At 71.4% G+C, this 54,903-nt stretch carries 58 protein-coding genes (2 of these 58 only partly in view); 21 read left to right on the forward strand and 37 right to left on the reverse strand.

What is annotated here, in order from left to right:
• On the reverse strand, positions 1–68 hold the beginning of the coding sequence (locus tag AB0E98_RS16895) for an alpha/beta hydrolase (protein ID WP_361702878.1). 1,420 nt of this gene lie to the left of the window's left edge; only the first 68 of its 1,488 coding nucleotides appear in the window; it begins with the start codon at positions 66–68; its stop codon lies beyond the left edge, outside the window.
• Positions 69–157: 89 nt separating this feature from the next.
• Here AB0E98_RS16895 and AB0E98_RS16900 point away from each other — a divergent pair, with 89 nt between their 5' ends.
• Positions 158–532, forward strand: coding sequence for a hypothetical protein (locus AB0E98_RS16900; RefSeq protein ID WP_361702880.1), 375 nt, complete (start codon positions 158–160; stop codon positions 530–532).
• Between the two features lie 6 nt (positions 533–538).
• Here the strand turns inward: AB0E98_RS16900 and AB0E98_RS16905 are convergent, their stop codons facing one another.
• From AB0E98_RS16905 to AB0E98_RS16925, 5 genes are all read right to left on the reverse strand, one after another.
• Positions 539–997, reverse strand: a complete 459-nt coding sequence (locus AB0E98_RS16905; RefSeq protein WP_361703618.1) for a carboxymuconolactone decarboxylase family protein — start codon at positions 995–997, stop codon at positions 539–541.
• Between the two features lie 145 nt (positions 998–1,142).
• The gene (locus AB0E98_RS16910; RefSeq protein ID WP_361702881.1) at positions 1,143–1,334 is read right to left on the reverse strand and encodes a DUF397 domain-containing protein; all 192 of its coding nucleotides are present in this window, start codon (positions 1,332–1,334) and stop codon (positions 1,143–1,145) included.
• Complete coding sequence (locus AB0E98_RS16915) at positions 1,334–1,531, reverse strand: DUF397 domain-containing protein (protein ID WP_361702882.1); 198 nt, start codon at positions 1,529–1,531, stop codon at positions 1,334–1,336. The genes AB0E98_RS16910 and AB0E98_RS16915 overlap by 1 nt, the downstream gene beginning before the upstream one ends.
• Before the next feature lie 6 nt (positions 1,532–1,537).
• Positions 1,538–1,822 (reverse strand): DUF397 domain-containing protein, encoded by a 285-nt coding sequence (locus tag AB0E98_RS16920; protein ID WP_361702884.1) that lies wholly within the window; start codon positions 1,820–1,822, stop codon positions 1,538–1,540.
• Complete coding sequence (locus AB0E98_RS16925; RefSeq protein WP_361702886.1) at positions 1,728–2,555, reverse strand: helix-turn-helix transcriptional regulator; 828 nt, start codon at positions 2,553–2,555, stop codon at positions 1,728–1,730. The genes AB0E98_RS16920 and AB0E98_RS16925 overlap by 95 nt, the downstream gene beginning before the upstream one ends.
• 116 nt (positions 2,556–2,671) lie before the next feature.
• On the opposite strand from AB0E98_RS16925, the gene AB0E98_RS16930 reads away from it, so the two are divergent.
• Positions 2,672–3,028, forward strand: coding sequence for a hypothetical protein (locus AB0E98_RS16930; protein WP_361702888.1), 357 nt, complete (start codon positions 2,672–2,674; stop codon positions 3,026–3,028).
• Positions 3,025–3,234, forward strand: coding sequence for a DUF6255 family natural product biosynthesis protein (locus AB0E98_RS16935; protein WP_361703620.1), 210 nt, complete (start codon positions 3,025–3,027; stop codon positions 3,232–3,234). The genes AB0E98_RS16930 and AB0E98_RS16935 overlap by 4 nt, the downstream gene beginning before the upstream one ends.
• A gap of 6 nt (positions 3,235–3,240) precedes the next feature.
• On the opposite strand, the gene AB0E98_RS16940 is transcribed toward AB0E98_RS16935, so the two are convergent.
• Complete coding sequence (locus tag AB0E98_RS16940; protein ID WP_361702890.1) at positions 3,241–4,641, reverse strand: gluconate:H+ symporter; 1,401 nt, start codon at positions 4,639–4,641, stop codon at positions 3,241–3,243.
• A gap of 55 nt (positions 4,642–4,696) precedes the next feature.
• Complete coding sequence (locus AB0E98_RS16945) at positions 4,697–5,194, reverse strand: gluconokinase (RefSeq protein WP_361702891.1); 498 nt, start codon at positions 5,192–5,194, stop codon at positions 4,697–4,699.
• Positions 5,195–5,328: 134 nt separating this feature from the next.
• Between AB0E98_RS16945 and AB0E98_RS16950 the strand changes: the two genes are divergently transcribed.
• The gene (locus AB0E98_RS16950; RefSeq protein ID WP_361702893.1) at positions 5,329–6,048 is read left to right on the forward strand and encodes an FCD domain-containing protein; all 720 of its coding nucleotides are present in this window, start codon (positions 5,329–5,331) and stop codon (positions 6,046–6,048) included.
• A 28-nt stretch (positions 6,049–6,076) separates the two neighbouring features.
• Here AB0E98_RS16950 and AB0E98_RS16955 read toward each other — a convergent pair whose 3' ends face one another.
• Entirely contained in the window at positions 6,077–7,507 is a 1,431-nt protein-coding gene (locus tag AB0E98_RS16955; RefSeq protein WP_361702895.1) for an amidase, read from the reverse strand.
• A gap of 85 nt (positions 7,508–7,592) precedes the next feature.
• Here AB0E98_RS16955 and AB0E98_RS16960 point away from each other — a divergent pair, with 85 nt between their 5' ends.
• Both AB0E98_RS16960 and AB0E98_RS16965 read left to right on the forward strand, forming a co-directional pair.
• Complete coding sequence (locus tag AB0E98_RS16960; RefSeq protein ID WP_361702897.1) at positions 7,593–8,153, forward strand: GNAT family protein; 561 nt, start codon at positions 7,593–7,595, stop codon at positions 8,151–8,153.
• A gap of 139 nt (positions 8,154–8,292) precedes the next feature.
• Positions 8,293–10,563 carry a DNA/RNA helicase domain-containing protein gene (locus AB0E98_RS16965; RefSeq protein WP_361702899.1) on the forward strand — a complete coding sequence of 757 codons (2,271 nt, stop codon included), beginning with the start codon at positions 8,293–8,295 and terminating at the stop codon, positions 10,561–10,563.
• A gap of 56 nt (positions 10,564–10,619) precedes the next feature.
• On the opposite strand, the gene AB0E98_RS16970 is transcribed toward AB0E98_RS16965, so the two are convergent.
• The gene (locus AB0E98_RS16970; RefSeq protein WP_361702901.1) at positions 10,620–12,263 is read right to left on the reverse strand and encodes a fibronectin type III domain-containing protein; all 1,644 of its coding nucleotides are present in this window, start codon (positions 12,261–12,263) and stop codon (positions 10,620–10,622) included.
• A 383-nt stretch (positions 12,264–12,646) separates the two neighbouring features.
• On the opposite strand from AB0E98_RS16970, the gene AB0E98_RS16975 reads away from it, so the two are divergent.
• On the forward strand, positions 12,647–14,131 hold the full coding sequence (locus tag AB0E98_RS16975) for an alpha/beta hydrolase (protein WP_361702902.1): 1,485 nt from the start codon (positions 12,647–12,649) through the stop codon (positions 14,129–14,131).
• Here AB0E98_RS16975 and AB0E98_RS16980 read toward each other — a convergent pair.
• From AB0E98_RS16980 to AB0E98_RS17010, 7 genes are all read right to left on the reverse strand, one after another.
• Positions 14,128–14,592, reverse strand: coding sequence for a hypothetical protein (locus tag AB0E98_RS16980; RefSeq protein ID WP_361702904.1), 465 nt, complete (start codon positions 14,590–14,592; stop codon positions 14,128–14,130). The genes AB0E98_RS16975 and AB0E98_RS16980 overlap by 4 nt on opposite strands.
• A 42-nt stretch (positions 14,593–14,634) precedes the next feature.
• Positions 14,635–14,853, reverse strand: coding sequence for a hypothetical protein (locus AB0E98_RS16985; RefSeq protein WP_229351826.1), 219 nt, complete (start codon positions 14,851–14,853; stop codon positions 14,635–14,637).
• A gap of 84 nt (positions 14,854–14,937) precedes the next feature.
• The gene (locus AB0E98_RS16990; RefSeq protein WP_361702906.1) at positions 14,938–16,530 is read right to left on the reverse strand and encodes a methylmalonyl-CoA mutase family protein; all 1,593 of its coding nucleotides are present in this window, start codon (positions 16,528–16,530) and stop codon (positions 14,938–14,940) included.
• 211 nt (positions 16,531–16,741) lie between these two features.
• Positions 16,742–17,905, reverse strand: coding sequence for a hypothetical protein (locus tag AB0E98_RS16995; RefSeq protein ID WP_361702907.1), 1,164 nt, complete (start codon positions 17,903–17,905; stop codon positions 16,742–16,744).
• Entirely contained in the window at positions 17,905–18,561 is a 657-nt protein-coding gene (locus AB0E98_RS17000; protein ID WP_361703622.1) for an RNA polymerase sigma factor, read from the reverse strand. The genes AB0E98_RS16995 and AB0E98_RS17000 overlap by 1 nt, the downstream gene beginning before the upstream one ends.
• A 34-nt stretch (positions 18,562–18,595) precedes the next feature.
• Positions 18,596–19,600 carry a DUF4328 domain-containing protein gene (locus tag AB0E98_RS17005; protein WP_361702909.1) on the reverse strand — a complete coding sequence of 335 codons (1,005 nt, stop codon included), beginning with the start codon at positions 19,598–19,600 and terminating at the stop codon, positions 18,596–18,598.
• 277 nt (positions 19,601–19,877) lie between these two features.
• The gene (locus AB0E98_RS17010; RefSeq protein ID WP_361702910.1) at positions 19,878–21,530 is read right to left on the reverse strand and encodes a glycoside hydrolase family 20 protein; all 1,653 of its coding nucleotides are present in this window, start codon (positions 21,528–21,530) and stop codon (positions 19,878–19,880) included.
• Positions 21,531–21,885: 355 nt separating this feature from the next.
• Between AB0E98_RS17010 and sdhC the strand changes: the two genes are divergently transcribed.
• Genes sdhC through AB0E98_RS17030 form a run of 4 tightly spaced genes read left to right on the forward strand, consistent with a single transcriptional unit; the run spans position 21,886 to position 25,284 of the window.
• Complete coding sequence (gene sdhC / locus AB0E98_RS17015) at positions 21,886–22,266, forward strand: succinate dehydrogenase, cytochrome b556 subunit (RefSeq protein WP_311611552.1); 381 nt, start codon at positions 21,886–21,888, stop codon at positions 22,264–22,266.
• 8 nt (positions 22,267–22,274) lie between these two features.
• Positions 22,275–22,748, forward strand: a complete 474-nt coding sequence (locus AB0E98_RS17020; protein ID WP_361702913.1) for a succinate dehydrogenase hydrophobic membrane anchor subunit — start codon at positions 22,275–22,277, stop codon at positions 22,746–22,748.
• A gap of 23 nt (positions 22,749–22,771) precedes the next feature.
• On the forward strand, positions 22,772–24,526 hold the full coding sequence (gene sdhA, locus AB0E98_RS17025) for a succinate dehydrogenase flavoprotein subunit (protein ID WP_361702914.1): 1,755 nt from the start codon (positions 22,772–22,774) through the stop codon (positions 24,524–24,526).
• Positions 24,526–25,284: a succinate dehydrogenase iron-sulfur subunit gene (locus tag AB0E98_RS17030; RefSeq protein ID WP_361702916.1), complete on the forward strand. Its 759-nt coding sequence runs from the start codon at positions 24,526–24,528 to the stop codon at positions 25,282–25,284. The genes sdhA and AB0E98_RS17030 overlap by 1 nt, the downstream gene beginning before the upstream one ends.
• 97 nt (positions 25,285–25,381) lie before the next feature.
• Here AB0E98_RS17030 and AB0E98_RS17035 read toward each other — a convergent pair whose 3' ends face one another.
• Positions 25,382–25,777 carry a MerR family transcriptional regulator gene (locus AB0E98_RS17035; RefSeq protein ID WP_361702917.1) on the reverse strand — a complete coding sequence of 132 codons (396 nt, stop codon included), beginning with the start codon at positions 25,775–25,777 and terminating at the stop codon, positions 25,382–25,384.
• A gap of 60 nt (positions 25,778–25,837) precedes the next feature.
• Between AB0E98_RS17035 and AB0E98_RS17040 the strand changes: the two genes are divergently transcribed.
• The gene (locus AB0E98_RS17040) at positions 25,838–26,620 is read left to right on the forward strand and encodes an alpha/beta hydrolase (protein WP_361702919.1); all 783 of its coding nucleotides are present in this window, start codon (positions 25,838–25,840) and stop codon (positions 26,618–26,620) included.
• 28 nt (positions 26,621–26,648) lie between these two features.
• On the opposite strand, the gene AB0E98_RS17045 is transcribed toward AB0E98_RS17040, so the two are convergent.
• The 4 genes from AB0E98_RS17045 to AB0E98_RS17060 form a co-directional block, all read right to left on the reverse strand.
• Complete coding sequence (locus AB0E98_RS17045) at positions 26,649–26,885, reverse strand: hypothetical protein (protein WP_311611561.1); 237 nt, start codon at positions 26,883–26,885, stop codon at positions 26,649–26,651.
• A gap of 40 nt (positions 26,886–26,925) precedes the next feature.
• Positions 26,926–27,792 (reverse strand): methyltransferase domain-containing protein, encoded by an 867-nt coding sequence (locus AB0E98_RS17050; RefSeq protein ID WP_361702921.1) that lies wholly within the window; start codon positions 27,790–27,792, stop codon positions 26,926–26,928.
• 177 nt (positions 27,793–27,969) lie between these two features.
• The gene (locus AB0E98_RS17055; RefSeq protein ID WP_361702922.1) at positions 27,970–29,505 is read right to left on the reverse strand and encodes an ABC transporter substrate-binding protein; all 1,536 of its coding nucleotides are present in this window, start codon (positions 29,503–29,505) and stop codon (positions 27,970–27,972) included.
• A 207-nt stretch (positions 29,506–29,712) separates the two neighbouring features.
• Positions 29,713–29,937: a hypothetical protein gene (locus AB0E98_RS17060; RefSeq protein WP_361703624.1), complete on the reverse strand. Its 225-nt coding sequence runs from the start codon at positions 29,935–29,937 to the stop codon at positions 29,713–29,715.
• A gap of 217 nt (positions 29,938–30,154) precedes the next feature.
• Between AB0E98_RS17060 and AB0E98_RS17065 the strand changes: the two genes are divergently transcribed.
• On the forward strand, positions 30,155–31,540 hold the full coding sequence (locus tag AB0E98_RS17065) for a D-alanyl-D-alanine carboxypeptidase (RefSeq protein ID WP_361702924.1): 1,386 nt from the start codon (positions 30,155–30,157) through the stop codon (positions 31,538–31,540).
• On the opposite strand, the gene AB0E98_RS17070 is transcribed toward AB0E98_RS17065, so the two are convergent.
• The 3 genes from AB0E98_RS17070 to trpS all read right to left on the reverse strand — a co-directional run bounded on the left by AB0E98_RS17070 (position 31,485) and on the right by trpS (position 34,205).
• The gene (locus AB0E98_RS17070; protein WP_361702926.1) at positions 31,485–32,399 is read right to left on the reverse strand and encodes a YihY/virulence factor BrkB family protein; all 915 of its coding nucleotides are present in this window, start codon (positions 32,397–32,399) and stop codon (positions 31,485–31,487) included. The genes AB0E98_RS17065 and AB0E98_RS17070 overlap by 56 nt on opposite strands.
• Positions 32,372–33,010: a 2'-5' RNA ligase family protein gene (locus AB0E98_RS17075; RefSeq protein WP_361702928.1), complete on the reverse strand. Its 639-nt coding sequence runs from the start codon at positions 33,008–33,010 to the stop codon at positions 32,372–32,374. Before AB0E98_RS17075 ends, AB0E98_RS17070 begins: the two co-directional genes overlap by 28 nt.
• Before the next feature lie 175 nt (positions 33,011–33,185).
• The gene (gene trpS / locus AB0E98_RS17080; protein ID WP_361703626.1) at positions 33,186–34,205 is read right to left on the reverse strand and encodes a tryptophan--tRNA ligase; all 1,020 of its coding nucleotides are present in this window, start codon (positions 34,203–34,205) and stop codon (positions 33,186–33,188) included.
• A 117-nt stretch (positions 34,206–34,322) separates the two neighbouring features.
• On the opposite strand from trpS, the gene rocD reads away from it, so the two are divergent.
• Positions 34,323–35,531, forward strand: coding sequence for an ornithine--oxo-acid transaminase (gene rocD / locus AB0E98_RS17085; RefSeq protein WP_361702930.1), 1,209 nt, complete (start codon positions 34,323–34,325; stop codon positions 35,529–35,531).
• Here the strand turns inward: rocD and AB0E98_RS17090 are convergent.
• Positions 35,470–36,519 carry an AsnC family transcriptional regulator gene (locus AB0E98_RS17090; protein WP_361702932.1) on the reverse strand — a complete coding sequence of 350 codons (1,050 nt, stop codon included), beginning with the start codon at positions 36,517–36,519 and terminating at the stop codon, positions 35,470–35,472. The two genes, rocD and AB0E98_RS17090, sit on opposite strands and share 62 nt — an antisense overlap.
• Before the next feature lie 84 nt (positions 36,520–36,603).
• Between AB0E98_RS17090 and AB0E98_RS17095 the strand changes: the two genes are divergently transcribed.
• A complete protein-coding gene (locus AB0E98_RS17095) occupies positions 36,604–37,410 on the forward strand; it encodes an SAM-dependent methyltransferase (protein ID WP_361702934.1) in 807 nt (268 codons plus the stop codon).
• Positions 37,411–37,455: 45 nt separating this feature from the next.
• Here the strand turns inward: AB0E98_RS17095 and AB0E98_RS17100 are convergent, their stop codons facing one another.
• From AB0E98_RS17100 to AB0E98_RS17110, 3 genes are all read right to left on the reverse strand, one after another.
• On the reverse strand, positions 37,456–38,673 hold the full coding sequence (locus AB0E98_RS17100; protein ID WP_361702936.1) for a glutathionylspermidine synthase family protein: 1,218 nt from the start codon (positions 38,671–38,673) through the stop codon (positions 37,456–37,458).
• Between the two features lie 9 nt (positions 38,674–38,682).
• Positions 38,683–39,024, reverse strand: coding sequence for a hypothetical protein (locus tag AB0E98_RS17105; RefSeq protein ID WP_361702938.1), 342 nt, complete (start codon positions 39,022–39,024; stop codon positions 38,683–38,685).
• A gap of 65 nt (positions 39,025–39,089) precedes the next feature.
• Positions 39,090–39,839 (reverse strand): serine hydrolase, encoded by a 750-nt coding sequence (locus tag AB0E98_RS17110; protein WP_361702940.1) that lies wholly within the window; start codon positions 39,837–39,839, stop codon positions 39,090–39,092.
• 73 nt (positions 39,840–39,912) lie between these two features.
• Here AB0E98_RS17110 and AB0E98_RS17115 point away from each other — a divergent pair, with 73 nt between their 5' ends.
• The gene (locus AB0E98_RS17115; RefSeq protein ID WP_361703628.1) at positions 39,913–40,737 is read left to right on the forward strand and encodes a hypothetical protein; all 825 of its coding nucleotides are present in this window, start codon (positions 39,913–39,915) and stop codon (positions 40,735–40,737) included.
• 148 nt (positions 40,738–40,885) lie between these two features.
• Here AB0E98_RS17115 and AB0E98_RS17120 read toward each other — a convergent pair whose 3' ends face one another.
• Positions 40,886–41,332 (reverse strand): hypothetical protein, encoded by a 447-nt coding sequence (locus AB0E98_RS17120; protein ID WP_361702942.1) that lies wholly within the window; start codon positions 41,330–41,332, stop codon positions 40,886–40,888.
• 1,199 nt (positions 41,333–42,531) lie between these two features.
• On the opposite strand from AB0E98_RS17120, the gene AB0E98_RS17125 reads away from it, so the two are divergent.
• Together AB0E98_RS17125 and AB0E98_RS17130 are read left to right on the forward strand one after the other, a co-directional pair.
• Entirely contained in the window at positions 42,532–43,395 is an 864-nt protein-coding gene (locus AB0E98_RS17125) for a hypothetical protein (protein ID WP_361702944.1), read from the forward strand.
• A 30-nt stretch (positions 43,396–43,425) separates the two neighbouring features.
• Entirely contained in the window at positions 43,426–44,325 is a 900-nt protein-coding gene (locus tag AB0E98_RS17130) for a YwqG family protein (RefSeq protein WP_361702947.1), read from the forward strand.
• Between the two features lie 18 nt (positions 44,326–44,343).
• On the opposite strand, the gene AB0E98_RS17135 is transcribed toward AB0E98_RS17130, so the two are convergent.
• Positions 44,344–45,864 carry a PLP-dependent aminotransferase family protein gene (locus AB0E98_RS17135; RefSeq protein WP_361702950.1) on the reverse strand — a complete coding sequence of 507 codons (1,521 nt, stop codon included), beginning with the start codon at positions 45,862–45,864 and terminating at the stop codon, positions 44,344–44,346.
• Between the two features lie 47 nt (positions 45,865–45,911).
• On the opposite strand from AB0E98_RS17135, the gene AB0E98_RS17140 reads away from it, so the two are divergent.
• The 3 genes from AB0E98_RS17140 to AB0E98_RS17150 all read left to right on the forward strand — a co-directional run bounded on the left by AB0E98_RS17140 (position 45,912) and on the right by AB0E98_RS17150 (position 47,745).
• The gene (locus AB0E98_RS17140) at positions 45,912–46,403 is read left to right on the forward strand and encodes a carboxymuconolactone decarboxylase family protein (protein WP_361702953.1); all 492 of its coding nucleotides are present in this window, start codon (positions 45,912–45,914) and stop codon (positions 46,401–46,403) included.
• A 97-nt stretch (positions 46,404–46,500) separates the two neighbouring features.
• Positions 46,501–46,884, forward strand: coding sequence for a VOC family protein (locus tag AB0E98_RS17145; RefSeq protein ID WP_361702955.1), 384 nt, complete (start codon positions 46,501–46,503; stop codon positions 46,882–46,884).
• A 99-nt stretch (positions 46,885–46,983) separates the two neighbouring features.
• On the forward strand, positions 46,984–47,745 hold the full coding sequence (locus AB0E98_RS17150) for an isocitrate lyase/phosphoenolpyruvate mutase family protein (RefSeq protein ID WP_361702958.1): 762 nt from the start codon (positions 46,984–46,986) through the stop codon (positions 47,743–47,745).
• Here the strand turns inward: AB0E98_RS17150 and AB0E98_RS17155 are convergent.
• The 6 genes from AB0E98_RS17155 to AB0E98_RS17180 form a co-directional block, all read right to left on the reverse strand.
• Positions 47,742–48,845, reverse strand: a complete 1,104-nt coding sequence (locus AB0E98_RS17155; RefSeq protein WP_361702960.1) for a hypothetical protein — start codon at positions 48,843–48,845, stop codon at positions 47,742–47,744. The two genes, AB0E98_RS17150 and AB0E98_RS17155, sit on opposite strands and share 4 nt — an antisense overlap.
• Positions 48,846–49,005: 160 nt before the next feature.
• Positions 49,006–49,974 (reverse strand): ABC transporter substrate-binding protein, encoded by a 969-nt coding sequence (locus AB0E98_RS17160; RefSeq protein WP_361702962.1) that lies wholly within the window; start codon positions 49,972–49,974, stop codon positions 49,006–49,008.
• Between the two features lies 1 nt (position 49,975).
• Positions 49,976–51,967, reverse strand: coding sequence for an ABC transporter permease subunit (locus tag AB0E98_RS17165; protein ID WP_361702965.1), 1,992 nt, complete (start codon positions 51,965–51,967; stop codon positions 49,976–49,978).
• A complete protein-coding gene (locus AB0E98_RS17170) occupies positions 51,964–53,115 on the reverse strand; it encodes a glycine betaine/L-proline ABC transporter ATP-binding protein (protein WP_361702968.1) in 1,152 nt (383 codons plus the stop codon). Before AB0E98_RS17170 ends, AB0E98_RS17165 begins: the two co-directional genes overlap by 4 nt.
• Before the next feature lie 50 nt (positions 53,116–53,165).
• Complete coding sequence (locus AB0E98_RS17175; RefSeq protein WP_361702971.1) at positions 53,166–54,698, reverse strand: GMC oxidoreductase; 1,533 nt, start codon at positions 54,696–54,698, stop codon at positions 53,166–53,168.
• 67 nt (positions 54,699–54,765) lie between these two features.
• Positions 54,766–54,903: the end of an aldehyde dehydrogenase family protein gene (locus AB0E98_RS17180; RefSeq protein ID WP_361702973.1), read on the reverse strand. Its footprint extends 1,371 nt past the window's final position; the window shows 138 of its 1,509 coding nt (coding positions 1,372–1,509); the start codon falls outside the window, past its right edge — the gene reads right to left on this strand; it ends in the stop codon at positions 54,766–54,768.

Consider the following 54,903-nt stretch of genomic DNA (forward strand, 5'->3'; position numbering starts at 1 on the left):
GCGGCCAGGGTGGTGGCGGCCGCGACGCAGGCGGCGAGGGCGAGGGCCTTGCGATGGGTAATTGCCATACGGCCCATGATTGTCAGGACCCCGGTCCCGCCGCCTCCGGTGAACCACCCACTTCTGGGACGGGGGTACCCCTAGGGAGGAGAGCCGCGTGGGTTTGTTCATGCTGCGACGAGTCGATGCCCTGTGGGCGGCCGCTCGTACCGTCGAGGTGTCCCCTCGCCACCCGGCGGCCGGGGAACGATCCGTCATGGTGGGCGACTCCGGCGAGATCGCCGAGCTCGCGGGCCTGCTGGAGGTCGACCTGTCGGCCGACGCCTTCCTCTGTATGTGCTTGGGAGATGTCGACTTCACGGTCCGAGGGGAAATGGGCAGAGAGCTCGGCGTGCTGACCTATCACATGTCCAGCAGCCTGGATTGGCGCCAATGGGACGGGCAGTTCCCCCTGCTGCGCCCTGCCGACCTGGCCGGATGGCTGGTCGGACGCGGGGTGATCACCCCGCGTCCGACCGCCTGGCCTGTGTAGATCCGCTCAGGTCCACTGCTCGGCGGGCGCCTTGCCGGGCAGGGGGCGCCCGATGAGGGCGAACGGGATGAAGAAGTTGACCTGGCCGATCGCGACCATGAGCGTCGCGAGGGCCTTCGCGTCGTAGTGCCGGGCCGCCTCGGCGTACACCTCGTCGGTCACCCGCTCGCCGTGGCGGTTCGGCAGCAGCACCCCCTCCACGAGCGCGAGCGCGGCCCGCTCGGCGTCCGTGAAGTACGGCGCGTCCTTCCAGGACGCGACGGCAGTGATCCGCTCCTCGGACTCACCTGCGGTTCGGAGGGTGTTGGAGTGGAAGATGGTGAGGTACGTGTTGCCCACGATCTGCCCGGCACGCAGGTGCATGAGGGCGAACGTGGTGCGGGGCACGGAACCGTTGCCGGTCGCCTTGAACAGGGCCGCCGACACCTCGGCGATCTCGGGGATCAGGTCGAGGGGGTTCGACATGCGGGAGGTCTGGGTCTGGGTCTTGTCGGTCACGGTGACTTCCTTCCGGGCTTGCTTCGTCACTGCACTGACGGATGCCGCGGTAGGAATGTGACGGGTGGGGGCGGGGAGGTCGGGTGGCCTGGGTCACATACGGGATTCGTCGTCACCGGAGGGCGGCGATGAAAGTTTCCCATGCCGGAAGAGGGAGCAGTAGGGCCGGGCTGTGGGGGCATTTGCTGTCCCGGACGGGGACAGCGCCGGGTATGTTGTCGGCGACCTCGACGCAGTTCGCATCGCCACCATTGCTGTAGCTGCTCTTGCGCCACGGGTGGCTCACGCCAGCGGAATCCCGCATCACTTCAGCGTGGCGATGAAGGCCGCCCATGCCGGAACAGGCAAGGACAGGATGGGCCCGTGAGGATCCTTGGAGTCGCGGACGTGAGCGATGCCGGGGTGGCTGTCGGCGACTTCGAGGCAGTTACTCCCTCCGTTTTCGTCTCCCGCCCCGCTGTAGCTGGACTTGCGCCATAGGGCGTCTTGAGACATCGGCATTCTGCATCACCTCAGCGTTGCGATGAAGGTTCCCCATGCCGTAGCGGGAATCATCAGGGCAGGCCCATAGGCCGACTTGCTGTCCCGTACGGGAACTAAGCCGGGTATATGGTCGGCGACTTCGAGGCAGCTGTTACCGCCTTTCTCGTCTCCCGAACCGCTGTGGCTGCTCTTGCGCCACACCACAGCGTGCAGGTCATGCGCTGTACTCATGGGCATACTCCTCAGCGACTGATTCGAGCAGGGACAGAGAGTCGTCCGGAGACAGGGCCACCGACCGAGCACGGTCATAGGCGCTGACGCACCGACTCACCGTCGCCGGATCGTCGAGCAGGACTCCGCTGCGGTGACTCTCGCTGTACGCGACGGGCGGCGCGTCGTCGAAGGTCATGATGGAGAGCGTTCCCTCCACCACCGGATGTCCCGCAGCGAACGGCAGTACCTGCACGCCGATACGGCGCCGCCGGACGAGCGTAGCGATGTGCATCAGCTGTTCGCGCATGACAGCCGGGCCCCCGGTGTTGCGTCGGATGACGGCCTCGTCCATAACGGCCCACCACAAGGGGTCTGTTGGATGGTCCAAGATGCGCGCCCGCTCCAGGCGAGCGGCGATCCGGGCCTGGATGTCGTCTTCCGGCATGAACGGAAAGCCTCCCAGGAAGACCGCACGGGCGTAAGCGGGCGCCTGCAACACACCGGGCACGAAGGTGGGTGCGTACTCCCTGATCGTGACCGCCAGCCCCTCAAGGTACGCGGCCTCCGTGAAGCACGCGGCATAGGGTGAGCTTCCGATGATCTTCCTGCACATGCGCTCGAACAAGCCATCCGTCTCCAACTCGGCGTCGAACCGCGTGGCGATCTCGGGCTGCGGTCTGCGAATGCCCGCCTCGAACTGCCCGATGTAGGAGCCCGAGCAGAACACACGTCTGCCCAGCTCCTGCTGCGTAAGCCCAGCCGCTTCGCGGCGGCACTTCAGCTCGGACCCAAAGAACTCCCAACCGAATCCGACCTGACCCTTGGCCATGACTTAACTCCCCTTCTTACACCACTGGTTGTAGTACCTCTCCCCCTCCCGAAGCTAGCCCCCTCGCCGCAAAGCTGGGAGCCGCATCGGCAAGGTCAACTCGAAGGGGAGATTCCATGACCTACCGCGAAGGCGCATACGTGGTGGACACGCGTAGCGCGACGCTCGCCCAGGTGATGGGCAACGTCGGTACGCGCGTACAGATCAGGCGGCCCGGCGGCGGCCGGGAGTGGGAGGCGCCGACCGAGGCGCTGCGGCTGGCGACGCGGGCGGAGCGGGAGGCGGCGGGGCTGCGCGACAGCGCCGCCGCGCCGAGCGCCTCACCCGCCGGGTGCGCCGAGTGCGTACGCCTCGATACGGCCCGGCGGGCCGCCGGCGAATACGGCGAACTCACCGAGGCGGCCGTCGACGCCATGGTCGCCGTGCGCAGTCACTTCCGTGACACGCACGTCCTGCCCGCGTGGCCGCGATGAGGTGCGCGCACCGGGCGGGCTGGGCCCGCCGGGGTGGGGAGGAGCGCTGTCACGGGTGCGGGGTGCGGCGGTTCGCGTCGTACGGGGCGGTACGGCCGCCCGGTCTGGCGGTGGCCGTACTGTCCCGGAACTTCTTGGCCGGCCGCCAGGCCGACCGCGCCGCCGCGCTGAACCTCACGCGGCGCGCCCGGTACGCAGGGGTGTAGCGACCGCTAAAGCACCAGCGACAGCAGCATCACGAACCCCAGCCCCACCACCGAGATCACCGTCTCCATCAGCGACCACGTCTTGAGCGTCTGCCCGACGCTCATCCCGAAGTACTCCTTCACCATCCAGAAGCCCGCGTCGTTCACGTGGGAGAAGAACAGCGAACCGGCGCCCACGGCCAGCACCAGCAGGGCCGCGTGGGTCGTGCTCATGTCGGCGGCGAGCGGGGCCACGAGCCCCGCCGCCGAGATCGTGGCGACCGTCGCCGAGCCCGTCGCGAGGCGGATGCCGACCGCGATCAGCCACGCCAGCAACAGCGCTGAGACCGACCAGTCCTTGGAGATGTCGAGGATCATGCGGCCGACGCCGACGTCGATCAGCGTCTGCTTGAATCCGCCGCCCGCGCCCACGATCAGCAGGATTCCGGCGATCGGAACGAGGGACTTCTCCACCGTGCCCGCCAGCCGCTCGCGGCCGAAGCCCGCCGCGCGGCCCAGCGTGAACATGCCCACCAGTACGGCCGCCAGCAGGGCGATCAGCGGCGAGCCGATCACGTCGGCGACGCGCTGCACATGGGCCTTCGGATCGTCGACCACGACGTCCACGAGCGCCTTGACCAGCATCAGGACGACCGGGAGCAGCACCGTGGCGACAGTGACCCCGAAGCCGGGGCGGCGCTCCAGCTCCTCCGACGGACGCTGCGGGACGAGCTTCTCGGGCGGGGTGACGTCGACCCAGCGGGCCGCGACGCGGGAGAAGAGCGGGCCGGCGATGATCGCGGTCGGGACGGCGACGAGGACGCCCAGGGCCAGAGTGACACCCAGGTTGGCGCCGATGGCGTCGATCGCGGCGAGCGGGCCGGGGTGCGGGGGCACGAGGCCGTGCATGACGGAGAGGCCGGCCAGCGCGGGGATGCCGATCCGCATCAGGTTGTGGCCGCCGCGCTTGGCGACGAGCAGGACGACCGGGATCAGCAGCACGATCCCGACCTCGAAGAACAGCGGAAGGCCGATGACGCCCGCGATCAGCACGATCGCCCAGGGCATCGAGCTCCTGCTCGCCCTGGCCAGGATCGTGTCGACGATCTGGTCGGCGCCGCCGGAGTCGGCGAGCAGCTTGCCGAGTATCGAGCCGAGGGCGATGAGGACGCCCACTCCGGCGACGGTCGAGCCGAGGCCGGTGGTGAAGCTGGTGATGACCTTGTCGAGCGGGGCGCCCGCGACCGCGCCCAGGACGAGCGATCCGACGGTCAGGGACAGGAACGCATGGAGCTTGAAACGGCTGATGAGGAGGACGATGACGGCGATGCCGACGAGGACGGCGATGCCCAGCTGTGCGTGACCCGCCGACGTGATCGGTGCGGTGGGTGCTGCCGCGGCCAGCATCTCGACGCTGAGAGTGCTCACGGGGCTTCCTAAGGGGGAAGGAGGGGGGAAGGGATGCCTCTGGGGATCCGGGGGCTTACAGCCGCCGCAGCGCGGCGACCGCCCGCTCGGCGATGACGGCCGCCTCGGGCGCGACATCGACGGCGATGCCCGCTTCGTCGGCCCCGAGCGGTTCGAGGGTGGCGAACTGGGAGTCCAGCAGCCGGGCGGTCATGAAGTGGCCCTTGCGGGCGGCCATCCGCCCGGCGATCAGCTCGCGGTCGCCGGTGAGGTGGAGGAAGACGAGCCCGGGCGCGGCCGCGCGCAGCCGGTCGCGGTAGGCGCGCTTGAGCGCGGAGCAGCTGACGACGCCACCGCCGCCCGCGCCCGTACGCCCGCGGGCCCAGTCGCCGATGGCGTCGAGCCAGGGGGCGCGGTCGTCGTCGTCCAGAGGGGTGCCGGCGGACATCTTGGCGATGTTGGCGGCCGGGTGGAAGTCGTCGCCCTCGGCGTAGGGGACGCCCAGCGCCTCCGCCACCAGGGGGCCGACCGTGGTCTTGCCCGTACCGGCGACGCCCATCACCACGACGACCATCACACGTACCTCGCTGTCTCCATTGACATCGGTTGTTGAGGGTTCACTGAAACGCATTGAGTACGACGTATTCAAGACCCTGTGACTAAAACGTCATACTTATTGCGCTCGCAGGCCGCCCTTAGGCTGATCCCATGGACAAACAGGGGCAGGGGGGATCGGGGAGCCAGGGGCTGCACGCGCGCGTGCTGGACTCCCTCGGGCCCGCGATCACCGCGGGCGAGTATCCGGCGGGCAGCGTGCTGCGCACGGACGAGCTGGAGGACCGCTTCGAGGTCTCGCGCTCGGTCATCCGCGAGGTGATACGCGTCCTGGAGTCCATGAACCTCGTCGCCTCCCGGCGCCGCGTCGGCGTGACCGTCCTGCCCGCCGACGAGTGGAACGTCTACGACCCGCGCGTCATCCGCTGGCGCCTGGCCGGCCCCGACCGCCCGCGGCAACTGCGCTCACTGACCGTGCTGCGCTCGGCGATCGAGCCCGCCGCCGCCGGGCTGGCCGCTCTGCTGGCCACCCCCGAGCAGTGCGCCGAGCTCACCGAGCACGCCCTCGGCATGGTCGCCACCTCGCGCGGCCAGCAGTTGGCCGCCTATCTCGTGCACGACATCGCCTTCCACCGGGTGATCCTGCGCGCGTCCGGCAACGAGATGTTCGCGCGGCTGGGCGACGTGGTCGCGGAGGTCCTCACCGGCCGCACCCACCACCATGTGATGTTCACCGACCCCGACCCGGCCGCCGTCACCCTCCACGTGCGCGTCGCCGAGGCCGTGCGCGAGCGCGACGCGGCCCGGGCGGAGGCCCTGACCCGCGAGATCGCCACGGGCGCGATGGCGGAGCTGGACGTTCTCGCGCCCTAGCCGCCCCCTGACCGAGGGAACGGTCCGGCTAACCGAGGGAACGGTCCGGCAGCCCCTCCGGCCAGACCTCGTACCACCGCAGGTCCGCCTCCAGCTGCGCGGCCAGCGAGATCAGCAGCGGCTCGCTGTTCGACGGCCCCAGCAGCTGCGCCCCCAGCGGCAGCCCGTCCTCCGTGAAGCCCGACGGCACGCTCACGGCGGGCCAGCCGAGGACGTTCCAGGGCCAGTTGTACGGACAGGCCGCGATCATCCGGGAGTCGGTCTCCCGGCTGCCGAGCCCCGCCAGCGCGCCCGTGCGCAGCGGCGGTACGGCCGTGGTGGGCGTCAGCACGGCGTCGAAGCGCCAGAACATCTCCCCGATGCGCCGCCGCAGCGGCGCCTCCGCCGCCCGCGCCGCCCGCAGCACCTCGCCGCCGAGCAGCAGCCCGCCGCGCGCGTTGGTGCGCGTACGGCCGTCCAGCAGCGTCCGGTCGGGCACGCGCGCGGTCCAGTCCCGGACGCCGGCCATCGAGCGCGGCACGAAGGAGAGGCCGATGGGGCCGTAGCGCGGGTTCTCCTCCACGACCTCGTGCCCCAGCGCCTCCAGGGTCTCGGCCATGCGCAGGGTCGCCGTCCGCACGGCGGGGTCGAGGGCGTTGCGCACGGCCGCGAAGGCGGGCCGCAGCGACAGCGCGATCCTCAGCCGCCGCCGTGGCTCGTGACCGGCCGCCGCGACGACGTCCACGTCGGGCGGCCGGTGGATGTCGCCCTCGTGGGAGCCGCTCGCCGCCCGCAGCAGCAGCGCCGCGTCGGCGACCGTACGGGCCAGCGGCCCGAAGCAGGTGACGCCCCGGAACGCGTCGCGCTCCGGCCAGGTGGAGATCCGTCCGCGCTGGGGCTTGATGCCGACCAGGTGGGTCCAGGCGGCCGGGATCCGGATGGACCCGGCGCCGTCCGAGCCGAGGGCCGCCGGCACCAGCCCGGCGGCGACGGCGACGGCGGAGCCGCCGGACGAGCCGCCGGGGGTGTGCTTGGGGCTCCACGGGTTGCGGGTCACCCCGAAGGCCGGCCCGTCCGTGACGGGCCACTGCCCCAGCTCGGGGGTGTTCGTCTTGCCGACGATCACCGCGCCGGCGGTCCGTAATCGCCGTACGGCCTCGCCGTCCGCCCGTCTCGGCGGGAAGTCCCCCGGGCAGCCGAACGCGGTCGGCTCGCCCGCCACGTCCATGTCGTCCTTGACGGCGACGGGCACCCCGAGCAGCGGCAGCCGCTCCCCCGCCGCGATGCGCCGGTCGGCCTCGTCGGCCTCGCGCAACGCGGCCTCGGCCCGGACGATCCGGAAGGCGTTGAGCGTGCCCTGGCTCGCCTCGATCCGCCGCAGCGAACGCTCCACGACCTCCCGGGACGACACCTGACGCCCGGCCAGCCCCAGGACCTGCGCCTGGAGCCCCTCGAACTCTTCACTCACGAAACCGGTCACGCGAACCTCTTTCCCGCGTGCGCTCGAACACACGCTAACGGGACAGGAGTTGTACGGACATAAATCCGTGGCGCACACTCGCCGCATGCGCGAGGAGATGGAAGTGCCCGCCGGCCCGTTCCTGCTGCGGCCGTGGGCGGCGCGGGACGTCGGCGCCCTGCTGGAGGCCCACGCGGATCCGCTGATGCGATGGCAGGCGCCGCAGCCGGTCGACACCGCCGACGAGGCGCTGCGGTGGGTCCGGCGGCGGGCCGGGCAGTGGGAGGAGGACGCCGCGTACTCCTTCGCCGTCGTCGAGCGGGCGGATCCCGCCGTCGTGCTCGGCGACATCACGGTGAGCGCGGTCGACCGCCGGCATGCCACGGGCTGGGTCTCCTACTGGACGACGAAGTCCGCGCGGGGCCGGGGAGCCGCCACGGCGGCCTGCCGGACGGTGTGCCGGTGGGCCTTCGACGAGCTGGGACTGTTCCGGCTGGAATTGGGGCACCGAGTCGACAACGTCGCCTCCTGCCGGGTGGCCACGGCCGCCGGTTTCGCCGTCGAGGGGCGCGAAAGGCAACGGCTTCTCTACTCCGGCGTGCGCTACGACGTGGAACGGCACGCGCGGCTGGCGACGGACGAGGAGCCGGAGCCGGTAGCCGACTGAGCCCCCGGAAATGCAACAAAGCCCCGGAGCGTATTGACGCCCGGGGCATTTCTCTGCGTATATTGGTTGTTTCCATGCGTTGGTCAACTCAACACATGGGGAAGCTTTATGAGGCCATCATATCCGTGCGGGAGTGGAATTGTCAAACACGGACGTGCGCAATGAGCAGGAATTCATCGACCGTCTCTACGACCGGCTCGCCGAGCTGCGCTCCGGCGCCGAGGCGGCGGTCAAGGGCGCCCTGGCGATGGACGGCACCACCTTCCAGGCGCGCCAGGAGCGCGATGTGATGGTGGCCGAGCAGTCCGGGCTGCTCGCGGCGTTCAACGCCGGGGAGCACGGGCTGTGCTTCGGGCGGCTGCTGTTCCGCGACGGCGCCGACCATCACATCGGCCGCATCGGCATCCGCGCGGCCGACGAGGACCGTACGCCCCTGGTGATCGACTGGCGGGCCGAGGTCGCCCGCCCGTTCTATCTCGCCACCGGCCACACCCCCATGGGGCTGCGCCGCAGGCGTCACATCACCACCGAGAGCCACCGGGTCACCGACCTCCACGACGAGATCCTCGATCTCACCGACACCGCCCGCACCGGCCACGAGGGCAGCGACGCGGACGCCGTCCTCCTCGCCGCGCTCGACGCCGCGCGCACCGGCCGGATGCACGACATCGTGCAGACCATCCAGGCCGAGCAGGACCGCATCATCCGCGCCCCGCACCAGGGCGTCCTCGTCGTCGAGGGCGGCCCCGGCACGGGCAAGACCGTCGTGGCCCTCCACCGGGCCGCGTACCTCCTCTACGCCCACCGAGAGCGGCTCGCCCGCCGCGCCGTACTGATCGTCGGGCCCAACCCGGCCTTCCTCGGCTACATCGGCGAGGTGCTGCCCGCGCTCGGCGAGACCGGCGTCCTCCTCGCCACGCCCGCCGAGCTCTTCCCCGGCGTCCGCGCCACCGGCACCGACAGCCCCCGGGCCGCCGGGATCAAGGGCGCCGCCGGCATGGCCGGCACCCTGGCGGCGTACGTCCGCGACCGGCAGACCGTGCCCGAGCCCGGCGCGCCCTTCGTCATCGAGCACGACGACGGCGAACTCGTCCTCGACACGGACATCGCCACCGAGGCCCGGCGCCTGGCACGGGAGACCAGGCTGCCGCACAACCTCGCCCGCCCCTACTTCGCCTTCCGCGTCATCGACGCCCTCACCGCCCGGATCGCCGACCGCATCGGCACCGACCCCTACGGCGGGCCCAGCCTCCTCGGCCCGGACGACATCGCCCAGCTCGGCAAGGCCGTCGCCGCCAACCGCGACGTCCACGCCGCGATCGACGACCTGTGGCCGGCGCTCACCCCGCAGCGGCTCGTCGGCGACTACCTCACCGACCCCACCCACCTCCCCGAGGAGGACGCCGCGGCGATCCGGCGCGACGGCGGCCCCTGGACCCCGGCGGACATCCCCCTCCTCGATGAAGCCGCCGAGCTCCTCGGCGAGGACGACTCCGCCGAACGCGCCGCCGCGGAGGCCGCGCGCCAGGAGCGCGTCCGCTACGCCCAGGGCGTCCTCGACCTCTCCTACGGCTCCCGCACCCAGGAGTTCGAGGACCGCGAGGACGAGGACTCCGAGGTCCTCTCCGCGCACGACCTCATCGACGCGGAACGCCTCGCCGAACGCCACGAGGAGGCCGACCACCGCAGCGCCGCCGAACGCGCCGCCGCCGACCGGACCTGGGCGTTCGGCCACATCATCGTCGACGAGGCCCAGGAGCTGTCCGCCATGGCCTGGCGGCTGCTGATGCGCCGCTGCCCCACGCGGTCCATGACCCTGGTCGGCGACCCGGCCCAGACCGCCGAACCCGGCGGCTGCGGCGCCTGGGACGCCATCCTCACCCCGTACGTCGGCGACCGCTGGGAGCACGTACGGCTGGGCGTCAACTACCGTACGCCCGCCGAGATCATGGCCGTCGCGGCCGGCGTCGTCCGGTCCGCGGATCCGTCCTTCGAGCCGCCGAGCTCGGTACGGTCCACGGGGGTGGGGCCGTGGATGTGCCTCGTCTCCGGCGACTCGGCGGCCGACCTGGCGGACGCGGTGGCCGAGGCGGTCGTCTCCGAGACGGCCCGTGAGATGGCCCGCATCGCGGTCATCGCCCAGCGCCGGCACCACGCGGCCCTGCGCGCCGCCCTGCCGGCGGCCTCGACGGGCGCGAACCCGGACCTGACCAACCCGGTGGTCCTCCTCGACCCGCGCCAGGCCAAGGGCCTGGAGTTCGACTCGGTGATCGTCGTCGAGCCGGGCGAGTTCGGGACGAGCGACCTGTACGTCGCCCTGACGCGCGCGACCCAGCGCCTCGGCGTCATATACGACGGCGACGGCGCCGGGCTCCCGGCGGGGCTGGAGCTGGAGGGGATGGCCGGTTGAGCACACGGGTCCGGGTCCGGGGGGTGCTGAGCCCCCGGACCCGGACCCCCTGGGCGTCAGTTCTGGTACGTCGCCTCGATCTTCAGGTACGTGCCCGGCGTCTGGGGCTCCCACGTGCACTGGGAGATGTCGCCCGAGTCGACGCCGCACTTCGTCGTCGTACGGTTGGAGTTCCAGTCGCGCTGGGCGTCCCAGCCGCCGATGGAGCCCAGCCGGACGTCACGGGCGTGGGCGACGAGGTCGTGCATGTCCTGCTCGTGGAAGCGCTCGCCGCCGTCGTTGATGCCGTACATCGGACAGGCGCCCAGCCGTGCCCAGACCTCGGCGTCCGTGAGGTGGGGGTAGGCCTGCTTGACCGTGCGGTGCATGAAGCGCGTCGCGATGACGGCTTCCGTGCCCTGGGGGCGGTTGGGGTTGCCCATGGTCATGGTCATCCCGTTGAACAGCGACGGGAGGATGCCCGCGTCGGCGAGCATGCCGATGAAGGCCTGACCGTCGGTGTTGAACCCGGCGACGAGGTCCGGCGGGCAGTTCGGGTCGTCGGGCCCGAACACGTCGGCGGGGCGGCGCTCGCGCCCGGCGTCGACGGGCAGGGTGTAGGAGATCCGGAGCTGGGGGCGGGCGTCCAGCAGCTTCAGGACGATGGCGATGTGCCGGGCGAGGAACGGCTTGTCCTTCTGGGCCGCGCCCTCGATGTCGAAGTCGATGCGGTCGATCTCGTACGCTTCGAGGATGGACGAGTACCAGCCGTAGACCTTCTCGACGTCCGTGTGGACCAGTTCCGCGATGTGGTTGGTCCAGCCGCCGATGGAGACGACCGGGTGTCCGCCCAGCGCCTTGAAGGCGCGCACGTCGTCGGCGTTGTGCTTGCCGTTGATGGCGTCGTAGGTGGGGATGCTGCCCCAGCACGGCTCCATCTGGTCGTTCGCGACGGTGATGAAGCCGAGCGATACGCCCCGGACGCCCGTGGCCTGGGCGATGGGCGTGATCTCGTTGAGGTGCCAGTCGCCGGAGACGGTGTTGCCGCCGGCGTAGTCGATGAACGGCATGACCGGGATGTCCCAGGCGGGCCGTTCCCCGGTGGCCGCACCGGAGTTGAACCCGATCGTGACGGGCTCGGAGAAGAGGCCGCGGATGTTCATGGCGACGACGGTGACCTCGTAGTCGGTCCCGGGCGTCAGACGGCCCACGAGGGCGGGCGGCCCGGTGACCACGACGGGCTCCCGGCCGGGGATGTCGACGGTGATGTGGTACTCGATCACCGCCACCTGGTCGGTCGAGGGCGTCCAGTCGAGCAGTACGGAGCGTCCGAGGGCCCTCTCGACCCGGAGGTCGGTGACCGGGGTGGGGGGCGTGTCGTACTCGGGCACGTCCGCCGGGACGCCGTCGACCTTGATGTTCTTGGGCAGCGGGTCGAGCGTGCCGCTGTAGGACACGATGACGAAGTTCGTGCCGTGCGCGGGAATTTTGCGCTTGTAGCTCTCGACCGCTCCCGTGACGTGCTGAGCCTGCTGGGTCACCACGAGGCCGACGTTGTTGCTGACGGTCTGCCCCTGGGCCACGTCGAACTCGATGGTCGAGATGTTCTTGTCGTCGTCGGTGAGGTTGAAGACGGTGAGCCGGATGGAGCCTCCGCCGACCCACTGCTTTTCGACGGAAGGCCGGACGAGGATCGTGTACTCGCTGTTGGACGTGGTCATTCCGTGCCCCTTTTCCCGAAGGCCGGTCCCGTACGGTCACCTGGAAAAATATTCGGCCGGACGGCTTCTCCTAAGGCCCCTATACGGCCTGCCGGAAACGACGGCTGCCCCGCGCCAGCCGGGCACCGTATACAGGCAGGTCAGTCACCCCTCAACACCGTTACAGGCGGCCGCGTTTGTCGCATTCGAGCCGCTGTGGCGCGTCATGGCCGCCCCTTAGGCCCCGCAACACCGCGATACCGGCCAATCATGAACAGTCCACCTCTAACGGTCATGACGCATTCACGGGGACCAATCCCCCGGTGGCCGTGGGGTTTTCCCCACCCTTAAGGGAACGGTGGGCCGGATGGGCAGAACGTCGCCGACCGGCCAATCTTCTCGGCATGACGAACCAACGCACCCGAAAATCCCTCCTGTTCGCCCTCGCCACCTCCGCCGTGGCGGCCACCCTCGCCGCACCGGCACAGGCCGCACCGGTGGCCTCACCCGCCCTCCACTGGAAGCCCTGCGCCGACGCGCCGACCAGGGAGTGCGCCGACCTGTCCGTACCGGTCGACTACCGCGCTCCGGACGGCCCCCGGGCCCGGCTCGCGGTGTCCCGGCTGCGGACGGACCACCCGGAGGCGCGGCGGGGGACGCTGCTGCTGATACCCGGCGGGCCCGGTGGCTCCGGTTTCGACCTGCTGGAACAGAAGGGCGAGGCCATGCGCGGGGAGACCGGCGGGGCGTACGACATCGTGAGCTTCGACCCGCGCGGCACCGGCACCCACGGCAGCAGCCTCGCCGACTGCGGGCTGGACAAGGGCGACCTGGAGATCAGCAGCTACATCCCCTGGCCCGGCCCCGACGGCGACATCGGCGAGAACGCCGCCCGTGGCCGCCGTATCGCCGACGCCTGCGCCCGCAACGGCGGCCCGCTCCTCCGCTCGTTCACGAGCGCCAACGAGGTGCGCGACGTCGAGCTCCTCCGTCAGGCCCTCGGCGAGCGGAAGCTGTCGGTCTACGGCGTCTCGTACGGGACGTATGTGACGGCCCAGTACGCGCAGCAGCACCCCGACCGGACCGACAGGGTCGTACTGGACAGCTCGGGCGACCCCGACCCCACCCGGGTCGCTCGCGGGTGGCTGGCGAACATGGCCGTCGGGGTCGAGGACCGCTTCCCCGACTTCGCGAAGTGGGCCTCGACGCCCGGCAACCCCGACCGGCTGGCCGACACCCCCGTGGCCGTCCAACCGGTGTTCCTCTCACTCGCGGCGAAGCTCGACGCCTCGCCCCGGAAGTTCGTCGACGGTCACGAACTGACCGGCAACCGTCTGCGGATGGGTCTGCTTCAAACCCTGCACTCCGACAAGGATTTCGCGCCCCTGGCGAAACTGATCCGCGCCGCCCGCGACACCGCCGACGAGGAGAAGCTGACCGTCCCCGACGTCCTGCCCTTCGCCGTGTCCCAGTCCGACGCGGCCGTACGGACGGCGACCATCTGCAACGACGTCGCCTGGCCGAAGTCGCTCCCCGCCTACCGGCGGGCCGTGGCCGCCGACCGGATCCGGCACCCGCTGACGGCGGGCATGCCCGTCAGTGTCATGCCCTGCGCGTTCTGGAAGGACGAGCCGGCCGACAAGCCCGGCCGGATCACCTCCCGGGGGCCCTCGAACATCCTGATGGCGCAGAACCTGCGCGACCCGAACACGCCCCACAGCGGCGCCCTCAAGATGCGGGAGGCCCTGGGCGAGCGGGCCCGGCTGGTCACCGTCGACTCCGGCGGCCACCAGGCGTACCTCGCCAACGGCAACGCCTGCGGCGACCGGACCGTCAGCGCGTTCCTCAAGACGGGACAGCGTCCGGCGGAAGATGTCGTCTGCCGCTAGACGATGTTCTCCCGGGCCCATTCCTTCGCCTGCTCCAGTTCCTCCTCCCGGAAGGCCGTGAGGATCACCCGGTTCCCGTCCGGGTCGTCGATGGTCAGGTCCGAGGTGAACCACAGGGTGTCCGCGGGGCCCTCGACCCGGGCCCCGTCGACCGGGACCTCCCGGAGCAGGGCCGCCAGCTCCTCGAGGTCCTGCCCGCCGGCGGCGAAGCTCACGGTGGTGCTGCCGCGGACCGGCTCACCGGGGGTGAGCAGGATGTCCTGGTACCTCATCCGCCGCAGGTGCACCAGCGCGGTGGACCCGTCCGGTCCCGGGATGGTGGCCAGGGTGAAGAACCCGACGGCGTGGTAGAACGCCTCGGCGGCTTCGATGTCCGCGACCTTGAAGTTGGCGAACATCGGCATGGGATAGATGGTGCGGTCGAAGGCGACCGCGGACTCGGCGGTGTTGATCTCGCTCATGCCGTCGACAGTAGAAGTTGACGTAACGGCAAGGGCAAGTCGTCAGAACAGCTGCTGCTGGCCGTCCATCGGGGGCTGCTCCGGGTCGAAGAGGACCGGTTCCGTCGCCAGGAGCGGGGCCGAGCGGCGGGAGCCGGGGCAGGACATCAGCTCGTACGTGAACGCGGGGCGGCGGCCCGGCGGGTCGTGGCGGGCGATGCGGCCGCCGACGACGGCGATCTCACGGGCACAGACGGGACAGGCCCGGCGGGGGGAGGACATCCCACCAGTGTCCCTCACCTTTCGGCCACGCCGCCAAGACGAGGACCGGCCCGGCTGCGGGCCGCCCCGGAGGGCTCGGGGCCGTCAGAACGAGTCCGCCGGCACATGCGTCCCCCACACCTCCCGCAGCGCCCCGCACACCTCCCCCACCGTGGCCCGGGCCCGGAGGGCTTCCCGCATCGGGGGCAGGACGTTCTCCGCCTCGCTCTCCGCCGCCCGCCGCAGCGCGTCCAGTTCGCGCGTGACCGCGCGGCCGTCGCGGTCCGCCCGGAGCCTCGCCAGGCGCTCGCGCTGCCGCGCCTCGATGTCCGGGTCGACGCGCAGCGGCTCGTACGGCTCCTCCTCGTCGACGCGGAAGCGGTTGACGCCCACGACGACGCGGTCGCCCGACTCGGTCTCGCGCGCGACGCGATAGGCGTTGCGCTCGATCTCGCCCTTCTGGAAGCCCCGCTCGATGGCGGCGACCGCGCCGCCCATGGCCTCGATCTCGTCCATCAGCTCCAGGGCCGCGAACTCCAGCTCGTCCGTCATCGACTCGATCGCGTAGGAGCCCGCGAACGGGTCGACCGTGGCGGTGACGTCCGTCTCGTGGGCGAGCACCTGCTGGGTGCGCAGGGCGAGCCGGGCCGCCTTCTCGGTGGGCAGGGCGATGGCCTCGTCGTAGGAGTTGGTGTGCAGCGACTGGGTGCCGCCGAGCACGGCGGCCAGGCCCTGGACGGCGACGCGCACGAGGTTGATCTCGGGCTGTTGCGCGGTGAGCTGCACCCCCGCGGTCTGGGTGTGAAAGCGCAGCATCTGCGATCTGGGGTTCTTCGCCCCGAATTCATCCCGCATCAGCCGGGCCCAGATCCTCCGGGCCGCCCGGAATTTGGCGACCTCCTCCAGCAGGGTCGTACGGGCGACGAAGAAGAAGGAGATCCGGGGCGCGAAGTCGTCGACGTCCATCCCGGCGGCGACGGCCGTACGGACGTACTGGACGGCGTCGGCGAGGGTGAAGGCGACCTCCTGCACGGGCGAGGCGCCGGCCTCGGCGATGTGGTAGCCGGAGACGGAGATGGTGTTCCAGCGGGGGATCTCGGTCCGGCAGTAGGCGAAGATGTCGGCGGTCAGCCGCAGCGAGGGCTGGGGCGGGAAGATGTACGTCCCGCGCGCGATGTACTCCTTGAGGACGTCGTTCTGGATCGTCCCGGTCAGGCGGCTCGCGGGCACGCCCTGCTCCTCGGCCACCAGCTGGTAGAGCAGGAGCAGCAGGGCGGCCGGGGCGTTGATGGTCATCGACGTGGACACGTCGCCCAGCGGGATGCCGTCGAAGAGCTCCCGCATGTCCTCGACCGAGTCGATCGCGACGCCGACCTTGCCGACCTCGCCGCTCGCGATCGGCGCGTCGGAGTCGTGGCCCATCTGGGTGGGCAGGTCGAAGGCGACGGACAGGCCGTGGCCGCCGTCGGCGATGAGCCGGCGGTAGCGGGCGTTGGACTCGGCGGCCGTGCCGAAGCCCGCGTACTGGCGCATGGTCCAGGGGCGCTCGGTGTACATCGTCGGGTACACGCCACGGGTGAAGGGGTACGCGCCGGGGGCGCCGAGCCGGTCCCCGGGATCCCAGCCGGCGAGGGCCTCCGGGTCGTAGACGGGCTTGACGGGCAGTCCGGACTCGGTCGCCCGCGATCGGGTCGTCATGGGACACGCCTCCCGCTGTTCGGGTTCCGGAAGCCTCCACTTCGGACTGTAGTCCTCCGGAGGTGTCCGTCCCGGTCGCCACACACGGCGAAGGGGGAAGGGGGGCGCGGGCAGGACCGGGGGAAAAGCCCCGCCCGCGCCAAGGTGCGCGGAGCCGACTAATGGGGGGGAACTTCGGCTCCGCGCAGCCGATGACCAGTCGGCTCACTACCTACAGCGCCGACGCCCCGAAAAGTGTCACACCCGGCGTGGCGCCCGCTGTCGCACCAGCTGTCGCACCCGCTGTCGCGGCGGGGGCCGGCACGCTGACGTGGGGCATGCTGCGGGTGCGCGGGGCGCGGTTGACGAGGTCGTCCCACACCGAGCCGTCACCGTCCTGGCCGTCGGAGGCGAGGACACGCTCGCAGTACGTCCGGACGGCCGACGAGCCACCGGCGAACCGCTCCAGGGTGCGGGCCTCGTCCTCGTCGAGACCCTTGCCGTTGGCGTTCCCGTTGCCGGTGCCGTTGTTGCCGTCGCGCTTGCCGTTGGCGAGAAACTCGCGGCAGACCTTGGCGGCCCAGACACGGCCCGCCTTGCCGTTGTCGAGGGCACCGGGGTCGTCGTTCCTGCCGTCCTTGCCGGGCTTGTCGCCCTTGTTCCCCTTGTCGTCCTTCCCACCCCTGGCGTCGTCCTCGTCGCCGTGCGACGGGCTCGCCGAGGAGCCGGACGCCGGTCCGGACTCCTTGTCACCGGGGGTACGGGAGGGGTCCGGGCGACCGCTGGGGTGGGCGCTTGCTCCGGGGCCGGGGGTGGTTCCGGGGGTGGGCACGCCGGGGGCGACCGTCGCCATGTCGGTGTCGTCGGCGAGGGTCACGCTGGCGGAGGGCGACGGCTCCTTGCCGGACCTGCCGAACGGCCCGGGCAGGACGCCCGTACCGGCCGCGACCGCGACACCGCCCACCGCGCAGCCCGCGAGCGCCAGCGCGAGGGCCGTCCGGGCGGGACGGCGCAGGAAGGAGCGCAAGGCTTCGACGGGCCACAGCCCGGCGCCTCGCGCGGCGACGGGGGCGAGGGCGGCCGTGACGGCCGGAGCCGCCGAGGCGGCGCGCGCCTCGCGGAAGGCCGCGAGCGCGGCCTCCTCACCGGGCAGCGGGGCGGCTCCCGCCGACGGGATGTCAGACAGGGAGCGGAAGGCCGTCTCCAGCCGCTTCGCGACGGCCCCGGCCCCGTCACCGGCGGGGAACCCGGCAGCGGACCCGGCGGGAGCGGACCCGGCGGCAGGCGCGCCCGGCGCGCCCGCTCCCTCGCGGGAAGCGAAGAAGTCACCGCGCAGCAGCCGCTCCACGGCGTCGTCATCCAGCCAGTCGTGCTCGTACCGGTGGTCGTCCGACATCACATGTCCTTCTGCGTCCGCGCGCGCAATTGCGTCACACCGGAAGAAACGTTCGCTCCGCCGGCCCGCCGGTCCTGGCCGGCATCGACGGCCGAGGGCCCGCCGGGGCCCGCCGTCACCAGCTCGGCGAGCCGCCGCAGGCCGCGGTGCGCGGCGGTGCGCACCGCGCCGGGCCGTTTGCCCAGCACTCCGGCGGCGCTCTTGGCGTCGAGGCCGACGACCACCCGCAGCACCACGGCCTCGGCCTGGTCCTGCGGAAGCTGGGCGATGAGGGCGAGGGTACGCCCCGTGCCGAGGGCCTCCAATGCCTCCCCGGCGGTGTCCGCGTCGGCGGCCCGCGCGGCGAGCTCGCTCTCGTCGCCGCCTATGGCCGGGCGCCGGCCGCGCATGCGTATGTGGTCGAGGGCGCGGTTGCGGGCGATCCTGGCCGCCCAGCCGCGGAAGCGGTCGGCGTCGCCGGTGAACCGCTCCAGGTCCCTGGCTATCTGGAGCCACGCCTCCGAGGCCACGTCCTCCGCGTCGACCTCGCCGACCAGCGTGCGCACGTACCCGAGCAGGCGCGGGTGCACGGTCCGGTAGACCGTACGGAATGCCGTTTCGTCCCCGCTCTGCGCCGCGCGCACCGCGACGGTCAGCTCAGCGTCGTCCCCCTGCACGCTCACATCCTGCACCACTGATCGCACTCGCGGTTCAGGAGGCCGCCGGACCGGCGCCGAAAGGATTCTGCTGAGGCGGCGGGCCGTAGGGAGCGCCCCCGACCGGTGCCCCGTACGGCGGGACGGCGGGCGGCGCGAAGGGCGGGACGGGCGGAGCCGCGTACGGCGCGGCGGGCGACGGTACGAACGGCGGGGCGGGCGGCATCGCCAGGGGGCCGGCCATGGCCCGCTGCTCCTGCATCCGCGTCAGCTGCCGGACGACGAGCAGCGCGAACACCGTGTCGGCAAGGAGCAGCAGCACGGACAGGCCGTCGACGGCGAGGGAGCTGTTGAGCAGCTCGACGGCGTTCCTCCAGTCGGAGCCGGAGCCGGATTGAAGCCTGAGCTTGCGCGAGGCGACCGAGGACATGCCGTCGCCCACCGCGCTGAGCACGTTGGCCGCGATCCACAGCACCCACCAGGCGTTGAGCAGGCCCTTGGGGGCGCTCTGCGGGCCGCCGGGGGCGCTGGCCCGGTAGGTGTCGTTCGCCATCTGCTTGGGGAACCAGAGGTTCACGACCGGGGTGAACCAGCTGCCCACCGCCCAGCCACTGCCGAAACGGTGGGTACCGGGCGCGAACACCTCGGCGTTGAGGCGCACCCGGCGGAACCAGATCACCCACAGGACCGCCGTGGCCGCCATGCCGAGGAACGACAGCACGGTCATCGCGCCGGCGAAGGAGTCGGCGTCGTCGACGGCGTCGGAGGCGGACGAGCCCGGATGGCCGTTGTCGAGGATGTCCTGAATCACGCTGCGCTGCTGGCCGACGGCCGCGAGGCGCAGCATCAGCAGCAGGGCGACCACGCCCAGCAGGACGTTCAGGGCGATCCGTACGCCGCGCCGCAGATCCACCCCGCCGACCGGGCCGGGCATGGCGGCCGGGTACGGATACGGCTGCGGGTATCCGTACCCGTACGGGCCCGGGGCGGGATGCGGCTGCGCGGCCGTGTGCGGCTGCTGGTAGGCGCCACAGGCGGCGCACCGGCCGTCCGGTCCCACGGCGGCAGCGCGGCATCGACCGCACGGATACATCGGCAGGACCCCCAGGAATCGTGACGTGGTCAAACGGCTACGAGCGGGTGATATTACGCGCTCCGGACGACCGGCCCCGGCCCGGGGAAGAAGTGGAGTGACGAATTTTCGATTACCGGCGCTGTAAGAGATGCGTGCCCCACCAGGGTTCGCAGCGGACGGCGGTCGGGGCCTCTCCTGTGGGGGGTGGCGGCCCCGGCCGTCCCCGTCCGATTCCCGCCCGGCTTCCCGCCCGGCTTCCCGCTCAGCGCCGCACCCGCCCCGCGAGGGCCGCGAAGTCCGCCCACGACAGCCGCGGCGGCCGCGGGTCCCACAGCCGCTGGGAGACCGCCGCGAGCGGCAGCCTGATTCCCGCCGCCACCTGCTCCGGCGACTGCGCGTCGGCACGATCGCACCAGACCGCGAGCCGCCCGCCGGGCACCCGGTCCGCGCCGGACGCCACGTTCGCCGGAACGGGGCCCGTGCCCCGCAGGACGGGCGGCGACCACGCTCCGTAGATCCGCTCCCCCGTCGGATAGCGGAAATCGTTGGGCTCGCCGAGCACGTAATAGAGGTATTCGTCGTTCAGGTTGACCACCGTGCGTCCCTCGTTCAGGTAGTCCTGCGGGCGACGCGCGCCGATCTCCTTGCCTGTCCAGTATTCGACTTCGATGGATTTGTCCGGGGCGACGACCCCGCCCGTGAAGAAGCCGTCGTTCCACGCCTTGGGGGTCTTGCCCAGGCCGCGCACCACGGCCGCCCGGTCGTTCAGCCAGGCCGTGGCCAGGTCCTGGACCCGGCCCTGGGGGCCGAACCGCTGACGGGCCAGCTGGGCCAGCCGGGGGTAGGAGGCCTGCGGGTCACGGGACATCAGGGCCCGGTACTCGTCGGCGCCCAGGTGGAACCAGGGGCCGGGAAAGAGCGGGGCGTACTCCCGCAAAAGGTCGTCGACGACCCGCGCGGACTCGGGGTTGCCGATGTCGACCGCGCCCCGCGCCGCCGTACCGCTCGCGTCGCGGAGCTGGAGGGCCGGGCGGGCGGCGATGACCGCGCCGAGGTGGCCGGGCGAGTCGATCTCGGGGACGACGGTGATGTGGAGGTCGGAGGCGAGGGCCACGATCCGGCGGAGCTCGGCCTTGGTGAGGTGCTGGGGGGAGACGGCCTCGGGGTGGGAGGAGCTCTCGATCCGGAAACCCTGGTCGTCGGAGAAGTGCAGACCGAGCTGGTTGAGCTTGAGGTCGGCGAGCTCGCGCAGCCGGGCCGCGATCCAGTCGGCGGTGAAGTGCTTGCGGGCGGTGTCGAGGTTGAGGCCGCGCTGGGGCCGGTCGGGCGCGTCCTTGATCACGCCCTCGGGCAGTCCCCCGCCGCCGCGCACGGCCTGGACGACGGTCCGGGTGCCGTAGAAGAGGCCGGCGGCCTCGGGGGCGGTGACGGTGACCTTGCGGTCCTGGACGGTCAGCTCGTACGACTCGGGGCCGCCGGCCTGTCCGGCGCGTGCGATCAGCTCCACGTCGCCGGGGCGGGCGGGCCCGGCGTCGTAGGTGAGCCCCAGGTCGCCGGCGAGCCGGCGGGCCTCGTCGGCCGGTTTCCCGGCCGCGGCCACCACCCGGGCGCCGGGCGCGGGCCGCCAGCCGGGGCCGGAGCGCTGGGTGTACTCCCGGACGGCCGGGACCACGTCAGGAGGGCCCTGCGGTACGGGTGTGGACGGGGAGACGGTGGCCGGGCCCGAGGCGGCGGGGGTGGAGGCGGCCGGGGCCCCGGCGGCGGAGCCCTGGGCGGAACGGGAGTCGTCGGCGCCCGGGTGCCCGGCGTGGCCGTCGCGCGGACAGCCCATGAGGGTCATGGTGGCGAGGAGGGCGCAGCTGGCCACCGTTCCCCGGACGGCCGAAGCCCGGGTGATCCTGACAGACCGTCCCATGGAGAAAACCTCCCATTTGGGGCTTTGGTGTCGAAGATATGGGTTTTCTCCCTGACTACCCCCCACATCCCCCCGGACACGCCGGAAGCTTGAATTCCAAGGGATCCGGCGGGGTCCGGGCGGGGTCTCGGTGCGATCTCGGCCCGGACTCGGGAAGGTTTCGGTACGGCCCCCTGGGCCCGCGGATTCCGCTCGGCCTAGGCCGTACGTGCCTGTTTGATCACACCTGCCGTACCCCGGGGGACCGAACCGACAAGGCGTCGCTACGATGGCCAGGGCCGGTGGACCGTACCCGGCCGGGCCCGACCGACAGTGAAGCCGGCAGGCCCCAATCCCCGCTCCCGGAGGGTTTTCCGTGCCGGCTGGAACGCTGTACCGCGGCCGGGAAGGCATGTGGTCCTGGGTGGCTCATCGAGTCACTGGCGTCCTCATTTTCTTCTTCCTGTTCGTACACGTCCTCGACACCGCTCTCGTCCGTGTCTCCCCCGAGGCATATGACGACGTCGTCGCCACGTACAAGACACCGATCGTCAACCTGATGGAGTACGGCCTCGTGGCCGCCATCCTCTTCCACGCCCTGAACGGCCTCCGCGTCATCGCGGTGGACTTCTGGTCCAAGGGACCGCGGTACCAGAAGCAGATGCTGTGGAGCGTCGTCGGTGTCTGGGTCGTGCTGATGGCAGGCGCTTTCTACCCCGTGCTCCAGCACACGCTGCGCACGCTGTTCGGGAGCTGAGTCGCGAGATGTCCGCTGAAACCACCCCCGCCGTGACCGACGCCTCCGTGTCGCTCTACGACGTCGACAACCCGGCCCCGGTCATCGAGGCGCCGCGCAAGCGCACCAAGAAGACCCCCAAGGCGACGCGCACCAACTTCGAGATGTACGGCTGGCTCTTCATGCGCCTGTCCGGCATCGTGCTGGTCGTCCTGGTCCTCGGCCACCTGCTGATCCAGCTCGTTCTCGACGGCGGCGTCAACAAGATCGGCTTCGCCTTCGTGGCCGGCCGCTGGGCCTCCCCGTTCTGGCAGGCCTGGGACCTGATCATGCTGTGGCTGGCGATGCTCCACGGCGCCAACGGCCTGCGCACGGTCATCAACGACTACGCGGAGCGGGACAACACCCGCTTCTGGCTGAAGATGCTGCTGTACACCGCCACGGTGTTCACCGTCCTGCTGGGCACGCTGGTGATCTTCACCTTCGACCCGAACATCCGCTAGGCCACGGGGCTGAGGTAATCACGATGAAGATCCACAAGTACGACACCGTCATCGTCGGCGCCGGTGGCGCCGGCATGCGCGCGGCCATCGAGTCGACCAAGCGCAGCCGCACCGCGGTGCTCACCAAGCTCTACCCCACGCGCTCCCACACCGGCGCCGCGCAGGGCGGCATGGCCGCCGCCCTCGCGAACGTCGAGGAGGACAACTGGGAGTGGCACACCTTCGACACGATCAAGGGTGGCGACTACCTGGTCGACCAGGACGCCGCCGAGATCCTGGCGAAGGAGGCCATCGACGCGGTCCTCGACCTCGAGAAGATGGGCCTGCCGTTCAACCGCACCCCGGACGGCACCATCGACCAGCGCCGCTTCGGCGGTCACAGCCGTAACCACGGCGAGGCCCCGGTCCGCCGGTCCTGCTACGCCGCGGACCGCACCGGCCACATGATCCTCCAGACGCTGTACCAGAACTGCGTCAAGGAGGGCGTGGAGTTCTTCAACGAGTTCTACGTCCTGGACCAGCTGCTCACCGAGGTCGACGGCGTCAAGAAGTCCGCCGGTGTGGTGGCGTACGAGCTCGCCACCGGCGAGATCCACGTCTTCCAGGCCAAGTCGGTCATCTACGCCTCCGGCGGCACCGGCAAGTTCTTCAAGGTGACCTCCAACGCCCACACCCTCACGGGTGACGGCCAGGCGGCCTGCTACCGCCGCGGCCTGCCCCTGGAGGACATGGAGTTCTTCCAGTTCCACCCGACGGGCATCTGGCGCATGGGCATCCTGCTGACGGAGGGCGCCCGCGGTGAGGGCGGCATCCTCCGCAACAAGGACGGCGAGCGCTTCATGGAGAAGTACGCGCCCGTCATGAAGGACCTCGCCTCGCGCGACGTCGTCTCGCGCTCCATCTACACGGAGATCCGCGAGGGCCGCGGCTGCGGTCCCGAGGGCGACCACGTCTACCTGGACCTCACCCACCTGCCGCCGGAGCAGCTGGACGCCAAGCTCCCGGACATCACCGAGTTCGCCCGGACGTACCTCGGCATCGAGCCCTACACGGACCCGATCCCGATCCAGCCGACCGCGCACTACGCCATGGGCGGCATCCCGACCAACGTCGAGGGCGAGGTGCTGGCCGACAACGACACCGTCGTCCCCGGCCTCTACGCCGCCGGCGAGGTCGCGTGCGTGTCCGTGCACGGCGCCAACCGCCTGGGCACCAACTCGCTGCTCGACATCAACGTCTTCGGTCGTCGCTCCGGCATCGCCGCCGCCGAGTACGCCCAGAAGGCCGACTTCGTCGAGCTGCCGGAGAACCCTGCCGAGCTCGTCGTGGAGCAGGTCGAGCGGCTGCGGAACTCCACCGGCAAGGAGCGGGTCGCCGAGCTCCGCAACGAGCTCCAGGAGACCATGGACGCCAACGTCATGGTCTTCCGCACCGAGCAGACCATCAAGACGGCCGTCGAGAAGATCGCCGAGCTGCGCGAGCGCTACAAGAACGTGTCCGTCCAGGACAAGGGCAAGCGCTTCAACACCGACCTGCTGGAGGCCATCGAGCTGGGCAACCTGCTCGACCTGGCCGAGGTGATGGCCGTGTCCGCGCTGGCGCGCAAGGAGTCCCGCGGTGGTCACTACCGCGAGGACTTCCCGAACCGCGACGACGTCAACTTCATGCGCCACACCATGGCGTACCGCGAGGTCGACGCGGACGGCAAGGACTCGATCCGCCTCGACTACAAGCCGGTCGTCCAGACCCGCTACCAGCCGATGGAGCGTAAGTACTGATGAGCACCCCGACTCTCGAGAAGGTGGAGGCCGAGGCGCAGGCCTCGCCGTACATCACGGTCACCTTCCGCATCCGCCGGTTCAACCCGGAGGTCTCGGCGGAGGCCACCTGGCAGGACTTCCAGGTCGAGATCGACCCGAAGGAGCGCGTGCTCGACGGTCTCCACAAGATCAAGTGGGACCTGGACGGCTCGCTGACCTTCCGTCGCTCCTGCGCGCACGGCATCTGCGGCTCCGACGCCATGCGGATCAACGGCAAGAACCGGCTGGCCTGCAAGACCCTGATCAAGGACATCGACCCGGCCAAGCCGATCACGGTCGAGCCCATCAAGGGGCTGACGGTCCTCAAGGACCTCGTGGTCGACATGGAGCCGTTCTTCCAGGCCTACCGCGACGTCATGCCGTTCCTGATCACCAAGGGCAACGAGCCGACGCGCGAGCGTCTGCAGACCGCCGAGGACCGCGAGCGCTTCGACGACACCACCAAGTGCATCCTGTGCGCCGCGTGCACCTCGTCGTGCCCGGTGTTCTGGAACGACGGCCAGTACTTCGGCCCGGCGGCGATCGTCAACGCGCACCGCTTCATCTTCGACTCGCGTGACGAGGCGGGCGAGCAGCGCCTGGAGATCCTGAACGACAAGGACGGCGTGTGGCGCTGCCGCACGACCTTCAACTGCACGGACGCCTGCCCGCGTGGCATCGAGGTCACCAAGGCGATCCAGGAGGTGAAGCGGGCGCTGATCACGCGCCGCTTCTGACCTCCGGTCCGGTCACCCGGCCGTTTCGGCGAGGGCCCGTCTCCCACCTTCGGGTGGGGGCGGGCCCTCGCCCGTCGTCCGGCGGAGTCAGGCGGCGTCAGGCGGACTTGAGCGCCATGCGCGCCAGCGCCTCGTCCTCGCGGCGGCGGGCCTCCATCGCCCGGCTCACCCCGCGCAGCGCCTCCTTCTTCCGCTCCAGCTCGGCCATCTGCTCCTCCACGCGGGCGAGCTGATCGTCCACCACCCGGACGGAGTGGGAGCAGGTGAGCAGCCCGGGGCCGCCCTGGGCGCAGGGCAGCAGGGTGCGGATGACCTCGGTGGTCATCCCGGCGTCGAGGAGTTCGCGGATGCGATGAACGCGCTGGACCGCGGCCGGGTGATACCTACGGTAGCCATTGCTGTCCCGCTCGGAGCCGAGCAGTCCCTGCTGCTCGTAGTAGCGGAGCAACCGCGCACTGACCCCCGTGCGTTCCGACAGTTCACCGATACGCATAAGCGAATCCCCCACCCACACTTGACCTTGACACTGATGTCATGGGGCAACCTGTGCCACATGACACGGATTCCCGCACTCGCAACGGCCGTTCACGGCACCGGCCCCGGGCTGCTCCTCGCGCACGGCGCGGGCGGCAGCATCGAGGGCAATTACGTCCCCATCCTCCCGGCCCTCTCCGCGGCGCACACGGTGGTGGCCCCCGACTATCCCGGCTCCGGCGCCACGCCGCGTGCCACCGGTCCGCTGGACCTCGACGCGCTGGCCGACGGGATCGTGGCCGCGGCGGACGTGGCCGGGCTGGAGAGTTTCACCCTGGTGGGTTATTCGCTGGGCACCATGGTCTCCGTACGGGCGGCCGCCCGGCACCCGGAGCGGGTGCGGGGCCTGGTCCTGACGGCGGGCCTGGCCAAGGCCGACAACCGGACGCGGGCCTCGCTCTTCCTGTGGCAGCGGCTGCTGGCGCAGGGCGACCTGGAGGGGTTCGCCCGGTTCGTGGCGCTGAGCGGCTTCGGCGAGACGTTCTTCAACGGCCTTCCGGAGGCGACGGTCGAGCCCTTCCTGGAGCTCGTGGCGCGCGGTGTCCCGGCCGGGGCGGCCGAGCAGGCCGCCGTGGTCGGCGCCTCCGACACCACCGGTGACCTCGCCGGCATCTCCGTGCCCACGCTGGTCGTCGCACCTCTCCAGGACACACTGGTCGCCCCGGCCAACTCCCGTTTCCTCGCGGAGCGGATCGCGGGCGCGGAGTACGCGGAGATCGACACGGGCCATGTGCCGATGGCCGAGCGGCCGGAGGAGTGGCAGAAGCTGATCCTGGACTTCCTGGGCCGGCACGGTCTGTGACGTCGGCACAGTGTGTGACGGCGCCGGGCTATGCCGGCCGGTCGTACCCCACCGTGTTCGTGGCCAGTTCCTCCGCGGTGATCTCGGAGGCCCAGCCCTCGGGCGGCTCCTGATAGGGGCTGCACGCGCCACAGGCCGCGCACGTCCACCGGCCGTGGATGCCGTGCACGACGACGCCGCACCCGGCGCATGTGTCGGTCGTGTAGTAGGGCGGCTCGCCCGGCGAGGCGGGCGAGCGCCACGGGTGCTGGTCCATCCGGTCCATACCCCCAGCCTGCCACGCGCGGCGGCCCGGGGGCCCGGCGCTACGCGAGGGGCTTGCGCAGCAGCATCATGAAGAAACGCGTCTTCTCACGGATGATGGTGCGGACGCCCGTGTACGCGGCGTCCGTCTGCTCGACGAACTCGGCGCCCAGCGCGGCCGTGAGCTCCTCGCGCCGGTCGCGCAGCAGCAGGGCGATCATGTCCGAGCTGATCGCCAGATTGGCCGAGAGGTCCTTCAGCTCCAGCGTCCGGAATCCGGTCCGCTCCAGCAGGGCGAACAACTCGGCCATCGGAAGCGGCGGGTTGGAGGCCAGGACCGTCTCGTAGATGCCCAGCTCGACGGGGGTGAGCTCGGCTATCAGGGACGACTCCAGGATCATCAGCTGCCCGCCCGGGCGCAGCACCCGCCAGGCCTCGCCGAGGGCTTTGGCGCGGTCCATGTGGCACAGGCTCTCCACCGCCCAGGCGGTGTCGAAGCTCTCGTCCTCGTAGGGCAGGTTCATGGCGTCGACGACCTCGAAGGTGAGGCGGTCGGCCAGGCCGGTGGCCCGGGCCATCTCCTGGGCGCGGGCGATCTGTTCCTTGCTGACGGAGATGCCGGTGACACGGGTCCCGCTCTGCTCGGCGAGGCGGGCGGCGGGGCGGCCGGGGCCGCAGCCCATGTCGAGGTGGTGCCCGCCGGGGCGGGCGTTCATCAGGCGGATGAGGTAGTCGGTGTAGCGGTCCTGCGCCTGTGAGGAGAGGGCCACGAGGTCCATGCTCGCCGGATGGGGCTCGTCCGGCGACACCCACAGGCCGCAGTGCACGCTGTCGCCGAGGGTCATGTGGTACAGGTCGCCGAACTTGTCGTACCAGGCTCCCACTGTCTCGGCCTTGATGAGGTCCTGAGGAGCTTCTTGCTGCGGCACGTCGTCCCCTTCCGGGAGGGTTCCGGGAATCAGCGGTACTCGATCAGTAGTGCTTGATCAGTAGTGCTTGATCAGCCGTACGCGATCGAGTGAAGTCCGCGGCCGCGGACGGGACAAGGTCGCCTATCGCGCCCAGCGGATCATTCCGGCCAGTCCCCAGTCCTCAGTCCCCAGTCCTCAGATCCGGGCCAGCATCCACAGCCGCCAGATGCCCGTGCCGTCCGTGAGGTACTGCGTCCCGGCGATGCCCGCGTTGCTCAGGACGTAGTCCTTCCGCTGCCACAGCGGCACCAGCGGTACGTCCTCGGCGACGATCTTCTGGATGCTCCGGAAGTCGTCCGCGACCCGGCCGCGCTGGTCGTTCTGCTGGGCCTTGCGGATGAGCTTCTCCACCAGGGGGCTGGAGTAGCCGGAGTGGAGGGCGTTGCCGTCGCCCACCAGGGGTGTGGTGAAGGTGTCCGGGTCGGGGAAGTCGGCCAGCCAGCTGACGCAGTACGCGTCGTACGCGCCCCGGGCGTAGCCCCGCTGGAACTCCGTCCACTCCACCCGTTTCGTCGTCACCTCGAACAGTCCCGTGGCCTCCAGCTGGCGGCGCAGCATGGCCGCCTCCTGGTCGGTGGCCGCGCCCTTGGAGTAGGCGAGGGTGAAGCGGACCGGGGTGACCACGCCGGCGTCCAGCAGCAGCCGGCGGGCCCGGTCCGCGTCGGGCTTCGGGTAGGCGTCGAAGAAGGACGTGGCGTGGCCGGTGAAGCCCTGCGGGACGAGCGAGTAGAGCGGCTCGACGGTGCGGAGGTGGACGTCCCGGGCGAGGGCCTGGCGGTCGACGAGGGACGCGACGGCCTGCCGTACGGCGAGCGGCTTCGCCGGGGCGCCGTCGCGCAGGTTGAAGACGAGGAAGCGGGCGTTTGCGCCGGAGGTCTCGGTCATCCGGGAGCCGGTCTCGGAGAGCGAGTACTTGGCCAGGTCGGCGGGTGGCATCTGGCGGGCGGCGACGTCGACGGTCCCGTGCCGCCAGGCGTCGCTCATCCGGGCCGGGTCGGGGAAGTAGCGGACCGTCACCGGGGAGCCGACGTCCTTGATGGCGCCCTCGTACTGGTTGTTGGGCGCGAGCTCGGCGCTCGTCCCCGGCCGGTAGTCCTTGAGGGTGTACGGGCCCGACCCGTCGACCCGGTCACCCCGGCGCAGTGCGTCGAAGGGGTACGCGCGGCGGTCGACGATGGAGCCGGCGCCTGTGGCGATCTTCAGCGGGAAGGTCGCGTCGGGGACCTTGAGCCGGAAGGTGACGACGCGTCCGCCGCCGGAGGTCTCGACCGAGCCCAGGGTGTCCAGCAGCGGTCCGGGGCCCTGCGGCGACTTGATCCGGGCGATGCGGTCGAAGGAGAACTTCACGTCCTCCGCGGTCAGCTCGTGCCCGTTGGCGAAGCTCAGCTCCGGGCGGAGCTCGCACGTGTACGTCCGCAGGTCGTCGCCCTTGAAGCCGCAGCTGCGGGCCGCGTCCGGCACCGGGTTCTTCGAACCGGGGGCGAAGGTCAGCAGGGTCTGGAAGAGGTTGCCGTACAGCGCCCACGACCCGGCGTCGTAGGCGCCCGCCGGGTCGAGCGCGGTGACCGTGTCGGTCGTGCCGACCTGGACGGGCCCCCGGTCGCGGTCCTCCCCCGGGGTGAGCCGGCAGCCGCCGGCGCCCGCCGCGAGCAGCAGGAGCGTCAGCGACACCCCGGCCGCGCGCCGACCGCGTAAGCCTTTTCGTAGTGACCCTCTTCGTAGTGACCCTCTTCGTAGTGACCCTCTTCGTAGTGACCCTCTTCGTACCCGGACCTCACGCATCCCCCGCGCCCCTCCCGCCCAGTGATGCGCATCACCGTAGAAGGGGGAACGGGCGTACGTCCCGGGAATGGGTCAACCGGCCGCTATGAGCTAGGCCTATGAGCTACGCCGCAGCGCCCTGACGCCACGCAACCCGATGAGGCCGACAGCCGTCCCCAGAAGAAACGAGGTGACCGCGAGCAGCAGGTGGACCCAGAAGTACGCGGTGGGGGAACCCGCGTCGTCGAAGGCCAGTCCGCTGCCGTCCTTCCAGAGATTTTTCACGAAAGTGACCCAGATGACCCAGCTCCAGGCGCCGAACGCCAGCAGGAACCACGACACGGGACGGGAGAGGGTCGCGGGAACCGGTGCCGGAGCGGAGGGGGCCGACGGAGTGGGGGCCTCGGGCTCGGTGGGGGCCCCGGGCTCGGTGGGGGAAGCATTCACCATGGGTTTCAGTATGCGTTCCGGCGCCGGCAATGGTCCTATCGGGTCCTCGGCGGGCGCCCTCCGTGAGGCGCCGTCCCGGTCGACGGAGCGTGGCGGTACGTTCACCAGCGTGCCGACGACGACATCACACCCCCCGCGGTACTCCGCGACGCCCCGACGCCGCTGCGCGGCCCTGCTGGCGGCCGGTGCCTCGCTATTGCTCCCTCTGGCGGCCGCCGCCCCCGCCCTCGCCGTTCCCGCCCCGGGCCCCAGCGGCTCCCCGGCGGTCCCCCCCGGCGCCTCGGCGACCCCCGGCAAGGCCGCCGACGGCAAGGCCAAGCCCCCGCCGAAGCGGCTGCCGCCCGCCAAGATGTCGACGGTGGGCGGCGAGCTCCTGGGCCGGTCCGGCCCGCAGGTCCAGCTGGGCCCCGGCGCGCCCGAGCTGCCCCGTGAGCTCAGTGGGAACTCGTGGCTCGTCGCCGACGCCGAGACCGGTGACATCCTCGCCGCCAACAACGCCCACTGGCAGCTCCCGCCCGCCTCCACGCTGAAGATGCTCTTCGCCGACACGGTGCTGCCGAAGTTCCCCAAGGACAAGAAGCACGAGGTCAGGCCGTCCGACATGGAGGGCATGGGCGAGGGCAGCAGCCAGGTCGGGATGAAGGAGGGGCTGAGCTACTCCGTCCACGACATGTGGATGGGCGTCTTCCTGCGCTCCGGCAACGACGCCGTGCACGTGCTGTCCGCGATGAACGGCGGCGTCGCCAAGACCGTCCGGGACATGCAGGAGCACGCCGACGAGCTCCAGGCCAACGACACCCACGTCATCACGCCCGACGGCTACGACGCCGAGGGGCAGGTGTCCAGCGCCTACGACCTGACGCTGTTCGCCCGCTCCGGCCTCCAGAAGGCCGACTTCCGCGAGTACTGCTCGACGGCCCGGACGCAGTTCCCCGACGAGGACCACCCGGGGAAGACGAAGGAGATCGTCAACACCAACCGGCTCCTCACCGGCCAGGACGGGGTGCCGGCCTACAAGGGCATGGCGGGGGTGAAGAACGGCACCACCACCAACGCCGGCAACACCTTCACCGGTGTCGCCCAGCACGACGGCAAGAAGCTGCTGGTCACCGTGATGAACCCGGAGACCAAGGAGCGCAACCAGGTCTACAAGGAGACCCAGTTGCTCCTCGACTGGGGCTTCGAGGCGGTCGGCCACGTCAAGCCGGTGGGCGTGCTCGTCCCGCCGAAGGGCGGTTTCCCCGCCGACAAGGGCGCTACGGGCGGGCAGTCCCCGCAGGGCGCCCAGGCCGCCGTCACGGGCGGCGGCGACGGCATGTGGACGGCCGTCGGCCTGACGGGCGGGGCGCTGGCGGTGCTGGCCGTGGCCGGGTTCGTCGTCAACCGCAGGCATCCGCTGCCGGAGCGGGGGCGGCGCCGGCCGGGTCACGCGGCCCCGCCTAAGAGCCCGCCGAGCCCCCCACAGAACCCCTCGCAGAACCCTCCGCAGGACTGAGCTCGCGCTTCTCGCCGTGCCGCGTGGCCGCGTCGTCCGTGGCGGTCCACGCGGCACAGTAGAGCGTGAGCTTCGCCGTGAAGTTGATCCACAGCAGCAGGGCGATCGGGGTGCCGAACGCGCCGTACATGCTCCTGGCCGCCACGCCCCGCAGATAGCCGCTCAGCACCAGCTTGAGCAGCTCGAAGCCGACCGCCCCGAGCAGCGCGCCGGTGACCAGCCGGCGCCGCTCGGGGCGGACGCCGGGCAGCCGTGACAGGACGTAGAGCATCAGCAGGAAGTCCGCGAGGACGGCGATGCAGAAGCCGAGGGCCGTCAGCAGCCCGCCGACGCCCTCCAGCCCGGCCCGCTCCACGACCCAGCCGACCGCGGCCGACGCGAAGGCCGAGCAGCCCGCCGACAGCAGGAAGACCCCGCCGAGGCCCAGCAGCAGGGCACCGTCCTTGACCTTGAGGAGCAGGACGTTCCCGGGGTCCTCCTCCAGCTCCCACACCACCCGCAGGCACTCCCGCAGCTGACGGACCCAGCTGACGCCGGTGAACAGCAGCAGGGCGCCCGCGACGAGGCCGACCGTGCCGGCGTTGTCGGTGAATGTGCTGATGTCGAGGGCCCCGGAGGGCACCTGCTCGGCGATCCGCCGCTCCAGGTCCTTGGTCTGCCGGTCGCTGAGCACGGCGGCGGCCACGGCCGCGCCGAGGGTGAGCAGGGGGAAGAGCGCGACGAAACTCGAGAAGGTGATCGCGGCGGCGAGCCGCGTCCACTTCACACGATCGAGGGTGGCGTACGCGCGCCAGGCGTGCGTACGCATCGCCTTCGCGGCGAGGGGGCCGATCAGGGGCAGCCGGGTGAGCCAGTCCATGAGCTACGGATACCCGTGCCTTCCTGCCGGGGCACGGCCGGGGTCACGCCGTCGGTCATGCCGCCGGTCGCGTTGTCGGTCACGCCGTCGGTCCCAAAGGGAAAGTCGCGCTCGAGGCGCCAGATACCGTCCTCTCCCTGCTCGTAGAGGGCGAAGCCCTCGATCGTCCACTCCGCCTCGTAGTCCGCGAGCTCCGCGAAGGCCCGGTCCATGGCCTCCTCGGCGATGCCGTGGGCCACGGTGACATGCGGGTGGTACGGGAACTGGAGCTCCCGCGCGACCGGGCCCGACGCGTCCCGCACCCGCTTCTGGAGCCATGCGCAGGCGGCCGAGCCCTCGACCACGTTCACATAGACGACGGGCGAGAGCGGCCGGAACGTGCCCGTCCCCGACAGCCGCATCCGGAAGGGGCGCCCCGCCGCCGCGACCTCGGCGAGGTGCCGTTCGATCGCGGGGAGCGACGAGACCTCCACCTCGGTGGGCGGCAGCAGCGTGACGTGCGTGGGAATGCCGTGGGCGTGCGGGTCGCCGAAGCCCTCGCGGCGCTTCTGGAGGAAGCTGCCGTACGGCTCCGGGACCGCGATCGAAACGCCGAGCGTTACGGTCCCCACTGCGTTCTCCCTCCTGGCGCCTGTACGTCCCCGTGGTCAGTGTGACGGCTGCGCCGCTCCCACTGCCAGATCTCCTGGTCCCGCCCGCCCGGGATCAGGGTCCCGACGTGCGCGGACGCCGGTGAACCGTATCCGGATGGCTCAGCGGCCGGCGGGGCCGCCGAAGCGCGACCGGTCAGTGCTTGGCGGGCAGGAAGCCCACCCGGTCGTACGCCCGGGCCAGGGTGTCCGCCGCGACGGCCCGGGCCTTCTCCGCGCCCTTGGCCAGCACCGCGTCCAGCTCGGCCGGGTCGTCCAGATACTCCTGGGTACGGGCGCGGAAGGGGGTGACCCACTCCACCATGACCTCGGCGAGGTCGGTCTTGAGCGCGCCGTAGCCCTTGCCCTCGTACTTCCGCTCCAGCTCGGCGATGGTGGTGCCGGTGAGCGTGGCGTAGATCGTGAGGAGATTGCTGACGCCCGGCTTCTTCTCGGCGTCGAAGCGGATGACCGTGTCGGTGTCGGTGACCGCGCTCTTGATCTTCTTCGCCGAGACCTTGGGCTCGTCGAGCAGGTTGATCAGGCCCTTGGGGTTGGCCGTCGACTTGCTCATCTTCGCCGACGGGTCCTGAAGGTCGTAGATCTTCGCCGTCTCGCGGACGATGTGCGCCGACGGGAGGGTGAAGGTGTCGCCGAAGCGGCCGTTGAAGCGCTCGGCCAGGTCGCGCGTGAGCTCGATGTGCTGGCGCTGGTCCTCGCCCACCGGCACCGCGTCCGCCTGGTAGAGGAGGATGTCGGCGACCTGGAGGATCGGGTACGTGAACAGGCCGACCGTGGTGGCGCCGGCGCCCTGCTTGGCGGACTTGTCCTTGAACTGCGTCATGCGCGAGGCCTCGCCGAAGCCGGTGAGGCAGTTCATCACCCAGCCGAGCTGCGCGTGCTCCGGGACGTGGCTCTGGACGAACAGCGTGCAGCGCTCCGGGTCCAGCCCGGCGGCCAGCAGCTGGGCGGCCGCGACACGGGTGTTGGCCCGCAGCTCCTTGGGGTCCTGCGGCACGGTGATCGCATGGAGGTCGACGACCATGTAGAAGGCGTCGTGGGACTCCTGCAGAGCCACGTACTGACGGACCGCACCGAGGTAGTTCCCGAGGTGGAACGAGCCTGCGGTGGGCTGGATACCGGAGAGAGCGCGCGGACGATCAAGGGCCATGCACAACATTCTCTCAGGTGCGGGAGCGGACTCGGTTCAGCTGTGGAAAACCGCGCCCACCGAGGGTGTACGGCGGGTGTACAAAGGCGTCAGCATCAGCCCCGGAGTGGAACGGAGCACATGGTGACCGCCACGGAACGCAGCATCGCCGCCGCCGAGAAGTACAGCGCGCACAACTACCATCCGCTGCCGGTCGTCGTCGCGACCGCGCAGGGCGCCTGGATGACCGACGTCGAGGGCCGCCGCTATCTCGACATGCTCGCCGGCTACTCGGCGCTGAACTTCGGCCACGGCCACCGACGACTGATCAACGCGGCCAAGGAGCAGCTCGACAGAGTGACCCTGACCTCCCGCGCCTTCCACCACGACCGCTTCGGCGAGTTCTGTACCGAGCTCGCGGAGCTGTGCGGGATGGAGATGGTCCTGCCCATGAACACGGGCGCGGAGGCCGTGGAGACGGCGGTGAAGACCGCCCGCAAGTGGGGCTACCGCGTCAAGGGCGTCCCCGACGGCAAGGCGAAGATCGTCGTGGCGGACAACAACTTCCACGGCCGCACGACCACGATCATCAGCTTCTCCACGGACGAGGAGGCCCGGGCGGACTACGGCCCGTACACGCCGGGCTTCGAGATCGTCCCGTACGGCGACCTGGCGGCGCTGGAGGCCGCCGTCGACGAGCACACCGTGGCCGTGCTGCTGGAGCCCATCCAGGGCGAGGCGGGCGTCCTGGTGCCCCCGGCCGGCTATCTGGCGGGCGTCCGCCGGCTCACACGGGAGCGGAACGTCCTCTTCATGGCCGACGAGATCCAGTCCGGGCTGGGCAGAACGGGCCGGACGTTCGCCTGCGAGCACGAGGACGTCGTCCCGGACGTCTACATCCTGGGCAAGGCGCTCGGCGGCGGCGTCGTGCCGGTCTCGGCGGTCGTCTCCTCGCGCGAGGTGCTGGGCGTCCACAAGCCGGGCGAACACGGTTCCACCTTCGGGGGGAATCCGCTGGCGTGCGCGGTGGCCCTGGAGGTCATCGCGATCCTCCGCTCCGGCGAGTACCAGGAACGCGCGGCCCGCCTCGGCGACCACCTCCACCACGAACTCGGCCTCCTGGCGGGCGGCCCGGCCGTCACGGCCGTCCGCGGCCGGGGCCTGTGGGCGGGCGTCGACATCGCTCCGGAGATCGGCACGGGCCGCGAGGTCTCGGAGCGGCTGATGGCGCGCGGGGTGCTCGTCAAGGACACCCACGGCGCGACGATCCGCATCGCCCCGCCGCTGGTCATCAGCAAGGAGGACCTGGACTGGGGGCTGGAGCGACTGCGGGAGGTGCTGGCGGCCGGCTGAGACGGGGGCGGGGGCGCGGGACGAGCAGCGCCCCCGCGCGTTTGACGTGCCGGGTGACGAGCGCGGTCTCCGCGCCCCGCACACCGGGCAGGGCGCCGACGCGGACGGCGAGGTAGTCGTAGAGGGCGTCGGCGTCCCTGACGACGACGATCGCCATCATGTTGCTCGGCCCGGTGACGGCGGCGGCGTACGCGACCTCGGGGTGCCCGGCGAGGGCCGCGCCGACGGTGCCGAGTCCGGCCGGGGCGACGCTCAGCCACAGCACGGCCTCGCAGGCGAACCCGTAGAGCGCCGGGTCGATGTCGACGTCGAAGTACAGCGCCCCGGTTGCCCGGAGTTCCTCGATCCGGCGCCGGACGGTGGACTCCGACCAGCCGGTGGCGGCGGCCAGTTCGGGGACGGCGGCGCGGCCGTCCCGGGCGAGGACGTCCAGGAGGCGCCGGTCGGCGGCGGTGGGTTCCAGCCGGACGAGGGTCGTGGGCGCCGACCGGGACAGCACCGCGACCTGCCGCGCGTCGAGCGCTCCGGTACGCTCCGGCCAGCCGGCCGTACCGGCGACCGGGCGCAGCACGCAGTGGGCCGTCACCCCGGTGATTCGCGGTGTCCTGGGCAGCTTGGACAACAGCAGGCTCCCCGGGCCCGAGCCGCCCCGGGCCCGGGTCATGCAGGTGACCTCGGTGCCGCCGGAGGCGAGCCCGACCCATGAGGTGTCCGCCCGCTCGGCCAGCGCGGCGGCGATCGCGGCCGAGGCGTCGGGCGCGCACTGGATGCGTACGCCCCAGTCGACCAGGCCGAGGCTCCGGGCGTCCGGCAGCCCGACGACGCGCAGCGCGCCGTCCACGCGCAGCCGGTGGTAACGGCGGGCGACCGTACGGTCCGAGGTGCCGAGAACGGCGGCGATGCGGCTGAAGGAGGCGCGTCCGTCGATCTGGAGGGCGTGGGCCAACTGCCGGTCGAGTAGGTCGAGATCGCGTATGCCGGAATCCACCGGAAGACGGTATCGGATGTCGGATTCCGTCAGGGCGTGGGCGGATGGGGACGCGGGCCACCGGTGCCGGTGAGGGTCGTCGGCATGACGAAACGGAATGAACTCGATCCCGTCGCGCGCACCGCGCTGCTCACCGCGGCGCAGCGGGCCCGTGAATCGGCCAGGGCGGACGCTCTCTTCCACGACCCGTTCGCCGAGGCCCTTGCCGGGCCTCCGGGCATGGCCCTGCTGGACGCCTTCGGCGACACGCCGCTGCTCTCGGTCCGGACGCGGTTCTTCGACGAGGCGGTCAAGAGCGCGGTGGGGTACGGGGGTCCCCACCGGCTCGTGATCGTCGCGGCGGGGATGGACACCCGGGCGTACCGGCTGGGGCTGCCCGGCGATGTGACGGTCTACGAACTGGACCGGCCGGAGGTCCTGGCCCGCAAGGAACGGCTGCTGGACGGCACCGCCGCACCGACGTGCCGCCGGGTCGGCGTGGGTGCCGACCTCGCGGCGGCCGACTGGGGCGAGGTCCTGGCCGACGCGGGGTTCCGGGCGGCCGACGGGCCGACGTGCTGGCTGGTGGAAGGGCTGAACCAGTACCTGGCGGAGCCGGACGCGCTCGCGCTCCTCGACCGGATCTCGGCCCTGTCCGCGCCGGGCAGCCGGCTCCTGACCGATTTCGTGCCCGCCGCGCTCCTCTCCGCCCCCGAAGCCCGCCCGCTGCTGCGGCTGATGGCGGAGTGGGGCGCGCCGTGGCGGTACGGCACGGACGAGCCCGGGGCGCTGCTCGCGGGGCTCGGGTGGCGGTCCGAGGTGCGGTCGTTCGCCGAGGTGGGCGAGGAGCTGGGACGGTGGCTGCCGGGCGGGCGCGAGCTGTCGGGATGGCTGGTGGAGGCGGTGCGGTAGCCGGTGAAGGCGGTGCGGTAGCCGGTGAAGGCGGTGCGGTAACGGTCACCCTTCCGGGAGGATCACGTGCGGGACGAAGCGTGCGTACCCGTCCGTGACCAGGCCCGACGACTCCCGGATGCCCAGCCCGGCGGGCTCGCCGTCGACCACCCAGGCGCCCAGCACCACGTGGTTGCCGTCGAAGTCGGGGAGCGGGGCGAGTTCCTGGTAGCAACAGGGCTCGTCCCGGGTCGCGGGGGCGGGGGCGGGGGTCTCCCCGGCCGGGTGGAGGGTGACGCCCGCGCCCTCGCGGCCGAAGAGCGGCTTGGCGGCCCAGCCGCCTTCGCGCGCGAGTTCGCGGGGGCCGTCCAGATAGGCGGGCAGCAGATTCGGGTGCCCGGGAAAGAGTTCCCAGAGCACGGCCAGCAGCGCCTTGTTGGACAGCAGCATCTTCCACGCCGGTTCGATCCACAGCGTGGAACCCGTACCGCCGCCGTTGTCGAGCGTGTCGAGCACGTGCGGGCCGAAGTCGTCCCCCGCCAGCCATTCCCAGGGGTAGAGCTTGAAACAGGCCCGGATGAAACGGAGTTTCTTGTCGACGAAACGGCCGGAGAGGCCGTCCCAGCCGATGTCCTCCATGGAGATGACGTCCGTCGCGATGCCCGCCTGTTCCGCCGTCTCGCGGAGATAGGCGACGGTCATCAGGTCCTCGCCCAATTCATCGCCGATGGAATGCGCGAAATGCACGGGCGCGCCGGGCGGCAGCAGGTCCGCCTGGCGGCGCCAGGTGTCGACGAGCCGTTCGTGGAGGGAATTCCACTGGTCGGCGTCGGGAACGCCGGCGAAGCGTTCCTCCATCCAGAACCACTGCGGACCGGCCGCCTCCACGAGGGAGGTCGGTGTGTCGGCGTTGTACTCCAGCATCTTCGCGGGGCCGCCGCGCCCGTCGTAGCGCAGGTCGAAGCGTCCGTAGAGGGAGGGGAGTTCGTCGCGCCGGTGCCAGGACTCGCCGATCAGGGCCGTGAGACGGGGGTCGGTGAGGCCCAGGTCGGCGAAGCGGTCGTGTTCCACGATGTGCGCGGCCGCGGCCAGGCACATCGTGTGGAGCTCCTCGACGACGCCCTCCAGTGCCTCGATCTCGGGCAGCGTGAAGGAGTAGTACGCGCTCTCGTCCCAGTACGGCCGCAGGGAGCCGTCAGGGTGGCGGGTGAGCGGATAGATCAGGCCCTGTTCCTCGACAGTGTTCTGCCAGCCGGGACGGGGGGTGGTGCGATGGCGGCGCATGACCCGGGATCAGCCGCCGCTCGAACCGGATTGGCCCTTGGAGGAGGAACAGCCGAATCCGCCCCGGGAAACGGCCTTGCTCTTGTCGAACGTACCGGTCTTGGCATAGCTGCCGGAATTGCCGGAGTTGTAGTACCAGGTGCCGCCGGAACCGCCGCTGCCACTGCCGCTGTTCTTCTTGCAGGACTTCGAGTCGAGGACCTTGTAGCCCTTCCCCGCTTCATAGCTGTTGCGGTCGACACAGCGTTTGTCCGGTTCGGATCCGCAGGAGGTGAGGGCGGTGGCGAGCACGCCCATTCCGCCCAATATGACCGTGCTGGACCGCAAACGCCGTCGCGTTTTCTTCTCCATGCGCTGACGCCCCCGTCGCGTGAACAGTTCGAAAGTTCGTCCACCCTAAACCGGGGTACGGAAGATCATTTCGTGAGGGTGTGCCGGGCCTCCCAGACCCTCGCGGAGATCCGTGCCAGCAGGCGGGCGGCGGGATCGCCCGTGTCCTCCCCGTTGGCGAGGGGCCCGGCGTAGCAGACGGCGATCGTGTACGGCCCGGCGTCGGGCGGGTGGACGACGGCGGCGCTGTGCCGCACCCCGGGGAACCAGCCGTTCTTCCCCGCCAGCCGGGTCCCCGGCGGCAGCCCCGCCGCCAGGTCCACACGGTGGACGTTGCCCTCCAGCAGGGCGAGCAGCTCCGGCTCCAGAGACTCCAGCAGCCGGACCAGGTCCCCCGCCGTGACCAGGTTGCGCACACCCGCCGCGCGCCCCGGCGCGTCCTCGATTCCGCGCGGTGTATCACTGCCGCGCGCCCCCGCCCGCTCCCACACGCGGGCCACGGCCTCGCGGCCGGCCTCGGCGAGGCAGAGGTTGGTGGCCAGGTTGGAGGAGTGGGTCACCATCCGCCCGGCGAGCCAGCGCAACGACGCGGTGCCGCCGAGGAGTTCCCATGGCTCGTCGTCGCTGTCGTAGGACCGCTCGTTGGCGAAAGAGGCGGTCCCCGTCACAGAGACGAAACGATTGACGACCGGAATCCGCCTGTCGAGGTCGGCCCCGCCGCGGTGGAGCGCCGCGAGCACGGCCACCTTCATCGTGCTCGCCGCGTCATACGGCACGTCCGGGTTCCGCTCGACGACGGGAGCGCGCCGCCAGGGCGCCACGACCAGTGAAAGCACGAGTCGACTTTAGGGTCCCGGTCCAGGGTCCGGGAGGCTCCCTCGCCCTACAGTCGGAGACGTGTTCCTCGGCATGCTCTGCGCACTCGGCACCGCGGTCTGCTTCGGCACCGCGTCCGTCCTCCAGGCCGTAGCGACCCGGGCCACCGCGCCCGGCACGGGCTCCGGCGTGGATCCGATGCTCCTGATGCGGGCGTTGCGCCAGTGGCGCTACCTCGCCGGGCTCGCCCTGGACGGCGTGGGCTTCCTGCTGGAGCTCGTCGCCCTCCGCAGCCTGCCCATCTACGCGGTGAGCGCCGCCCTCGCCGCGAGCCTGGCCGTCACCGCCGTCACCGCCTCGCGCGTGCTGCGCGTGCGGCTCAGCGGCGTGGAGTGGGCGGCGGTACTGGTGGTGTGCGGCGGGCTGGCGATGCTGGGCCTGTCCTCCGGCGCGGAGGGCACGGGTACGGGCGACACCGCGCTACGGGTCGGCGTCCTGGTCGCGGCGGTGGGCGTCCTCGCCTTCGGCGCGGCGGCGGGCCGGGCACGGGGGCGGGCCCGGGCGGCGGCCCTGGGCCTGGGCGCGGGCTTCGGCTTCGGCGTCGTGGAGGTCGCGGTGCGTCTGATCGACGACTTCGCGCCCTCCGCCGTGCTGACCAACCCCGCGTCCTATGCGCTGCTGATCGGCGGCGGGGCGGCGTTTCTGCTCCTGACCTCGGCGTTGCAGCGCGGCTCGGTCACGGCCGCCACGGCGGGCATGGTCATCGGCGAGACCCTCGGCCCGTCCTGGGTGGGCGTCGCCTGGCTCGGCGACCGCACACGGGAGGGGCTGATGCCGCTCGCCGTGACGGGCTTCGCGCTGGCGGTGCTGGGCGCGCTGGCCCTGGCCCGGTTCGGGGAGGCGCCGACGGAGGAGTGAGCGGCCTGGCAGACGTTCCGGCGGACGTATTCAGCAGGTGTGGGGCTGCATGGAGTGGGGTAGGCGCTGCCATGTCGTCGGCAACGACAGCGGGGCGACCGGCCGACCGTAAGGCCGCCGATCGCCCCGCGCCACGCCTGGGGCGTGGCTAGTCCTGGTCGATGCCGCGCGCGTGCTCCAGGGTCCAGGTCTCCTGGAACTCCGGCTTCGGCGGCACGACTTCGATCTGGGCACCACGGTGGCCCGCCCGCAGGGCGAGGCCCTTCTCCGTGAGGATCTTGACGCCGCCGAGCACACCCTCGAACGTGAACTTCGCCAGCTCGGGGCGCGGGACGTTGTTGACGAAGAGCTTGTCTTCGGCGATCACCAGACCGGCGGTGTCGTGGCTGGCGAGGCGGATCACATACGGCGAGCCGGGTACGGGCTCGACGGGCTCGATGATCCACTCCTGCTCGATCGGGAGCGGGTTGAACCGGTCGACGATCACGGGCGCGCCGTGCTTCACGGCATACTCCGTGGCCGTCACCAGGGAGGACGGACCGATGATGTGCGCGTGGATCTTGTAGATGCCCGGCTTGATCGGAATCGGGGGCATGGGCGTGATGTCCTCTCTCACGGTCCGCTTCCACCGACGGCAGGCCGCCGCCGGCGCACGACCTCCACCCTTGCGGCGCGTTCGGGCGCCGCATAGGGCGGTATATCGCCAAGGCGATTACGGCGCGGAGTGATCGATCGCGCTTGCGAATCCAGGTCGACCTACCGGGGGACAGCGGGCACATCTGCCGCGCCAAGGGGAGGTATAGCCGCTACCGTGGTCCTGCGACGTCCACCCGGTCGGGCCCCCGGTGGCTGTGCCAGCCAGGCATGGTCGACGGACGCGTAGCGAAGCCCATCGCCGGGGGTACGGCGGTAGGGCCTCTTGGAAAGATGCATGCTGCACCCCTCGCTAATACTGCTGGCGAAGGCTGCAGGCGAAGCCCTACCACCAGGGCGCGGCGGCAGGGCTTCTTCGAAGGATGCCGGCTGGACCCCTCGCTAGCTTATGTGGCGAGGGGTACAGCCGGTGAGTCACCTCCAGCCACCACCGAATCGCTGCCACGGCCATGGCGCCAAGCATCGGCGCCGACCAGCGGTAGATCCGGTAGAGCTGGGCCCTCAGGTGACTACAGTCCTTCTTTTTGCGATGGCGCACGTGCTGCGCCTTTCTCCCGAGGTGGGTAACGGCCCACCGGTCATCCCTCTCAACGGAGGGCTGACCATGGGCGCGGCCACCCGGTGGCTCCGGGGAGGCCGCGCCCCAAACAGCCCCCCGTGCGGATGGCTGACCGTTGCGGGCGCCCCGGAAAGACCGGCACGTCACTGCGTCATCAGGCGTGAGCGTAGCCCTGGTTCGCATCATATGATGCCGGATTACGGCGAGTTGACACCTATTGAGGGATCGATGACGCATTCGTTCTAACAGGCGGGCAGCGGACGCGCGTTCCCCATGCTGACGGCGCGCACGGAGGTGGGCCAGACGCCGGCCGGGAGGAACAGGGCAGGCCCTATGGGAGCTTTGCTGTCGCGGACGGGTATGAGGTCGTCGGGTATATGACCACCGCCATGGGCGTCCACCAACGCGTATCGCACGGCTGAACCATTCGTAACCGTACGGGTGTTGGAGCACCGGAACGTGCCCTTCGGCACGTCCCCGTGGAGTACGTTTCGGCGCAGACGAATCGACCCCCGGCGGTGCTCGCAACACCAGTCCGGGGGTCTACACCCACGAGGACCTGCTCCGAAGGGCCCCCACAGATGCGCCGCCATGCTACCGCTCCCACCCGCTTCTACACCCCGATCTCGAACGAGATCATCCGTCATCCCCGGCTCTCCTCCGACGCCAAGTGCCTTCTGCAATGGCAGCTTTCGCTTCCCGATGGCGTCGACGAGTCCCTCTCCGAGTCCGCCCGGCACGCCGGGATCAAGAAGACCGCCTTCGGTCGCGCCAAGCGCGAACTGATCGCCGAGGGCTACGTCCACGAGTGGAAGCTCTCCGGGCCCCGAGGACGCTGGTCCACGACACAGCTCGTATCGAATGTCCCGCTGACAACGGCCGAGGCGCTGGCCATCCGGGACAAGGGCGAGCAGTCCCCGCCGACGGCCACTCCTCCGGCCCCCGGACGTCCGGCCGACCAAGCCGTCGGCCGTTCCCAGGAAAACACCGGGGAGGAGACCCCCAACCCTCCCCTCCCGCCTGCCGATCGCGGCGCCGACGCCCTCACCGCCGTCACCCGCTCCGAACGGAGGCTCCGCCTCTCCGGGCGGGACATTCGCGCGCTCGCGCCGCTCGCGTCGGAGTGGCTCGCCCGAGGGGCCACGCTCGCCGAGCTGCGCGAAGCGCTGACGTCCGGCCTCCCGGACGTCGTCCGCTCCCCCGCCGGGCTGACGCGCGACCGGCTCACGCGCAAGATGCCGGACCCGGCGCCCGAGCCGACGCCCCCGCCCAATCCCCTGCGCTCCTGCGCGGGCGGCTGCGGGCGGGTGTTCCGTCCGGTCACGGACGAGGCGGCCTGCCGCGAGTGCCGCACGGACGCGGCCGCTGACGACGCCTCCGGCGCCATCGCCGCCACCAGACGCGGCATGGCCGCGATCCGGGACATCCTCGCAGCTCAGACGTGATTGTCAGTGGGGCCGTGCATCATCGTCCACATGACTGAGAGCACGCTGCACGACCTCGCCCGGACGCTTCTGCCCGCCGACCTCGCCGAGCGCTGGATTTCTCTTCTGCGCCCGGCCGCGCGGCTGGTGACGACCCCGGAGCCGGGGGCGGAGGACGTGGTGGTCGGGCGGCTGGGCGGGCTGCCCGAGCTGCCGGAGGACATGGCGTGGCCGGTGTGGGAGGGGCGCGGGCCGCTGTCGTTCATCGCGTCCGTCGACTGTGCCGCACTGCCCAAGGGCGCGCTGGACATAGCGCTGCCCGCCGACGGGACGCTGTCGTTCTTCTACTTCGACGGACAGATCGACGACGGCGGCGCCCTGGTCTGGTCCGAGGACCCGGAGACGTGGGTGGGCGCCCGGGTGATCCACGTCCCGGCCGGGGTCGCGGTGGCCGAGCGTGACTGGCCCGTCGTCGACGACGAGGACGTGGAGTTCGAGCCGTACCGGGCGGTGCCGCTGACGGCCCGTGTGGAGTGGACGGCGCCCGACTCCTGGCACCCGGACTTCCTCTCGGCCCTGCGCCGCGACGGCGACGCCGGGGACCAGGACCATCCGAGTCACCCCGCCGAGGCCGAGGCGTTCGTCGAAGCGCTGTGGGATCTGGAGCGGGCCGCCGACCATCTCATCGGCGGACACGCCAACCCCGTTCAGGGTCCCGTGGAGGACGAGATCGCCCATGGATACCTCCGGCGCGACGGCGCCGACATCCCCTGGAGCGACCCCCGCATCGCCGACGAGGCCCGGCGCTGGACGCTCCTCGCCCAGATCGACACCGACGACGCCGCCGACATGATGTGGGGCGACTGCGGCGCCCTCTACTGGCTCATACGCCCCGAGGACCTTGCCGCCGGCCGCTTCGATCAAGCGATGTTCACCATGCAGTGCTGCTGAGCACGGTGAATCCCGCTGTCACGACGCCGGCGGTAGGACGTCGATGAGCGTCTCCAGCGCCCCCGCGAAGGCGTGCTTCGCGGGGGTGCCGTAGGCCACGATCAGGCCGTCGCGGCCGTCCGGCACCGGGGATGGGGTGGACTCGTCCACGGCCGCGTGGCGGAAGGCGCTCAGGCCCTGCACCGCCAGGCCCCGCCAAGCGGCGGCCTGGATGGTGGCGTGCTCGGTGCCCGGGGGGAGTTCGAGCCCGGCGTGGAGGCCGGCGGCGATGCCGGTGACGCGGATGTGGGGGGCGTGCCGGGCGAGGGCGGAGACGAGGTCGTCGCGGCGGCGGCGATAGTGGAGGCGCATGGCGCGGATGTGACGGTCGTAGCCGCCGGAGTTGATGAATTCGGCGAGGGTGAGCTGGTCGAGGACTCCCATGCCCCATTCGCCGGACCGTCGCAGGTCCACGACGTCGGCGACGAGGTGTTCGGGGAGGACGAGCCAGGCCAGGCGCAAGCCGGGGGCGAGGGATTTGCTGGCGGTGCCGCAGTAGACGACATGCTCGGGGGCCAGGCCCTGGAGGGCGCCGACGGGCTGGCGGTCGTAGCGGAACTCGCCGTCGTAGTCGTCCTCGACGATCAGGCCGCCTGTGCGGGAGGCCCAGTCGGCGACGGCGGCGCGGCGGTCGGGGTGGAGGGGGACGCCCGTGGGGAACTGGTGGGCGGGGGTGAGGAGGACGGAACGGACGTTCCGCCGCGCCTCGTCGTCCAGCTCGGCGACCCGCGCACCGTGGCCGTCCACGGTCAGCGGGGCCGTCCGGATCCCGGCCCGTTCGACGATGTCGTGGTGGATCCAGAGTCCGTACGACTCGACACCCATCGACCTCACGCCGCGCTGCCTCAGCACTCGTCCCAGTAGGGCGAGCCCCTGGCTGAAGCCCGCGCACAGCACGATGCGTTCGGGGGTCGTACGGACGCCGCGCGCCCGCGCGAGATAGCCGGCGAGGGCTTCGCGCAGCTCGGGGCGGCCCCGGCCGTCGCCGTAGCCGAAGGCCTCGTGGGGGACGGCGGTCATGGCGCGACGGGCGGCGGAGAGCCAGGCGGCGCGGGGGAAGGAGGACACGTCGCACGGGCCGGCGCGCAGGTCGTGGACGGGCGGCGGCGGGGTGCGGGGCGGGGTGGCGCGACGGTGGGCGGGGGCCGGGCGGGGTGGCGCGGTGCGGGCGGCCACCCGGGTGCCGGAGCCCTGCCGGGCGGTGAGCCAGCCCTCCGCGACGAGCTCGCCGTAGGCGTCGGCGACGGTGTTGCGGGCGAGCCCGAGGTCGGCGGCGAGGGAGCGGGAGGAGGGCAGCCGGGTGCCGGGGGCCAGTCGCCCGGAACGTACGGCTTCGCGCAGCGCGTCGGTGAGCGAGGCGCGCACGCCGCGCTCCCCCGCGCCGGTGCCTGTTCCCGCCTCGGTGCCCGTTCCGGCTCCGGCCACGGCCCCCGCGTCCGCGCCCGCGCGGGGAAGGTCCAGGTGGAGGTCCACCCCGGAAATGGCCCACGTTTTCTCCATGGGAATGGACCATACCGCTGGGCTATCGGTGGCGTAGCGTCGGTGGCATGACGACGACACCCGAGACACCCGGGACAAGCGCACACCAGCACGGCCCCCGCATGGACTTCTACAAGCACGCCCCCGAGGTCCGGAAGGCGATGTTCGCCCTCTCGAAGGCCGCGAACGAGGGCGTGGACCCGGTCATCGGCGAGCTGGTGAAGATCCGCGCCTCACAGCTCAACCACTGCGCGTTCTGCATCGACATGCACGTCAAGGACGCCCGCAAGGCGGGCGAGTCGGAGGCGCGCATCTACCTTCTCAACGCCTGGGAGGAGGCCACCGGCTACTACACCGAGAAGGAGCAGGCGGCCCTCGCCCTCACCGAGGCCATCACGGTCCTCACGGACGGCTTCGTCCCGGACGAGGTCTACGAGCGCGCCGCGCGCCACTTCTCCGAGGAGGAGCTGGCGCACCTCATCGCCGCGATCATCGTGATCAACTCCTGGAACCGCATCAGCGTCTCGACGCGCGTCCAGCCGGGGTCCTACCAGCCCTGATTCGATCTTGGGTAGGCTCGGGCCACGGCACCGCGCGTCGGTCACCGGCCGGGTGAGGCGTGGAGGTGCCCGAGATGCCCTCGGAGGCACTTACACCTTGTCAGTTCAGCTGAACCACACCATCGTCGCGTCCAAGAACAACCGCGAGTCGGCGGAGTTCTTCGCCCACATCCTCGGGCTGGAGATCGGTGAGCCGTGGGGACCGTTCGTCCCTGTCGTCCTCGCCAATGGCGTGACGCTCGATTTCGCGCCCGTTCCGCCCGGGGCGCCCGTCTCGCCGCAGCACTACGCCTTCCTCATCTCCGAGGAGGAATTCGACGCGGCGTTCGCGCGCATCCAGGAAGCCGGGATCACCTATTGGGCCGATCCGCGCCGGCAGCGGCCGATGGAGATCAACCACAATGACGGTGGCCGGGGCGTGTACTTCCCGGACCCCGCAGGCCACTTCATGGAGATCATCACCCGCCCGTACGGCGGCTGATCCCCCGGGCCCATAAGGGCCGAACGGGTGGAGTGGCCCACGTTCTCCGAGGAGAAGTGGACCACTCCACCCGCCTCTCGCGGGCCTACGGTCGTTCGTATGAGAGCGAACGACGACGCGGCGACGAAGGCGGCAACCGCCTTCCGGGCCCGCCATCACAGCAGTGCCACCGACGGTCCGCTCGTGCTGCCCGGCCCCTGGGACCCGGCCAGCGCCCGGGCCTTCGCCGATGCCGGGTTCCGGGCCCTGGCGACGCCGAGCGCGGGGGTCTCGGCATCGCTGGGATACGCGGACGGAGAAGCTCCGGCAGCGGAAATGCTGACGGCGGTGGGCCGGATCGTGCGGGCCGTCGCTGCCGAAGGGGCGGTCGTCACCGCCGACGTGGAGGACGGCTACGGGCTGCCGCCCCGTGAGCTCGTCGAACGCCTCCTGGAGACCGGCGTGGTCGGCTGCAACCTGGAGGACACCGACCGGCGGACCGGCCTGCTCAAGGAGCCGCGCGAGCAGGCCGACTGGCTGGCCGCCGTCGTGGCCGAGGCGGACGGACGGCTCGTCGTCAACGCCCGTATCGACACGTTCCTGAAGGGCGTCGAGGGCGCCGCCCCCGCCGTCGAACGCGGGCTGCTGTACGCCGCGGCCGGCGCCGACTGCGTCTACCCGATCCTCGCCCCCACCGGGCTGCTCGCGCCGATCGCCGAACGCGTCGGACTGCCGGTCAACGCCCTCGCCAAGCCCGGCGGCCCCTCCCCCTCCGAACTCGGCACGCTCGGCGCCGCCCGGGTCACCTTCGGGGGCGGGCTGCACCGGCGGGCGATGGCGGCGGTGGCGGAGATCGCCGCCGGGCTGCGGGACGGGTCCTAAGGGACAGGCGGCTGCCCGACGGGCGGCGCTCCGTCCGGCAGCAGCGCCCCCAGCACCCAGCCCATGTGCTCGGCGCCCGCCGTGATCAGCACCTGCTTCTCGCCGTCGCGGCACTCCGCGACCAGGGCCTCGCCGTCCAGGTACAGAACAGGGTCCGTGCGGTGGACGTGGCGGACGCGCTCCACTACCAGGGTGCCCGGCACGGCCTTGCGGAGCATACGGCCGGCGGGGTCGAGGGACGACACGAGCCTGCCGGGGCTCGCGACGAGCGTGCGGTAATCCTTCTCGCTGTACGGGACGTCACCGCTGATCGCGCCGGCGAATACCTCTTCCCGAGCAGGGATCCGCGGTGCGATCTCGACCGTGTCGGTCTCCTTCCGGCGGTCCCGGAGGGCGCACCGGACCATCGCGGCGGCCGCGATGGACGTGGCGACGGAGGCGGTCCAGCGCAGCGCCTCCGCCGTCGTGTCCATGAAGTAGCCGAACGGCGCCCCGGCCATCGCGATGCCGAGGGCCGCGACGAACGGGATCGAGGTCTGCCAAGGCGCGCGTCGCGGCGACCTGGCCGACCGGCGGGCCAGCCAGTACGCCGACCAGAGGAAGGCGAGGGAGAACGGCGCCAGCCCCAGGCCGACGGCGGCGGGGAAGCGGAAGTCGTTCGTCGGGGCCGCGTCGGTGTACTGCCGCTCGCCGCGGAAGCCGAACGCCCGGATCTCGCCCCTCCAGTACCAGGCCGTTACCTGGTCACCGGCCTTGACCACGTCGACGACCGGGTGCTGCCCCTTCAGCGGGACGAGCCGGCTCTTCCGGTCGCGGTCGGCGACGCGCAGCTCGTAGCTGGGCGTCTTCTTCATCTCGTCGCGGACGACCTTGACGACCGTGAGCGGCTCCGGCCGCAGGCAGTCGCCGGTCGTGGCGGTCGTGGCGGTCGAGCACATGGGTGCTGCCAGGAAGTCGCGCTCCTCGGCGCGCTTGGCGGGGGCGACCAGGAGGAGCAGGATGCCGACAGCTGTCGCCAGGACGACGCCGGCGGCCGCGTGGATGGCGGCCGCTCGGCGGTCCTCGCGGGTTGCGCGGGTTATGCGCCCAGGGTTGGACATAGGGGCATTGTGCGCCTACGGGTGGAGGGGGTGAGGGTGGGGGGTTGCCCCAGTGGTGGGGGGGGTTGCCCCAGTCCCGCCGGAGGTGCCCCCGGTTTCCCAGGGTCCCCGCCCCGGACCCCCGCTCCTCAAACGCCGGAGGGGCTGGATTCGGGCCGGCTCAGTTCATCCACTTCTTCCACTTGTCCGGGTGGCGGTCCACCCACCTCTTCGCCGCCGCCTCCGGCGCCAGCTTTTCCTCGGCGATCATCTGGGACACCTCGTTCTGGTCGGCCTTCGTCCAGCGGAATTCTTTGAGGAAGCGGGCCGCCTTGCCGCCCTTGTTCGCGAAGTCCGTGTTGAGGTACTTCTTCAGGGACGTCGTCGGGTACGCGCAGTCGATGGCCGACGGGTCCTTCGCGCCCTTGTCCGCGCAGGCGTCCGTGTACTCCGGGAGCTTCACCTCGACCATCGGGACCTCGTTGAAGAGCCACTGGGGCTCGTACCAGTAGGTCAGGAAGGGCTTCTTCTCCTTCGCGAACTGCTTGATCTGCGTGATCTGCGCGGCCTCCGACCCCGCGAAGACGACCTGGTAGTCCAGCTTCAGGTTCTTCACCAGCGCCTTGTCGTTGGTGACGTACGACGGGGAACCGTCGAGGAGCTGGCCCTTCCCTCCGCTCTCGGAAGTCTTCAGCTGCGCGGCGTATTTGTTGAGGTTCTTCCAGTCCAGAACGTCGGGGTGGGCGTCGGCGAAGTACTTGGGGACCCACCAGCCGATGTGGCCGGTGACCCCGAGGTCGCCGCCCGCCGTGATCGTCTTCTTGTCCCGGACGTAGCGCTTCTCCTGGTCCGGGTGGCCCCAGTCCTCCATGATCGCGTCCACGCGGCCCTGGCTGAGGGCGTCCCAGGCCGGGACCTCGTCCACCTGCACGGTGTCCACGCGGTAGCCCAGCTCGTGCTCCAGCAGGTACTGCGCCACCGCCGCGTTGGCGCGGGCTCCGACCCACGACTGCACGGAGAGGGTCACGGTCTTCGCACCCGCCGCGTTGGCGTACGGGGACGCCTGCTTGGTCATGTCCGCCGCGCCGCAACCGGTGGCGGCGGCCAGCAGGGCCGCTGTCGCGGCGACCGTCAATGCCTTGCGCTTCATGTCAGTTCGCCTCCTTCACCGGCTGGGTCACCCGGTCGAGCATCAGTCCCAGGCACGCGATGGCCGTACCGGCCATCAGGCCCGTGGCCAGATCGCCCTGCGCGAGGCCGAACACGACCTCGTAGCCGAGCGCGCCACCGCCCACCAGGCCGCCGATGATGACGACGGACAGGACGAGGACGACCGCCTGGTTCACGGCCAGCAGCAGCTGCGGTTTCGCCAGCGGGAACTGCACCTGGCGGAGCTGCTGCCCACCCGTCGCGCCCAGCGAGCGCGCGGACTCCATCGCCGCCGGGTCCACCTGCCTCAGCCCCTGGTCGACGATGCGGACGACGGCGGGCAGCGCGTAGACGATCGCCGCCGCGGCGGCCGGGGCGCGGCCCACGCCGAAGAGGGCGACGACCGGGATGAGGTAGACGAACTGCGGCATCGTCTGGAACACGTCCAGGACGGGCCGGAGCAGCCGCTCCACCCGGTCGCTGCGCGCTGCCGCGACGGCGATCAACACGCCCAGGGCCAGGGTGACGACGACCGCCGCGAGCACCTGCGAGAGGGTGTCCATGGCGGGCTCCCAGCGGCCCAGCACGCCGATCGCGGCGAGCGAGATCGTCGCGGTGAGGGCGGTGCGCCAGGTGCCGATCAGCCAGGCCAGGGCCGCTACGAGGGTCAGGGCGCCCCACCAGGGGAGGGACTGGAGGCCGCTGCGGAGGGGGTCCAGGATCCAGGCGGTGTAGTGGGCGGCGGCGTCGGCGGTGCCGCCGATTCCCGGCAGGCCGCTGTAGAGGTGGTCGACCATCCAGTCCTTGGCCGTGTTGACCGGGCCGGCGATGGCCACGGTCCACTGGCTCGGCCAGGACGTGCCCGCCAGGCGGCCTGCGGCCACCACCGCCGCTATGGCCAGCACCCACGTGGTCACCGTTCGGGTGCGGCCCGGCGGGCGGTTGTGCCCACCTGTTCCGCCCTGCGGAACGATTGCCCACAACCGGGCGACGCCCGCGGTCGTGCGGTCCAGGACTATCGCCAGCAACACGATCGGGATGCCCGCTGTCAGGGCGCTGCCCACGTCCACTGTCGACAGGGCCTGGTAGACGCGGTCGCCCAGGCCGTCCGCGCCGATGACCGAGGCGATGACGGCCATGGACAGGGCCATCATGATGCTCTGGTTGACGCCCAGGAGGAGTTCGCGGCGGGCCAGGGGCAGGCGGGCCGTCAGCAGGCGTTGGCGGGCGGTGGCGCCGAGGGAGTCGACGGCCTCCAGGACGCCCTTGTCCGTGCCGCGCAGGCCCAGGGCCGTGAGGCGGGCCATCGGGGGTGCCGCGTAGACGACGGTGGCCAGGACGGCCGGGGCCACGCCGATGCCGAAGACGAGCACGACCGGAAGGAGGTACGCGAAGGCGGGCAGGGCCTGCATCGTGTCCAGGACCGGGCGCAGGGCCCGGAACGTACGGTCCGAGAGACCGGCCGCCAGACCCAGCAGGGCGCCCACGGCGACGGACGCCGCGACGGCCACGATCATCAGGGCCAGCGTGCGCATCGTGGGCACCCACATGCCCAGCAGTCCGCACACCGCGAACGAGGCCAGGGCCGTGACGCCCGCCCGTACGCCCGCCAGGCGCCACGCCAGCAGTGTCGCGCCCGCCGTCACGCCCGCCCAGCCGAGGGCGAGCAGGACCACGTAGACGGCCCGGATCGAGACGACGATCGCGTTGCTGATGTGGCCGAAGAAGTACAGGAACAGCCAGTGGCTGTCGCGGTTGTCGATGATCCAGTCGTTGGCCCGGCCGAGCGGGCCGGCGAGGTCGACGGTCAGCGCGTGCGGCCAGGCGCCGCTGCCCCAGCGGGCGGCGGCGAACGGCGCCACGGCCGCGGTGACGGCCGCGAGCAGCAGCAGTTTGCGGGCCGAGGGGCGCTGCCAGAGCGCCCGGAGGCGGGTGTGGGGGGTGATGGTCCCGCCCTGGGCGGACGGGACCGTGGTGGTGCCGGCAGTGCTCATGCCGCGGTCTTCTCCTCGAAACCCCCTGTGTGGAAGCCCTGCTCGTTCTTCGCCTTGCCCACGTCCTTGCCCACGTCCTTCGCCTTGTCCAGGCCCGCCACGACGCCCAGCAGGCTCGTGGAGTCGACGACGCCCAGGCAGCGGCCCGCGTCGACGACCCGTGCGGAGCGGCCCGTACGGGCCACCGCCTCGATGGCGTCGGCGACGGTCGTGGCCGGGGACAGCGCCGGGCCGGTCGCGGCCTCGCCCGCGTCGTGGGCGGGGCGCATGGCGCGGCGGACGGTGAGGACCTGCTCGCGCGGCACGTCCCGGACGAAGTCGCGGACGTAGTCGTCGGCGGGGGAGCCGACGATCTCCTCGGGGGTGCCGCACTGGACGACGCGGCCGCCGCGCATCAGCGCGATGCGGTCGCCGACGCGCAGCGCCTCGCTGAGGTCGTGGGTGATGAAGACCATCGTGCGGCCCTCGTCGCGGTTGAGGCGGACGACCTCTTCCTGCATGTCGCGGCGGATCAGCGGGTCCAGGGCGCTGAACGGCTCGTCGAACAGCAGTACTTCGGGGTCTGCGGCCAGGGCGCGGGCCAGGCCGACGCGCTGCTGCTGGCCGCCGGAGAGCTGGCCGGGGCGGCGGCCCTCCATGCCCGCGAGGCCGACCTTGGTCACCATCTCGGCGGCCTTGGCGCGGCGTTCGGCCTTGCCCATGCCCTGGATCTCCAGGCCGTAGGCGACGTTGTCGAGGACCGTGCGGTGCGGGAGCAGGCCGAAGTGCTGGAAGACCATGGCGGCCCGGTGCCGGCGCAGGTCGCGCAGGGCGCCCTTGTCCATGCCGCCCACGTCCTCACCGTCGATGGCGATGGTGCCGGCGGTGGGTTCGATGAGGCGGGTGAGGCAGCGGACGAGCGTGGACTTGCCCGAGCCGGACAGGCCCATGACCACGAAGCACTCGCCGGGGCGCACGTCGAAGGAGACGTCGCGGACGGCGACCGTGCATCCGGTGCGTTCGCGCAGCTCCTCGGGGGAGAGCGCGGCCAGTTCGTCACTGGCGGGGACGCGGTCGGCCTTCGGGCCGAAGACCTTCCACAGGTTGCGGACGGAGAAGACGGGGGCGACCGCCTCGCCGGCGGTCTTCCCCATGTCATTGCCACCCATGCCATTGCCACCTATGCCATTGCCACCTATGCCATTGCCATCGTTCGACATCAGGCGCCACCCCCTCGGGTAGTGGGCCTCACCAGCAGTTCGGCGCACTTCTCCCCCACCATCAGCACTCCGATCATCGGGTTGACGGCCGTCATCGTCGGGAAGACCGACGCGTCCGCGATACGGATGCCCTCCAGGCCACGGATGCGCAACTCCGGGTCCACGACGGCCTGATCGTCCGTCGACGCGCCCATGCGGCAGGTGCCCGCCGGGTGGTAGACGGTGTGTGCGACCTTGCGCGCGTACTCGCTGAGCTCCTCGTCCGAGGTGATCTCCGGGCCCGGGCAGACCTCGCGCTTGAGCCAGCCCGCCAGCGGCTCGGTCTTCGCTATCTCACGGGCGACGCGGATGCCGTCGACGAGCGTACGGGCGTCGTAGTCATCCTCGTCCGTGAAGTAGCGGAAGTCCAGGGCGGGCTTGACGGACGGGTCGGCGCTGGTGAGGTAGAGGCGGCCGCGGCTGCGCGGCTTGGGGATGTTGGGGGTCATCGACACGCCGTGCTCGGGCTTCTCGTAGCCCAGTCGCTCGGGGTTGTCGGTGAAGGGGATCTGGTAGAAGTGGAACATCAGGTCCGGGCCGTTCGAGGCCGGGTCCCGGCGGACGAACAGGCCCGCGTCGGAGTCCATCGCGGAGTTCTCGGGGATGGGCCCGTCCGTCTCCCAGACGATCACGGACTCGGGGTGGTCGAGGAGGTTCTCGCCGACGCCCGGCAGGTCGTGGACGACGGGGATGCCGAGCTCCTCCAGGTTGGCCTTGGGACCGATGCCGGAGTGGAGCAGCAGCCGGGGCGTGTCCACGGCGCCGGCGCAGACGAGCACCTCGCGGGCCGCCTCGACGAACAGTTCCTCGCCGTCCTTGGTGCGGACGTGCACGCCGCGCGCCCGGCCGGCCTCGATCTCCAGCCGGTGCGCCCAGGTCTCCAGCATCAGATGGAGGTTGGGGCGGTCGAGGAAGGGGTGGAGGTAGGCCACCGAGGCGCTGGAGCGCTTGTTGTTCTCGGGGTGGTAGGCGAGGTCGAAGAAGCCGACGCCCTCGTGGAAGGGCTTCTTGTTGAAGCCCTCGACGCGCGGGACGTCCGTGGCGCGCCGGGCGGCCTCGACGAAGTCGCGGGCGATGGCGTTCCGGTCCTTCTCGTCCACCGCGACGATGTTGTTGCGGAGCCGGGCGAAGTACGGGTCCATGGACTCCGCGTCCCAGCCCTCGGCACCGGCCTCGGCCCACTCGTCCCAGTCGCCGGGCAGCGGCTTGAAGGAGATCAGGGTGTTGTGGGAGGAGCAGCCGCCCAGCACCCGGGCGCGGCTGTGGCGGATGTGGGAGTTGCCGCGGGGCTGTTCGACGGTCGGGTAGTCGTAGTCCAGGTCCCCGCCGAGCAGGCCGAGCCAGCGGCGCAGGGTCAGGACGTCCTCGCGGTCGACGTCGGTGGGGCCGCCCTCGATGACGGCGACGGTGACGTCGGGGTCCTCGGTGAGACGGGAGGCGATGACGGAGCCGGCGGTTCCGCCGCCGATGACGACGTAGTCGTAGACAGGCATGGTGGGGGTGAACTCCTTGTGCGGCAGGAAGGTTTCAGCGCGCGACGAGCGTTCCGGCGGGCGTTCCTCAGCCGGCGAACCAGCGCACGGGCTTCGGGGCCAGGTTCTGGTAGACGTGCTTGCTCTCGCGGTACTCGGCGAGCCCGGCGGGGCCCAGTTCGCGGCCGGTGCCGGACTTGCCGAAGCCGCCCCACTCCGCCTGCGG

Origin of the sequence: Streptomyces sp. NPDC037389 (genome assembly GCF_040636475.1) — a bacterium.
In the GTDB taxonomy this organism is placed as follows: domain Bacteria; phylum Actinomycetota; class Actinomycetes; order Streptomycetales; family Streptomycetaceae; genus Streptomyces; species Streptomyces hesseae.

Coding starts and splice junctions, on each gene's coding strand:
- AB0E98_RS16910 (WP_361702881.1), bottom strand. CDS start 1,334: ATGCGGGATTCCGCTGGCGTGAGCCACCCGTGGCGCAAGAGCAGCTAC.
- AB0E98_RS16930 (WP_361702888.1), top strand. CDS start 2,672: ATGACCTACCGCGAAGGCGCATACGTGGTGGACACGCGTAGCGCGACG.
- AB0E98_RS17135 (WP_361702950.1), bottom strand. CDS start 45,864: ATGGAGAAAACGTGGGCCATTTCCGGGGTGGACCTCCACCTGGACCTT.
- AB0E98_RS16970 (WP_361702901.1), bottom strand. CDS start 12,263: ATGACCACGTCCAACAGCGAGTACACGATCCTCGTCCGGCCTTCCGTC.
- AB0E98_RS16935 (WP_361703620.1), top strand. CDS start 3,025: ATGAGGTGCGCGCACCGGGCGGGCTGGGCCCGCCGGGGTGGGGAGGAG.
- AB0E98_RS17070 (WP_361702926.1), bottom strand. CDS start 32,399: ATGGACTGGCTCACCCGGCTGCCCCTGATCGGCCCCCTCGCCGCGAAG.
- AB0E98_RS16985 (WP_229351826.1), bottom strand. CDS start 14,853: ATGTCCTCCCCCCGCCGGGCCTGTCCCGTCTGTGCCCGTGAGATCGCC.
- AB0E98_RS17160 (WP_361702962.1), bottom strand. CDS start 49,974: ATGAAGCGCAAGGCATTGACGGTCGCCGCGACAGCGGCCCTGCTGGCC.
- AB0E98_RS16960 (WP_361702897.1), top strand. CDS start 7,593: ATGCGCGAGGAGATGGAAGTGCCCGCCGGCCCGTTCCTGCTGCGGCCG.
- AB0E98_RS16915 (WP_361702882.1), bottom strand. CDS start 1,531: ATGCCGATGTCTCAAGACGCCCTATGGCGCAAGTCCAGCTACAGCGGG.
- AB0E98_RS17175 (WP_361702971.1), bottom strand. CDS start 54,698: ATGCCTGTCTACGACTACGTCGTCATCGGCGGCGGAACCGCCGGCTCC.
- AB0E98_RS17115 (WP_361703628.1), top strand. CDS start 39,913: ATGCTCTGCGCACTCGGCACCGCGGTCTGCTTCGGCACCGCGTCCGTC.
- AB0E98_RS17150 (WP_361702958.1), top strand. CDS start 46,984: ATGAGAGCGAACGACGACGCGGCGACGAAGGCGGCAACCGCCTTCCGG.
- AB0E98_RS17130 (WP_361702947.1), top strand. CDS start 43,426: ATGACTGAGAGCACGCTGCACGACCTCGCCCGGACGCTTCTGCCCGCC.
- AB0E98_RS16950 (WP_361702893.1), top strand. CDS start 5,329: ATGGACAAACAGGGGCAGGGGGGATCGGGGAGCCAGGGGCTGCACGCG.
- AB0E98_RS17045 (WP_311611561.1), bottom strand. CDS start 26,885: ATGGACCGGATGGACCAGCACCCGTGGCGCTCGCCCGCCTCGCCGGGC.
- AB0E98_RS16980 (WP_361702904.1), bottom strand. CDS start 14,592: ATGAGCGAGATCAACACCGCCGAGTCCGCGGTCGCCTTCGACCGCACC.
- AB0E98_RS17170 (WP_361702968.1), bottom strand. CDS start 53,115: ATGGGTGGCAATGACATGGGGAAGACCGCCGGCGAGGCGGTCGCCCCC.
- AB0E98_RS16905 (WP_361703618.1), bottom strand. CDS start 997: ATGTCGAACCCCCTCGACCTGATCCCCGAGATCGCCGAGGTGTCGGCG.
- AB0E98_RS17125 (WP_361702944.1), top strand. CDS start 42,532: ATGCGCCGCCATGCTACCGCTCCCACCCGCTTCTACACCCCGATCTCG.
- AB0E98_RS16920 (WP_361702884.1), bottom strand. CDS start 1,822: ATGACCGTGCTCGGTCGGTGGCCCTGTCTCCGGACGACTCTCTGTCCC.
- AB0E98_RS17020 (WP_361702913.1), top strand. CDS start 22,275: ATGTCCGCTGAAACCACCCCCGCCGTGACCGACGCCTCCGTGTCGCTC.
- AB0E98_RS17040 (WP_361702919.1), top strand. CDS start 25,838: ATGACACGGATTCCCGCACTCGCAACGGCCGTTCACGGCACCGGCCCC.
- AB0E98_RS17100 (WP_361702936.1), bottom strand. CDS start 38,673: ATGCGCCGCCATCGCACCACCCCCCGTCCCGGCTGGCAGAACACTGTC.
- AB0E98_RS16995 (WP_361702907.1), bottom strand. CDS start 17,905: ATGTCGGACGACCACCGGTACGAGCACGACTGGCTGGATGACGACGCC.
- AB0E98_RS17140 (WP_361702953.1), top strand. CDS start 45,912: ATGACGACGACACCCGAGACACCCGGGACAAGCGCACACCAGCACGGC.
- AB0E98_RS17120 (WP_361702942.1), bottom strand. CDS start 41,332: ATGCCCCCGATTCCGATCAAGCCGGGCATCTACAAGATCCACGCGCAC.
- AB0E98_RS16945 (WP_361702891.1), bottom strand. CDS start 5,194: ATGGTCGTCGTGGTGATGGGCGTCGCCGGTACGGGCAAGACCACGGTC.
- AB0E98_RS16990 (WP_361702906.1), bottom strand. CDS start 16,530: ATGACGACCCGATCGCGGGCGACCGAGTCCGGACTGCCCGTCAAGCCC.
- AB0E98_RS17035 (WP_361702917.1), bottom strand. CDS start 25,777: ATGCGTATCGGTGAACTGTCGGAACGCACGGGGGTCAGTGCGCGGTTG.
- AB0E98_RS17165 (WP_361702965.1), bottom strand. CDS start 51,967: ATGAGCACTGCCGGCACCACCACGGTCCCGTCCGCCCAGGGCGGGACC.
- AB0E98_RS17095 (WP_361702934.1), top strand. CDS start 36,604: ATGACGAAACGGAATGAACTCGATCCCGTCGCGCGCACCGCGCTGCTC.
- sdhA (WP_361702914.1), top strand. CDS start 22,772: ATGAAGATCCACAAGTACGACACCGTCATCGTCGGCGCCGGTGGCGCC.
- AB0E98_RS17155 (WP_361702960.1), bottom strand. CDS start 48,845: ATGTCCAACCCTGGGCGCATAACCCGCGCAACCCGCGAGGACCGCCGA.
- AB0E98_RS16975 (WP_361702902.1), top strand. CDS start 12,647: ATGACGAACCAACGCACCCGAAAATCCCTCCTGTTCGCCCTCGCCACC.
- AB0E98_RS17105 (WP_361702938.1), bottom strand. CDS start 39,024: ATGGAGAAGAAAACGCGACGGCGTTTGCGGTCCAGCACGGTCATATTG.
- AB0E98_RS17030 (WP_361702916.1), top strand. CDS start 24,526: ATGAGCACCCCGACTCTCGAGAAGGTGGAGGCCGAGGCGCAGGCCTCG.
- AB0E98_RS16925 (WP_361702886.1), bottom strand. CDS start 2,555: ATGGCCAAGGGTCAGGTCGGATTCGGTTGGGAGTTCTTTGGGTCCGAG.
- AB0E98_RS17010 (WP_361702910.1), bottom strand. CDS start 21,530: ATGGGACGGTCTGTCAGGATCACCCGGGCTTCGGCCGTCCGGGGAACG.